The sequence below is a fragment of the Pedobacter sp. Leaf176 genome (assembly GCF_001424305.1).
Lineage (GTDB): Bacteria > Bacteroidota > Bacteroidia > Sphingobacteriales > Sphingobacteriaceae > Pedobacter.
The window spans coordinates 1-57,671 of the sequence record NZ_LMPD01000004.1; the positions used below are offsets into that span (position 1 = coordinate 1).

General features: G+C 37.9%; 51 protein-coding genes (1 of these 51 running past the window's edge). 32 read left to right on the forward strand and 19 right to left on the reverse strand.

From position 1 onward, the window contains the following. Nucleotides 1-415: 415 nt before the first annotated feature. From ASF92_RS12490 to ASF92_RS12520, 6 genes are all read left to right on the forward strand, one after another. On the forward strand, nt 416-1,555 hold the full coding sequence (locus ASF92_RS12490) for a TlpA disulfide reductase family protein (protein ID WP_056093313.1): 1,140 nt from the start codon (nt 416-418) through the stop codon (nt 1,553-1,555). Between the two features lie 255 nt (nt 1,556-1,810). After that, nucleotides 1,811-2,269, forward strand: a complete 459-nt coding sequence (locus ASF92_RS12495; RefSeq protein ID WP_231729806.1) for a Fur family transcriptional regulator — start codon at nt 1,811-1,813, stop codon at nt 2,267-2,269. Between the two features lie 482 nt (nt 2,270-2,751). Then, nucleotides 2,752-3,303 (forward strand): cupin domain-containing protein, encoded by a 552-nt coding sequence (locus ASF92_RS12505; protein WP_056093323.1) that lies wholly within the window; start codon nt 2,752-2,754, stop codon nt 3,301-3,303. 67 nt (nt 3,304-3,370) lie between these two features. After that, nucleotides 3,371-4,600, forward strand: coding sequence for a serine hydrolase (locus ASF92_RS12510; protein ID WP_056093326.1), 1,230 nt, complete (start codon nt 3,371-3,373; stop codon nt 4,598-4,600). 179 nt (nt 4,601-4,779) lie between these two features. Beyond that, a complete protein-coding gene (locus tag ASF92_RS12515; protein WP_056093330.1) occupies nt 4,780-5,085 on the forward strand; it encodes a YbaB/EbfC family nucleoid-associated protein in 306 nt (101 codons plus the stop codon). A 146-nt stretch (nt 5,086-5,231) separates the two neighbouring features. Further along, nucleotides 5,232-5,909, forward strand: coding sequence for a metal-dependent hydrolase (locus ASF92_RS12520; RefSeq protein WP_056093331.1), 678 nt, complete (start codon nt 5,232-5,234; stop codon nt 5,907-5,909). Between the two features lie 131 nt (nt 5,910-6,040). Here the strand turns inward: ASF92_RS12520 and ASF92_RS12525 are convergent, their stop codons facing one another. From ASF92_RS12525 to polA, 3 genes are all read right to left on the reverse strand, one after another. Then, nucleotides 6,041-6,376: a hypothetical protein gene (locus tag ASF92_RS12525; RefSeq protein ID WP_056093333.1), complete on the reverse strand. Its 336-nt coding sequence runs from the start codon at nt 6,374-6,376 to the stop codon at nt 6,041-6,043. Nucleotides 6,377-6,470: 94 nt separating this feature from the next. Beyond that, a complete protein-coding gene (locus tag ASF92_RS12530) occupies nt 6,471-7,328 on the reverse strand; it encodes an energy transducer TonB (protein ID WP_056093337.1) in 858 nt (285 codons plus the stop codon). 2 nt (nt 7,329-7,330) lie between these two features. Then, entirely contained in the window at nt 7,331-10,141 is a 2,811-nt protein-coding gene (gene polA / locus ASF92_RS12535; RefSeq protein WP_056093341.1) for a DNA polymerase I, read from the reverse strand. 151 nt (nt 10,142-10,292) lie between these two features. Here polA and ASF92_RS12540 point away from each other — a divergent pair, with 151 nt between their 5' ends. Beyond that, nucleotides 10,293-10,973 (forward strand): hypothetical protein, encoded by a 681-nt coding sequence (locus tag ASF92_RS12540; RefSeq protein ID WP_056093345.1) that lies wholly within the window; start codon nt 10,293-10,295, stop codon nt 10,971-10,973. A gap of 49 nt (nt 10,974-11,022) precedes the next feature. Here the strand turns inward: ASF92_RS12540 and ASF92_RS12545 are convergent, their stop codons facing one another. From ASF92_RS12545 to trmB, 4 genes are all read right to left on the reverse strand, one after another. Next, the gene (locus ASF92_RS12545) at nt 11,023-11,565 is read right to left on the reverse strand and encodes a GNAT family N-acetyltransferase (RefSeq protein WP_056093348.1); all 543 of its coding nucleotides are present in this window, start codon (nt 11,563-11,565) and stop codon (nt 11,023-11,025) included. A gap of 28 nt (nt 11,566-11,593) precedes the next feature. Further along, entirely contained in the window at nt 11,594-11,941 is a 348-nt protein-coding gene (locus ASF92_RS12550) for a carboxymuconolactone decarboxylase family protein (RefSeq protein WP_056093350.1), read from the reverse strand. Nucleotides 11,942-12,005: 64 nt separating this feature from the next. Further along, a complete protein-coding gene (locus ASF92_RS12555; RefSeq protein ID WP_056093353.1) occupies nt 12,006-12,335 on the reverse strand; it encodes an MGMT family protein in 330 nt (109 codons plus the stop codon). Then, nucleotides 12,335-12,985, reverse strand: a complete 651-nt coding sequence (gene trmB / locus ASF92_RS12560) for a tRNA (guanosine(46)-N7)-methyltransferase TrmB (RefSeq protein ID WP_056093355.1) — start codon at nt 12,983-12,985, stop codon at nt 12,335-12,337. Before trmB ends, ASF92_RS12555 begins: the two co-directional genes overlap by 1 nt. A 115-nt stretch (nt 12,986-13,100) precedes the next feature. On the opposite strand from trmB, the gene ASF92_RS12565 reads away from it, so the two are divergent. Beyond that, nucleotides 13,101-14,027 carry a GDP-L-fucose synthase gene (locus ASF92_RS12565; protein ID WP_056094439.1) on the forward strand — a complete coding sequence of 309 codons (927 nt, stop codon included), beginning with the start codon at nt 13,101-13,103 and terminating at the stop codon, nt 14,025-14,027. Between the two features lie 30 nt (nt 14,028-14,057). On the opposite strand, the gene ASF92_RS12570 is transcribed toward ASF92_RS12565, so the two are convergent. The 4 genes from ASF92_RS12570 to ASF92_RS12585 form a co-directional block, all read right to left on the reverse strand. Next, the gene (locus ASF92_RS12570; RefSeq protein WP_056093358.1) at nt 14,058-14,840 is read right to left on the reverse strand and encodes a GLPGLI family protein; all 783 of its coding nucleotides are present in this window, start codon (nt 14,838-14,840) and stop codon (nt 14,058-14,060) included. 5 nt (nt 14,841-14,845) lie between these two features. Then, on the reverse strand, nt 14,846-17,635 hold the full coding sequence (locus tag ASF92_RS12575) for an outer membrane beta-barrel family protein (RefSeq protein WP_056093361.1): 2,790 nt from the start codon (nt 17,633-17,635) through the stop codon (nt 14,846-14,848). A 357-nt stretch (nt 17,636-17,992) separates the two neighbouring features. Further along, the gene (locus ASF92_RS12580; protein WP_056093365.1) at nt 17,993-19,534 is read right to left on the reverse strand and encodes an aldehyde dehydrogenase family protein; all 1,542 of its coding nucleotides are present in this window, start codon (nt 19,532-19,534) and stop codon (nt 17,993-17,995) included. A 42-nt stretch (nt 19,535-19,576) separates the two neighbouring features. Beyond that, nucleotides 19,577-20,035: a nuclear transport factor 2 family protein gene (locus tag ASF92_RS12585; RefSeq protein ID WP_056093369.1), complete on the reverse strand. Its 459-nt coding sequence runs from the start codon at nt 20,033-20,035 to the stop codon at nt 19,577-19,579. 248 nt (nt 20,036-20,283) lie between these two features. Between ASF92_RS12585 and ASF92_RS12590 the strand changes: the two genes are divergently transcribed. The 11 genes from ASF92_RS12590 to ASF92_RS12640 all read left to right on the forward strand — a co-directional run bounded on the left by ASF92_RS12590 (nt 20,284) and on the right by ASF92_RS12640 (nt 28,690). Then, nucleotides 20,284-21,687 carry a tetratricopeptide repeat protein gene (locus ASF92_RS12590; RefSeq protein ID WP_056093372.1) on the forward strand — a complete coding sequence of 468 codons (1,404 nt, stop codon included), beginning with the start codon at nt 20,284-20,286 and terminating at the stop codon, nt 21,685-21,687. A 61-nt stretch (nt 21,688-21,748) separates the two neighbouring features. After that, on the forward strand, nt 21,749-22,516 hold the full coding sequence (locus ASF92_RS12595; RefSeq protein WP_056093374.1) for a phosphosulfolactate synthase: 768 nt from the start codon (nt 21,749-21,751) through the stop codon (nt 22,514-22,516). A 79-nt stretch (nt 22,517-22,595) separates the two neighbouring features. Next, nucleotides 22,596-23,345 carry a shikimate dehydrogenase gene (locus ASF92_RS12600; RefSeq protein ID WP_056093377.1) on the forward strand — a complete coding sequence of 250 codons (750 nt, stop codon included), beginning with the start codon at nt 22,596-22,598 and terminating at the stop codon, nt 23,343-23,345. Nucleotides 23,346-23,372: 27 nt separating this feature from the next. After that, nucleotides 23,373-23,975, forward strand: a complete 603-nt coding sequence (locus tag ASF92_RS12605; RefSeq protein WP_231729807.1) for a gliding motility lipoprotein GldD — start codon at nt 23,373-23,375, stop codon at nt 23,973-23,975. 18 nt (nt 23,976-23,993) lie between these two features. Beyond that, nucleotides 23,994-24,632: an MBL fold metallo-hydrolase gene (locus ASF92_RS12610; RefSeq protein ID WP_056093383.1), complete on the forward strand. Its 639-nt coding sequence runs from the start codon at nt 23,994-23,996 to the stop codon at nt 24,630-24,632. 76 nt (nt 24,633-24,708) lie between these two features. Continuing rightward, nucleotides 24,709-25,935 carry an ABC transporter permease gene (locus ASF92_RS12615; protein WP_056093386.1) on the forward strand — a complete coding sequence of 409 codons (1,227 nt, stop codon included), beginning with the start codon at nt 24,709-24,711 and terminating at the stop codon, nt 25,933-25,935. Nucleotides 25,936-25,937: 2 nt separating this feature from the next. Further along, nucleotides 25,938-26,318 (forward strand): hypothetical protein, encoded by a 381-nt coding sequence (locus ASF92_RS12620; RefSeq protein ID WP_056093389.1) that lies wholly within the window; start codon nt 25,938-25,940, stop codon nt 26,316-26,318. A 317-nt stretch (nt 26,319-26,635) separates the two neighbouring features. Further along, entirely contained in the window at nt 26,636-26,971 is a 336-nt protein-coding gene (locus tag ASF92_RS12625; RefSeq protein ID WP_056094442.1) for a tRNA-binding protein, read from the forward strand. 13 nt (nt 26,972-26,984) lie between these two features. After that, nucleotides 26,985-27,452 carry a nucleoside deaminase gene (locus tag ASF92_RS12630; RefSeq protein ID WP_056093392.1) on the forward strand — a complete coding sequence of 156 codons (468 nt, stop codon included), beginning with the start codon at nt 26,985-26,987 and terminating at the stop codon, nt 27,450-27,452. A gap of 109 nt (nt 27,453-27,561) precedes the next feature. Continuing rightward, nucleotides 27,562-28,170 (forward strand): superoxide dismutase, encoded by a 609-nt coding sequence (locus ASF92_RS12635; protein WP_056093395.1) that lies wholly within the window; start codon nt 27,562-27,564, stop codon nt 28,168-28,170. 88 nt (nt 28,171-28,258) lie between these two features. Then, the gene (locus tag ASF92_RS12640) at nt 28,259-28,690 is read left to right on the forward strand and encodes a hypothetical protein (RefSeq protein WP_056093398.1); all 432 of its coding nucleotides are present in this window, start codon (nt 28,259-28,261) and stop codon (nt 28,688-28,690) included. A gap of 21 nt (nt 28,691-28,711) precedes the next feature. Here ASF92_RS12640 and ASF92_RS12645 read toward each other — a convergent pair whose 3' ends face one another. From ASF92_RS12645 to ASF92_RS12655, 3 genes are all read right to left on the reverse strand, one after another. Then, the gene (locus ASF92_RS12645) at nt 28,712-29,644 is read right to left on the reverse strand and encodes a hydrogen peroxide-inducible genes activator (RefSeq protein ID WP_056093400.1); all 933 of its coding nucleotides are present in this window, start codon (nt 29,642-29,644) and stop codon (nt 28,712-28,714) included. 233 nt (nt 29,645-29,877) lie between these two features. Beyond that, on the reverse strand, nt 29,878-30,657 hold the full coding sequence (locus tag ASF92_RS12650; RefSeq protein WP_056093403.1) for a rhamnogalacturonan acetylesterase: 780 nt from the start codon (nt 30,655-30,657) through the stop codon (nt 29,878-29,880). Nucleotides 30,658-30,659: 2 nt separating this feature from the next. Continuing rightward, nucleotides 30,660-32,300 carry a glycoside hydrolase 43 family protein gene (locus tag ASF92_RS12655; RefSeq protein WP_056093407.1) on the reverse strand — a complete coding sequence of 547 codons (1,641 nt, stop codon included), beginning with the start codon at nt 32,298-32,300 and terminating at the stop codon, nt 30,660-30,662. A 236-nt stretch (nt 32,301-32,536) separates the two neighbouring features. On the opposite strand from ASF92_RS12655, the gene ASF92_RS12660 reads away from it, so the two are divergent. The 11 genes from ASF92_RS12660 to ASF92_RS12710 all read left to right on the forward strand — a co-directional run bounded on the left by ASF92_RS12660 (nt 32,537) and on the right by ASF92_RS12710 (nt 48,010). Further along, nucleotides 32,537-33,493 carry a pectinesterase family protein gene (locus tag ASF92_RS12660; protein WP_056093410.1) on the forward strand — a complete coding sequence of 319 codons (957 nt, stop codon included), beginning with the start codon at nt 32,537-32,539 and terminating at the stop codon, nt 33,491-33,493. Between the two features lie 157 nt (nt 33,494-33,650). Beyond that, on the forward strand, nt 33,651-35,321 hold the full coding sequence (locus ASF92_RS12665) for a glycoside hydrolase family 28 protein (RefSeq protein WP_082489555.1): 1,671 nt from the start codon (nt 33,651-33,653) through the stop codon (nt 35,319-35,321). A 1-nt stretch (nt 35,322) separates the two neighbouring features. Beyond that, entirely contained in the window at nt 35,323-37,257 is a 1,935-nt protein-coding gene (locus tag ASF92_RS12670; RefSeq protein WP_056093412.1) for a glycoside hydrolase family 88 protein, read from the forward strand. A 1-nt stretch (nt 37,258) separates the two neighbouring features. Beyond that, nucleotides 37,259-38,275, forward strand: coding sequence for a pectate lyase (pelA, locus tag ASF92_RS12675; RefSeq protein ID WP_056093415.1), 1,017 nt, complete (start codon nt 37,259-37,261; stop codon nt 38,273-38,275). Between the two features lie 34 nt (nt 38,276-38,309). Next, nucleotides 38,310-39,821, forward strand: coding sequence for a tagaturonate reductase (locus tag ASF92_RS12680; RefSeq protein ID WP_056093418.1), 1,512 nt, complete (start codon nt 38,310-38,312; stop codon nt 39,819-39,821). 2 nt (nt 39,822-39,823) lie between these two features. Continuing rightward, nucleotides 39,824-41,470: a UxaA family hydrolase gene (locus ASF92_RS12685; RefSeq protein ID WP_056093420.1), complete on the forward strand. Its 1,647-nt coding sequence runs from the start codon at nt 39,824-39,826 to the stop codon at nt 41,468-41,470. Nucleotides 41,471-41,607: 137 nt separating this feature from the next. Beyond that, complete coding sequence (gene uxaC / locus ASF92_RS12690; protein ID WP_056093422.1) at nt 41,608-43,008, forward strand: glucuronate isomerase; 1,401 nt, start codon at nt 41,608-41,610, stop codon at nt 43,006-43,008. Nucleotides 43,009-43,120: 112 nt separating this feature from the next. Next, nucleotides 43,121-44,170, forward strand: a complete 1,050-nt coding sequence (locus ASF92_RS12695) for a sugar kinase (protein WP_056093426.1) — start codon at nt 43,121-43,123, stop codon at nt 44,168-44,170. Further along, on the forward strand, nt 44,167-44,829 hold the full coding sequence (locus ASF92_RS12700; protein ID WP_197413293.1) for a bifunctional 4-hydroxy-2-oxoglutarate aldolase/2-dehydro-3-deoxy-phosphogluconate aldolase: 663 nt from the start codon (nt 44,167-44,169) through the stop codon (nt 44,827-44,829). Before ASF92_RS12695 ends, ASF92_RS12700 begins: the two co-directional genes overlap by 4 nt. Before the next feature lie 20 nt (nt 44,830-44,849). Beyond that, nucleotides 44,850-46,289, forward strand: coding sequence for an MFS transporter (locus ASF92_RS12705; RefSeq protein WP_056093430.1), 1,440 nt, complete (start codon nt 44,850-44,852; stop codon nt 46,287-46,289). Between the two features lie 95 nt (nt 46,290-46,384). Further along, complete coding sequence (locus tag ASF92_RS12710) at nt 46,385-48,010, forward strand: NADP-dependent glyceraldehyde-3-phosphate dehydrogenase (protein ID WP_056093433.1); 1,626 nt, start codon at nt 46,385-46,387, stop codon at nt 48,008-48,010. 109 nt (nt 48,011-48,119) lie between these two features. On the opposite strand, the gene ASF92_RS12715 is transcribed toward ASF92_RS12710, so the two are convergent. From ASF92_RS12715 to ASF92_RS12730, 4 genes are all read right to left on the reverse strand, one after another. Next, complete coding sequence (locus ASF92_RS12715) at nt 48,120-48,860, reverse strand: rhamnogalacturonan acetylesterase (protein ID WP_056093437.1); 741 nt, start codon at nt 48,858-48,860, stop codon at nt 48,120-48,122. Nucleotide 48,861: 1 nt separating this feature from the next. After that, nucleotides 48,862-49,893, reverse strand: coding sequence for a pectinesterase family protein (locus ASF92_RS12720; RefSeq protein ID WP_056093441.1), 1,032 nt, complete (start codon nt 49,891-49,893; stop codon nt 48,862-48,864). 99 nt (nt 49,894-49,992) lie between these two features. Then, entirely contained in the window at nt 49,993-51,783 is a 1,791-nt protein-coding gene (locus ASF92_RS12725) for a RagB/SusD family nutrient uptake outer membrane protein (protein WP_056093445.1), read from the reverse strand. Between the two features lie 18 nt (nt 51,784-51,801). Then, the gene (locus ASF92_RS12730) at nt 51,802-55,008 is read right to left on the reverse strand and encodes a TonB-dependent receptor (RefSeq protein ID WP_056093448.1); all 3,207 of its coding nucleotides are present in this window, start codon (nt 55,006-55,008) and stop codon (nt 51,802-51,804) included. Between the two features lie 250 nt (nt 55,009-55,258). Here ASF92_RS12730 and ASF92_RS12735 point away from each other — a divergent pair, with 250 nt between their 5' ends. Both ASF92_RS12735 and ASF92_RS12740 read left to right on the forward strand, forming a co-directional pair. Then, a complete protein-coding gene (locus tag ASF92_RS12735) occupies nt 55,259-56,293 on the forward strand; it encodes a LacI family DNA-binding transcriptional regulator (RefSeq protein ID WP_056094456.1) in 1,035 nt (344 codons plus the stop codon). A gap of 64 nt (nt 56,294-56,357) precedes the next feature. Next, on the forward strand, nt 56,358-57,542 hold the full coding sequence (locus tag ASF92_RS12740) for a class I SAM-dependent rRNA methyltransferase (RefSeq protein ID WP_056093451.1): 1,185 nt from the start codon (nt 56,358-56,360) through the stop codon (nt 57,540-57,542). Nucleotides 57,543-57,619: 77 nt separating this feature from the next. On the opposite strand, the gene ASF92_RS12745 is transcribed toward ASF92_RS12740, so the two are convergent. Continuing rightward, nucleotides 57,620-57,671, reverse strand: the 3' end of a protein-coding gene (locus tag ASF92_RS12745; RefSeq protein WP_056093455.1) for a DUF6814 family protein. 185 nt of this gene lie beyond the right edge of the window; only the last 52 of its 237 coding nucleotides appear in the window; its start codon lies beyond the right edge, outside the window; it ends in the stop codon at nt 57,620-57,622.

Below are 57,671 nucleotides of genomic sequence, written 5' to 3' on the forward strand. Positions count from 1 at the left end.
GGTTATGGTGTTCAGAAATATCTTTTATATTTTAAGTTTTTGTTGTTGTTTTGTAATTAAGACGCAGCTGTCCCTAAAACGTTGCACACAAAAACCCCGTATTATACCAGCAAACATAACCGATAGACCAACGCCAGTAATTCCTAGACGAAAGTTGTATTAATTTACCGAGTAATCTGAATTAAAGGCTCCTTACCATCGGAATCTTAAGCTAATATTAATCAACCTCGAATTTGGATAGCTGCCAATAAATTTTCTATCGGAGCTACAGTTTACTGGAATAGCATTTAACACTTATGCATAGCTGCCACTGTTTATGAACCCATTACTAAAAAAAGAGTTAACGAAACCTTGCTGTATATGTTAATATAAGTTAAACTTTTAAACATCAACGGCTTATTGTTAAATTAGAGGAATGAAAACTACGTTCAAAAAACCTCTATTGGCCTTTTCTGTACTGATTTTAGTAATCGTGGAACAAACAGAAGCACAGATGTTACTAAAGTCTTCGGATAAAATCACTGCCTCAAAAAATCTGAGCTATACAGATATTGTTGAAACGAAATTTTCATTCCAAGATCAATTCAACGGCGACACAATCAAATCCATGTTATCGCCTTCAGTAGCAAAAACGCATCAAACAGGCAAATACATTTTGGAAGGAAAGCGTGTTAAATATGCTTTCGATGGTACTAAACTCGTAACATTGCATTACGGGGACAGCACTTACACCGTTCAAAAGGAGCCCGTCTCCGGACAGGATACCAGAACCCTGCTTTATTGGTCTGATAAGATGAGCAAACTAAATGATGTAAAAAACAAAGCCATCTCTATTTCAGATACCATGATAAATGGATACGCCTTTACCAATATTAAAGTAACTGAAAAGGATAAAATTGATAATGAGCAGCACCAGTACATCATATATAAGTTTATACTTAATAAAAAAACGCTGCTACCCATCAAGATTATCAGTATGTTCAAAGGCAAGGCGGATGATGGTAGTGATTTCGGATTAGTTGAAATCCATAATTACAGTAATTACAAAATCAACCAGGTAATTTTTCCGGATTTAAGTTCCGCCACAATCCCGAACTATTTCAGATTACCAAAGAAAAGAGAACCAGTTAAATTTCTCGAAAATGGATCACTTGCACCGCCGCTAAACGCAGTTGATTTGAAAGGACTGAAACTTAACAATGAAACATATAAAGGAAAGGTCGTTCTTATGAACTTTAGCTTAATTGGTTGTCCGCACTGTGTAGGTGCAGCACAGATGTTAAACCGGTTACACAAAAAATTTCTGGACAGCAATTTTATAATTTTGAATATTTACCCCATTGATACCAGCGAAATTATTGCACGTTTTGACCATAAGGAAAATGTTTTGTCATCGAGTTTTACTTCCGATAGATCTGTGCAAAAATCTTATCCTTTTGATGGCTATCCATCTTTTTACCTGGTAGATAGCCATGGAAAAATTGTACAATCATACAATGGATATTACAAGGAGCTTGAGGCCCAACTGGAAAAAAAGATAGCAGCTTCACTTTGATTATTATACTAAAATCTTAGCTGGGCTTTCATTGAATAGCCAGATGGGTTTAGGTTATAGGCCGAAAAAATATCTATGTCCTAAACATAAACTAGGTAAGACACCCAGCACGTCAATATTATACCAATGACGACGCATTTGAAATGCAAGTTACAAGACGGCAATTTTAGAATGTTTAGCTTGGCTATCATAACTGGAAACAATAGTGAGAATTTTGTGCCGCCTGTTATAATTAAAAATGCAAACTGATCATTAATGATTAAATTTGCTGTAATGGAAAAGCAAGAAGATAAACTGGCTGAATTACTGGTACAGAACGGTCTTAAACGAACGCTTCCCCGGCTGAAGGTTCTGGACATACTCAGCAAAAGGGATTCGGCAACTTCGCAACCCTTTCTGGAAAAGGTAATGGGAAGCGATGCGGACCGGGTTACGCTTTACAGAATATTGCAAACTTTTGAAGAGAAAGGCATTATCCATAAGGTTCTTGACGGTCAGGGAACAGCAAATTATGCATTGTGTACCACAGGCTGCTCCCAGCACGAGCACCACGATGAGCACCTTCATTTTAACTGTCGTAATTGCCAGCGGGTGTATTGTCTGGATGCGGTCCGAATTCCCCGCATCAAAACCCCGCCAGGGTTTTCCGTTGAGAATATAAGCCTGACAGCCGTCGGACTTTGCTCCTATTGTTCTGATAACAAAAGTGAATAAAGAAAATTTTCCTTTATCTGTTAATATGTTTAAACTAGTTATAGGTACCAAATGCTCTTCAAGACGATTCTAATACGTCGTTAGCTTATTATTCCTATCTATTTGCAAATGAGCTTGCTTATCTATTGCCTTGCCTGATGGATATCAAGAATTTTGTCCATTCTTCTATATTTTGCCCATAATTATTGAAAAAAACTTTTGGACGAACCATTTTAAATGTATCTTTGTTGCAATTGGAAATCAGAAAAGCTAAATATAAAAACTTGTTATTCGCCCGAATTTGGGCTTTTATGCTATTGTTTTTGTTTTTAAGCGCCTTAATCATTGAAAGCATTCATTGTCATGAAAAGGATATTCATTTAGAATCCGGGAATGAGCTGGCTAAGCAATCAGATATATAAGCGGAATAATAATTTCCAAACAATCAAAAACTAAATCTAAACCGTTTCTTTAATACTTTGTTAAATAACAAACACCTAATCATGGATAAAGATAAATTAATTCAGGAAGCTTATTTAGTTTCTCATAAAATTGAAGAAAATGGTAATTTTCCTAATAACCCGGTTTACCCTTTGATGATTTATAAAGGCGCATTTTTAATACATCCAGACGACAAGATTGATGTGATTCAAACTGTTTTTGCACAAAACGGTTACTCAAACGCGTGGGTGGATGGAATTTTTGACTACCACCATTACCATAGCAATACGCATGAGGTTATGGGCGTGTATTGCGGCAATGCTGATGTGCAGTTTGGCGGCGAACATGGTGTTTGCATAGAATTGGATAAAGGTGATGTGGTGGTAATTCCAGCTGGGGTTGCGCATAAAAGACTAAGAGCCAGCGAAGATTTTACGGTTCTTGGGGCTTATCCAAAAGGTTCGGATTATAATATAAAATATGGCAAGGCCGAAGAACGCCCTGGTGCCGATGAGGATATCGCAAAAGTTGAGCGGCCAGACAATGATCCCGTTTATGGGAATAGTGGCCATTTATTTGAATGTTGGTACAATCAGCAATGTAAAAATGTGTAAAACTCTTTGCGGTTTACGGCTCAAAATTCTTTAATTTTCGGGTTTTAAATTTAGTCTGCCTGAATAAATGAATTTTAAATATATAGTCTCTGCATTTGCCATATCTTTAACCCTGTTAACCGCTTGTAACAGTAAAAAATCAGAAGAAAAGAAAGCTGCTGATGCTAAAATAAGAACAAAGGAAGATGATAAAGCTGATAGCCTTCTTTTAGTTTATAATCCTGCCAAAGGCGATAAGTGGATTGCAGATTTCGTCGACAACCTACATAAAAAGTACGGTTTTAATGGGAATATGCTTGTGGCTAAGGATGGTAAAATTTTATATGAAAAAGCCATTGGCTGGGCCGATTATCTTCATCGCGATAGCTTGAAAATAGATTCTGAATTTGAGCTGGCATCCATCACGAAAACTTTTACCGGAACGGCAATTATGCAATTGGTAGAAGCTAAAAAACTTTCTTTAAACGATAACGTCAAAAAATTCTTTCCTAATTTTCCTTATGAAGGCATTACCGTGAAGCTATTACTTACTCATCGCAGCGGAATGATGAATTATGTTTATTTTATTGACGATATCTGGCGGAAGGAAAGGCGTAACATGAAAAAAGGTGTTACCAATCAGCAGGTAATGAACATCATTGCCGAGCGCAAACCAAATCCTTATGTAAAACCTGATAATCGTTTTCATTATAATAATTCGAACTTCATGGTTTTGGGTGCGATTATCGAAAAGGTAACCGGTCAGCGCTATTCTCAATACATGATGGAGCATATTTTCAAACCCGCGGGTATGAAACATACCCACGTTTACAGCACAACTGAATATGAAAAAGTTCCTGTTGATGTAGTTGGGCATGATCGCAGCTGGCGATACTCTGTGGTACGAAATTTTTTAGATGGTCCGGTTGGAGATAAAGGAATTTATAGTACCGTTCACGATCTTGTTCTATATGATAAATATTTAAAGAGCAACAGGTTTATCAATAAACAAAGCACCGATTCATCATATGTTGGTAGAAACAAACCAGTTAACGGTCATTTCAATTATGGCTACGGCTGGAGGATGTTCGATGGTGAGAAAATGGATAAAGTTGTTTACCATACGGGTTGGTGGCACGGTTTCCGCCACATCTATGTTCGCGATTTAGATAAAAACATTGTCGTAATTTTCTTAGGGAATTTAACTAACGGGAGCTTAATGCACCTGGATGATTTATACAAACATTTAAACATGCCGATAATAAGAAAAGGTGCTTACCACGGAAACGGTAGCTTACCCGGTAGTGATGAAGATTAAAATTGATACAGCTGTATCAAAAGTAAAATCTAGCTTTAAGGTTATCATCTGTATTTCGTTTCCGATCACTCAGCCTGCTTTTTTATAAATAGCCTTTTCCTTGCATTTGATTTACATAAAAACATTAATTGGAAAAACAATTTAGCTTAATTTCGTTTTTATTATAAAAACAACAAATTATGTTCGATAAATTATTCGCGGCACAACAAAAAGCCGAAGAGATTAAGAAACGTTTAGATACCATTTCAGTATTCGGTGAAGTTGAAAATGGCGCAATTAAAATTACCGCAACCGCAAACAAAGCAATTACCGGCGTTTCGATTGATGAAGAATTTTTAAAGAATGCGGATAAGGAAGAATTGGAAGAGCTGTTATTAACCGCAATAAACAAGGCGCTTTCAAATGCAGAAGAAGTAAGCTCTACAGAAATGCAGGCTTCAGCTAAAGATATGCTTGGTGGCTTAGGTGGCATGTTTGGACAATAAGCCGAAAGTTCGAAGACTATGGCTGAAAACGGAGATGCTACTATACAATAATATTGTTGGATTGCTTTATTGTTTCGCCTAATTGCAGATCACCCTTACTCATATTGCGTAAATCCTGATTCTCAAATCTTTTTGATATTAAAATTATGAATTTAACTTATTACGGTCAATCATGCTTTTTGATAGAAGCTGATGGCAAGAAATTTCTTTTCGACCCTTTTATAAAACACAACTCTTTAGCTAAACATATTGACACTTCAAAGATTGAAGCTGATTATATTTTGGTTAGCCATGGACATAGTGACCACGTTGCCGATTTGGTTGAATTAGCCAAGCAAACTAATGCTCAGGTTTTTGCAATGGTTGAGGTTGCTAAATGGATTAAAGAACAAGGTGTAGAAAATGGAATCGACATTAACTTTGGCACCCAGCAATTGCCTTTTGGCAAACTTCGCACGGTGTGGGCTGTTCACAGCAGCTCAAATCCGGACGGCAGCTATGGAGGAAATCCGGCTGGATTTGTTTTAAACTTAATGGGTAAACAGATTTATTTTGCAGGTGATACGGCCCTAACGCAGGAAATGAAGTTATTAGCTGAATTACATAATTTGGATTATGCAATTTTACCAATTGGCGGACACTATACTATGGACGTTGATGACGCAGTTATTGCAGCTAAATACATTGATTGTGATCAGATTATTGGCGTACACTATAATACTTTCCCGGCTATTAGTATTGATACAGAAGATGCGGTAGCAAAGTTTAAACGTGAAAACAAAACCTTACTATTACCTCAGGTAGGAGAAACAATAGAGTTATAAATTAATGATAAGCTACAGATTTACAGATTTTTTTTAATTAATCAGTAAATTTGCGGCTCTTTTATAATCCCAATAAGAATAAAAAAGGGTTCCGATTTTCATCTGGAACCCTTTTCAATTATAAACTAGACCTAATTCTTTTTAGCGGCAGCTTTATTTGCTTTGTAACGCATATCTGCAGTTCCATCTTTTTTGGTAGGACCAACAACCTTAGTTACTGTTTTTGTTTTATTTTCTTTAAAACGCATGTCAGGCGTTCCGTCAGCCTTTAATTTCGATGCTGTGGTAGTTGTTTTAGTTTCTACTTTTTTAGTCTCTTGCTTAACACCTGCTTTTGCCGGAGTAGTGGCCGTTTTTACTTCTTTTTTAACAACTTTTTTAGTCGGGGCAGTAGTTGCTGGTGTTTGAGCAAATGCTGTAGTTAAACCAAATACGGCAATTGCGATTAAACTCAATAATTTTTTCATGTCTCTAATTTTTGTTTTACTCGTTTATGTTGATATAAAATTGATTAATCGGAATGAAGATTTAATGAAGATAAGAAAAATTAGAACCGCGGTATCAATTGAGTGAAAAGTTTATATTCAAGGTTTGTTTCATATCAACAGGTTTTCCATCTTCAGTTGCGGGAATCCATTTTGGAGAACTCATTACAACTCTTTTGGCTTCAGCAGTGAGGCTATCGCCGGGTGATGAAATAACTTTAAAATCCTTTGGACTCCCTTCTTTATCAATCGTTAAAAGAAAATAAACTTTTCCCGTCAACCTTGCATTGAGCGCCTCTGCCGGATATCTTATATTTCTTGCAAGGTACTGGTAAAATATTTTCATTCCGCCAGGAAACTGAGGAGGGATCAGATTCAATAATTTAATATTGCTTTTATCGGGAGTTGACAGCACCCCGTCTTTAAAAACCTTAATAGAGATTAGCTGTCCTTCCTCACCATATAATTTCCAATCGCCGGTCATTCTTCCATCCGCATAATTTCCCTGTTCCATTATTTTTCCATTGGGATAGTATGAGGTAAAGGGTCCGCTAAGTCTATTTCCGCTGTATGTTTCAGATTCCATTAATTGTCCTTCAGGGTAATTCCTTAACCACGAACCGGTTTTATTCCCATTCATATAAGATCCTGAAAGACTAATCTTTCCTCCTTGATATTCGAGGTAAGGTCCGTTTAATATGCTTAATTTGGAATCAGCAAAGTTTTCTTTTTTAAGTAAATTTAGATGCTTATCAGAAGTTACCCTTATCCAGCCAAGGCTATCAGTTTTATATATTTTGTAAACATTTACAGCTTTTTCCAGCTTCTTTACTTCTTTCCCGCCAATGTTGGTGTAACTATACAAAGTATCGCTTTGTTGAGCAAAAGCTGAAAGCGCAATAAAGCTGAAGATAAAAAACGATGTTATTTTCATAATTAATGTGCAGCTAACCAGTTTTCGCCCTCTCCGATTTCCACAACAATAGGCACGGTCAATTTAATTGCATTTGCCATTTTATCCAGAATGAGGGCTTTCATTAGTTCTTTTTCTGTTTTCAGCACATCGAAAACCAACTCGTCATGTACCTGCATGGTCATGGTAGACTGCAAATTCTGCGCTTTCATTTCTTTATGGATGTTAATCATCGCAATCTTAATCATATCTGCTGCCGAGCCTTGTATTGGCGCATTGATGGCATTTCGTTCAGCAAAGCCACGAACAGTTTGGTTAGCAGAATTAATATCCCTTAAATAGCGCCTTCTGCCCATAATCGTTTCTACGAAACCGTTTTCCCTGGCGAAATTCATGGTATCGCTCATATAGCGTTTAATGCCTGGGTATTGGGCAAAATATTGTTCGATTATTTCAGCAGCTTCTTTGCGGGGGATGCCGAGGTTCTGAGATAATCCAAAAGCCGATTGGCCGTAAATAATTCCAAAATTAACCGCTTTGGCATTTCTACGCTGTGTACCATCAACTTCTTCGATGCCAATTCCATAAACTTTTGCGGCTGTTGCCGTATGGATATCGATACCTTTACTAAACGCCTCCAGCATGTTTTCCTCTTTGCTTATTTCGGCAATGATTCTAAGTTCTATTTGCGAATAATCGGCCGAAAGCAGGATGTGATTTTCATCTCTGGGGATAAATGCCTTTCTTACTTCTCGTCCCCGTTCTGTTCGTATGGGAATATTCTGTAGGTTAGGGTTGTTGGAGCTTAATCTTCCGGTTGCAGCCACAGCCTGGTTATATGAAGTATGTACACGACCTGTTTTTGGATTCACCATTAATGGCAACGCATCAACATAAGTAGATTTGAGTTTCTGTAGCTGGCGGAAATCCAAAATATCCTGAACGATATCGCTTTTACTTGCGAGCGCTGTTAATACGTCTTCGCCGGTTTGATATTGGCCGGTTTTAGTTTTCTTGGCTTTTGGATCTAACTGGAGTTTATCAAACAATACTTCGCCTAATTGCTTAGGAGAAGCTAAATTGAATTTGATGCCGGCTTTATCATATACATTTTGCTCAAATTTGATAATGTCTGTTTCCAACTCCTTCGAATAAGCTTGTAACGTATCTATATCAATCCGAACACCTTCTTTTTCAATATCGGCTAATACATAAACCAGGGGGTTTTCAATTTCCTCAGCTAACTTGGCTGCATTTAATTCCTTCAGCTTTGGTTCAAAAACGTGTGCAAGTTGTAAGGTGATGTCTGCATCTTCGGCAGCATAATCCACCACATCAATTACCGGAACATCACGCATGGTGCCCTGATTTTTACCTTTCGGGCCTATTAATTTTGTAATCGAAATTGGAGAATAACCCAGGTAATTTTCCGAAAGCACATCCATTCCGTGGCGGGTATCCGGGTCAATAAGGTAATGCGCCAGCATGGTGTCGAAAATTTTTCCTTTTACCTGCAGTCCATACCATTTGAAAACTAAAATATCATATTTGGTGTTTTGTCCGATTTTTTCAATCGCTTCATTTTCAAGTACCACTCTGAATTCATCGATAACAGTTTGAGCTTCCTCACGATTCGCCGAAACCGGAATGTAATAGCCTTCGCTAGGTTTTATCGAGAACGATAAACCGACCAATTCGGCCATGTTTGCATCGGTGCCTGTTGTTTCTGTATCGAAAGATATTCTTTCTTGCCTAAGTAACAATTTTATAAGTTCTGCACGTTGTTCGGCAGTTTCCACCAATTGATAGTTGTGTTCGGTATTTTCTATTGTCTTTGCGGGAAGTTTTTCGGCGGGCTCTTCTTCCAGCGTATTTGTATACTGGATGGTTTCACCCGGATGATTTCCAAATAAGTCGGTTTGGGTGCCTTCCTGGAATTTAGCTGTTGTAACAGAAAATTCATCTCCAAACACGCGGCGACCTAACGTTCTGAATTCCAATTCAGTAAATAATGGTTCCAATAAATCTTTACTGGGATCACATAGTTCCAGACTTGCTTCATCCAATTCAACAGGAACATCTAAAAGTATTGTAGCTAGTTTTTTTGATATTAAACCCTGTTCGGCAAAGTTTTCTACGTTTTCGCGTTGTTTGCCTTTAAGCTCATGCGAATGGGCGATAATATTCTCTACTGAGCCATATTGCTTAATTAAAAGCTTGGCCGTTTTCTCGCCAATTCCCGGAATGCCTGGGATGTTATCTACAGCATCACCCCACAAACCTAAAATATCAATAACCTGAAGCACATTTTCAATTTCCCATTTAGCCAAAACTTCTTTCACACCTAAAATTTCCATGTCATTACCCATACGTGCGGGCTTGTAAATGAAAATATTTTCCGACACTAGTTGTGCAAAATCCTTATCGGGTGTCATGCAATAAACCTGGTAACCTTTTAGTTCGGCTTTTTTTGCAAGCGTACCAATGATATCATCAGCTTCGTAGCCGTCGGAAGTTATAACAGGAATATTAAAGCCTGTAATTAGTTTTATAACGTAAGGCATAGCGGCAGCCAGGTCTTCGGGCATGGCCTGGCGATGTGCTTTGTAAGCCTCGAAAGAGGTGTGGCGTTCTGTTGGTGCCTCGGTATCAAAAACCACGGCAATATGTGTAGGTTTTTCTTTCTTCAAAACATCAAGTAACGTATTCGTAAAGCCCATCACAGCCGATGTGTTGATGCCTGTCGAGGTAAAACGAGGGTTTTTGCTAAGTGCAAAATGCGCCCTGTACATCAGCGCCATTCCATCTAAAAGAAAGAGTTTTTTATTATTCATGTGATTACGCAGCTTTAATGACAACCGATAAAATAGATTTATCAGTTTAATATAATCAAAGTTAATAATCTGATGAAACTAAAACGTATGAAATTTAGGAATGATGTGTCAAAAGCGTTAAAATTGCGTTATCCTAAATATTGCCTTAATTATGAGAATTTTCTTTTTTCTGGCCACCATTATTTTATCCGGTTTTCAAACTGTTTGTGCACAGGATTTTATCATCAAAAATAACGATGATGTAATTCGTGGGACAATTAAGGGTACAGATTACTTTTCCGTTTTTATTAGCGCTAATGATGAGGCTGATGTAATTTTGCCTGCAAAGGATGTTAAAAATTTCTTTTGGAATGGAAATAGTTATTTGAGCAAAGGTTTTGCTACAGGTAAAAATCTCGAATATCGTTTTGTTAAAGTTATTGAAATCGGTAAAGTAAATCTCTATTCTTTTGGAGGAGAAAAATTGATGCCTGTTCAAAAGCAAAAGAAAGTGCGTTTTAGTCCATCCATTGGAATTGGAACCGGTACCGGCGGTTACGGTGGCATGGGTTTGGGAGGTGGTGTAAGCATAGGCGGCGGCCGCAGTTTGCCCGATCGCCCAGCTGGTGCACCGGTTGTACGCTACTTTATTGAAAAACCTGGCGCTGGCCCATTGCAGGAAATACCAATTAAAGCGATAACTGACGATTCCAGGAAAGCAGAGGTTAAAACAATTCTGCTTCAGAAACTGGGAGATGAACCAAGTTTAAAAGTAATGGTCGAAGCGAGTACAGCGCTTAATGCGAAAGAGGTGACCGACTTGGTGCGGACTTACAACGAGGCGAAAAAATAGAACAGGATTTCCAGTATCCAGGGATAAGCAAGATAGTGTTTCCACTAAACTATTTCAACAGGGCGTAAATTGATATGTCAATAAATTTACTATTTTTAATTTCGCATTTCATCATCGTCCCTTCATAATTAAATCCTGTCTTGAGTAAGACCTTCGAACTATTTGTATTTTCTGATTCTACAAATGCCTCAATTCGATTTACCTTTAAAGAATTAAAAGCATAGTTCGAAACGAGTTTTATGGCCTCTGAAACTATTCCTTTTCCCCAAAATTCCGGCAAAAGCCAAAAGCCTATTTCGACTTTTAAATGCTGTCTGCTAAAATTATTAAATCCTATTGCACCATAAAAAGTATTATCCTTGGCAGAATGTATAGCCCACCAGATCCCTTCACCTTGTTCTTGTAAATTGGCAAACCAGCATAATTGCGCTTTGGCTGATTCTAAACTATCGTAACTGATGCCATAATACCTTATTACATCTGCATTTGAAAGCCCCTCGTATATATTCTGTAAGTCATCTACCTGGAATGCCCTCAGGCATAGCTTGTTGCTTTTTAATGTTACATCACTGATTCTGGCATAGCTTTGCATTCCCCAAATATAAACATTTGGATGCCCATTAGTCAGTTGTATTCAACTCATCCCAATATTCTACAGCTCTTCGGTAATGCGGGATTACAATACTGCCACCAACTAAATTTGCAATCATAAATATTTCGTTCATTTCATCTGAATTCACACCTGCGTCATAGCATTTGCCCAAATGATACTTAATACAATCGTCGCAGCGCAAAACCATGGAAGCAACAAGACCGAGCATTTCTTTTGTTTTAACATTCAATGCGCCGTCCGCATAAGATGTTGTATCCAGTGCAAAAAAGCGCTTGATATTCGTGTTGGCGCTTTCCAGTATTCTATCGTTCATCCTCTCGCGATAGCCGTTAAATTCTTCTACTAATTTGCCCATGTTAATTGATTATTAAATGATTGATGTTTTTTTTGCTACAGGTTCGGCAATGAATCCTGAAATCTCATAAATCAAGGTCCATTGGATTCCAGAACACTTTTTTAAAATTCACAACTTTATTATTTTTAACCTCTACACCTTCTGCAGCCAAAAGTTCTTCCATAAGTTCCGGAGAACTAAAATGAAATTTACCTGTCAATAGGCCGCTGCTATTTACAACCCGGTGTGCGGGTACTTTTGGATGCGCTGTGCCAGCATAGCTCATCGCATGACCAACCATTCTGGATGATTTTGCAGCACCTAAACTTTTCGCAATCGCCCCGTAAGATGTGACTCTTCCTTGTGGAACCAATCGGGCAATTTCATAAACCTGTTCGTAAAAGTTAGTGTCCATTATTCAAATGAGAACTGAATGTAATTGATGTTCTTATCGTGCAGCAAATACTTTTTTTCATAATAAGTTTTTATCGATAAAACCTCATCATCAAATTCTGATGTATACAAATGTTCCGTATTTTTATGAACCTTGAGCCCAAGTTCCTCAGCTTTTTCACAAGTGTAAACATAAAGCTGGTCGTTATCGGTTTTAAGATTTACCCTTCCCCCCGGTTTCAAAATATGTTTGTATTTATTTAAGAAGGCCGGGAATGTTAAACGCTTCTTTTCTCTGCTGATTTGAGGTTGAGGATCAGGAAATGTTATCCAGATTTCATCGATTTCGCTTTCATTAAAATAGTCGAGTAGATTTTCGATCTGGATCCTTAAAAAGGCAACATTATTTATACCGTCCTCTATTGCGGTTTTTGCACCGCGCCAAATGCGATTGCCTTTATAGTCGATACCTATAAAATTTTTATCCGGGAACAAACACGCTAAATTTACCGAATATTCGCCTTTTCCGCAGGCAAGTTCCAAAACAACCGGATTGTTGTTATTAAAATGAGCAGCCGCCCATTTTCCCTTTAACGGTGTTCCTTCCTCTAATTGATATACGTTTGCGAAAGTTTCTATCTCTGCAAAACGTCTAAGTTTATCTTTACCCAAATTTTTTTTACTGCAAAAATAAGATTTAAAATTATTTACGAGATTATTTTTCTTTCCGAATGGCGGTAATAAACGTAATTCATTGTATTTTTGATAAATTTTAACTTTGTTACCTGTGGAAAAAAATGCTAAAATATATGTTGCGGGTCATCGCGGTATGGTTGGTTCTGCTATTTACCGTAAACTGCAAAAAGAAGGCTATACCAATCTGCTCACAAAAACATCATCAGAGCTTGATTTACGCAATCAGCAAGCTGTAACTGATTTGTTCGCTGTAGAAAAGCCTGATTATGTGTTTCTTGCAGCAGCAAAAGTGGGTGGTATCGTTGCGAATAATACGTATAGGGCGGATTTTTTATACGAAAATCTGGCCATACAGAATAATGTAATACACAATGCTTATTTAACTGGGGTAAAGAAATTGATGTTTTTGGGCTCCAGTTGTATTTATCCAAAATTAGCAGCACAACCGCTGAAAGAAGATTATTTACTAACTGGAAAATTAGAAGAAACCAATGAACCTTATGCTATAGCAAAAATTGCAGGCATAAAAATGTGCGACGCTTACCGCGACCAGTATGGGTGCAATTTCATTTCTGTAATGCCTACCAATTTATATGGCTATAACGATAATTACCATCCGCAAAATTCACACGTACTTCCAGCGTTAATCCGTAAAGTGCACGAAGCAAAAGTCAAAGGCGAGAAACAAGTTGTTGTTTGGGGTTCTGGCTCACCAATGCGGGAATTTTTATTTGCAGATGATTTAGCTGATGCTTGTTATTTTTTAATGGAAAATTACAACGAACCAAACCTGATTAATATTGGTGTTGGACATGATTTAACCATAAAGGACCTTGCTTTAATGATTAAAGAGGTTTTGAATTACGACGGTGAACTTATTTTTGATGCAAGTAAGCCTGATGGCACACCCCGTAAATTAATGGATGTAACTAAACTTCACAATTTGGGCTGGAAGCATAAGGTTGAATTGCCTGAAGGGATCGCCTTGGCTTACGAGGACTTTATGAGCCGTTATTAATTGTTTAAAGGAGGGCCGAGCCCTCCTAAGCTATAACATAAATGCTTTCAAATAAGGCTGTGCATATTCCCCTTCATCTTTAAACACAGCTATTAAGATTTTTTTTAGCCCTGCATTATCTATAGGTTTACCTTTAGCAGGCGGTAACAATTCTTTTTCGGGAACGGTTACTTCAGTTATTTTAGTGGCGAACCAGGTAATGTTATCATGCGGTAAAGCCAGTCCTAATATCATTCCGGGTAAACCGGTAAAAGACTCCGGTCCTCCAGAAACGGCAATCTGGTTACAATAATAAGCAACCACATAAACTGAATCCATTATAATAGCGTTTGCTCTCCTGCATTCGTATCCTGCAATATCACGGGTTTCATCTGTAATTTTCCAGTTAATTTTGCGAACGCTGTCCTTTACCAGGTAAGTTGCTTCGTATACACTTTTCTGTATAGTGCTTGTTTCTGTTTTAAAATCAGTAGCAATTATGTTTTTCAAATCAGCTATCGGATTGTTATAAAGCCAGTTATTGGTAGTAGGTGTAGATTCGTCTTCGAACTTGTAAACCGCTTTATCGGCGTTAAATCTCAATGTGCTTTTTGCTGCTTTAAACTGGGGATTGTTCTTTTTGTAATTATCGAAAGCTTGTTGCATATAACTTTCATTATTCTTATTTATTTTTTTCTTTATCAGTGCATACATGTTCGATCTTTTTTCGAATTCTATTATGCCATTTTTAATAAAGTGTACATTCTGCGCAAAGCAATTATTTGTTAATAAAATAATTGTGCAAGTAATCATATATTTTAATATCGTTTTCATTGTGATTATTTTTGAGTTTTAGTACCACCGCCCATTTTAGTAAAATCCCAGCTCACTGAAGCCATAAAATATCTTCTGATTGTTGTATAACTTGTTTGTGTGATGTTACCGTTAAAAGCAGAACGGCTGAATCCCTGATTTTGATTTAGAAGATCATTGCCTTTAATGGAAGCCCTTAAATTCTGTGCTTTGAAAAACTTTTTACTAAAAGTTACATTCAATATAAATTGCGAAAAAGATTCATTAAAGGCCTGTGTTTTTCCTCTATATGTATATTCTCCGTCCGAATTGATTTCAAATTTACCCGGTAATTGTACCGACCCGGAAAAGTAACCAGAGGCACCCCATCCATTGCTGTTGAAAGCTTGCTGTACAGAGGCTTCGGTTGTTGTGTAATCAGGACCGAAATAGGCATAAAAATTATATTTTCCCTCTTTATATCTGTTTATATTTATTTGAGGAGAATAACTCATATTTTTGGTTTCATTCAAAACGTTATTTATATAATTATATGAATTGCTTCCATTCATGTTGAAGCCCAACCCCATGGTAATGCCTAAAATTTTTCTGTCAATACTCGAATAAAGACTAAAGTTAGTCGGTACTTTATCATTAATATTTACGGCCTGATAAGTACTTTTACCTGCAGCATCTGTAAAAACATTACTTACGATTGGATTATTGGTAAAGCTGTAATAACCGCTGATGTAAAAGGATTGACTTGTTAACACCTTGTATGTATTGTAACGTGCGCTTATGGAACTTCTAAACGAGGGCTTTAATTCAGGATTACCAAGGGTGATGTTTAGCGGATCGGTATTTATCCTAATGGGCTGAATTTGGTCTAAAGACGGCTGGTTGGTGTTTCCGTTATAATTTAGCCTGAAAGATTTTTGTTGGGAAAAATTGTATTGGTACATGGCCTGTGGCATGTAGTTTACAAAATTTCGATTATAGGTTTTATTGTTATATAAATCTTCTTGTTTAAAGTTAACGCCACTGAATTTAGAACCGGCGTTAATTACCGTTTTACCTTTTTTATAATTGAAAATAGCGCCGCCCTGATTTATAGTTTGGTCCAATTGGTAATCATTGCTAAACTGGTTATCTAAAATGTCATATCTTCCCGGAATTGATTCGTTAAATGATTTCCGATCAGATCTGCCGTTTATCAGACTTAAGCCGTAATTTAAAACGACTGTCAAAGAAGTGGAAAGGGGCTCCGTATAGGCCAGGTTTGATTTAAAAGCGTTATTAGTTATATCGTTAACTTTGTATTGATTGATGTTAGCAATGCTGTCTAATGCGCCTGAAACATTGTAAAAGCGATTAGAAGAGTTTAAATATCCATCCGTTTGACTACTTGTCGTAGACTGACTTAAATTCAGGGATAAGGTGCGCCCCTTTTTCTTTAATTTTTTCGTTAAAAATGCATTAAAATTAAAGATTTTATCATCAGCATCATTGGTTAACCTTCTTGTACTCGTATTTAAAAGGCTGTTATCTCCGCGGGTACTGAGCGTTCCATAATCCTGAAACGTTTTGCTTTCTTTCAAGGTGCCATCTACATTTATTTTTAAAGTTAATGTGGTATCCAGCTTAATCTCATACATTGCATCCATCTTTTGCCTGAAGATATCATTATCGAAAGTTTGGTTAGAAGTATTGTTTATGATGCCGGAAGCTAAATTATTCTGGCTGATTGTATTTCTATCTCCGGTAACCCTTAATGAACCTATCTTATAATTGGTATTAAGGGTTTCTTTGTCGTTATTCCATTTACTATCGAAATGTAAACCACCAGTTCTTGCAATAGGAATACCCTGATTATTGTATTGTCCGCCCCATCCCTCAAACTCGTCGCCACCACCTGAAAAATAAATGCCACCATCGTCGCTAACGTTTGCACCTCCGGATGCACCAAGCTTTTGGCTATCCTCCCAGTTTAAACCAACCTGGCCATTATTGCCAAATAAACCATAAGCAGAGAATTTCTTTTTACCAGTAAATTTATTGAATAACAACTGTCCCTGATAAAAGCCGTCTGTGCCAAGCCCGGCAATAGCTTTTCCAAAGTAGCCATTCTTTGCATTTTCTTTTAATTTGATGTTTAAGGTTTTAGTTTTCTCTCCATCATCAATTCCCGTAAAAGTTGCCTGATCGCTTTTTTTGTCATATAGCTGAACTTTATCCACCATATCCGCCCGTATATTTTTAGTTACAAGGGTGGGGTCGTCGCCAAAAAATTCTTCTCCATCTACTAAAACCTTAACATTTTTTTGCCCTTGTGCCGTAATTTTTCCGTCTCTATCTATCTGTATTCCAGGAAATTGTTTAATCAGGTCTTCTACTTTGGAGTTTGGTTCTATATTATAGGCTAGGGGATCAAACTCAGTTGTGTCGCCTTTAATTTTTATTGCCGATCGATTGCCTTTTATGATGACATCAGCTAGAAGCTGAGCCTTGCCCGTCAGATTTATTTTACCATAATCAATGTCTTTTTTTGTTGAATCCAAGATAAAATGATCGACAAAATCGGCATATTTTGGATAAGATACCAGTAAGATATACTTACCATTTCTTATATTGTTCAGTTCGAATGAGCCATTATCCAATGCCCTGGTGAATTTTACCAGTGTTGAATCTTTAGCGTTCAATACAGAAATAGAAGTGTTTCCTAATATTGTCGTCGATGCCGTGTCGATAACACGGCCTTTAATAGTGTGCATATTTTGTGCTTTTGATGCTACAAAACAGAAAAGAAGCATGCACAAAGAGCGTAACATTTTTTTCATAGATGAGGTTGGTTTATTTACCGAAGATAAAACTAATATGTTAGTTTTAATGTGTGTTAACTTTTTTTAACAATAATGTTATGCAGTTAGCCTCTTATATGTTTAATAATGCCAATGAAACTTAACTACAATTCATCCGGATTGCGGTTAAATAGTGCATGCAAGTATTTTGTGTTACTTTTCAAGGATGTTTTGTTTGCTTCCTGACAAAACAATAATTGTTTTTTATACGGCAAGCGGACAAGTGAGCATATCACAAAGGAGTTAGCAGGTAACTTAAATCATCGCTTTGAATAAATATTCACAGATATTAGAGTTACTAACTCTTTAAAAGTCAGTAACCCACTTATAAAATAACTACAGGTCGAATTTAATACCTTGTGCAAGAGGAAGCGTGTGCGAATAATTTATGGTATTTGTTTGTCGGCGCATATACACTCTCCAAGCGTCGGAGCCACTTTCTCTCCCACCACCGGTTTCCTTTTCACCGCCGAAGGCACCACCAATTTCTGCCCCTGATGTGCCAATATTTACATTAGCTATGCCGCAGTCAGAGCCCTGGTTTGAAAGGAACTGCTCTGCTTCTCTTAAATTTAGGGTCATTATCGCAGAAGACAATCCTTGTGGTACACCATTTTGTAAAGCAATTGCTTCATCCAACGTTTTATATTTTATTAAATATAAAATGGGTGCAAACGTTTCGTGCTGAACAATTTTGAAGTCATTTTTAACTTCAGCAATACAAGGCTTTACATAACATCCACTGGTATAGGCGTCGCCCTGCAAAATGCCACCTTCAACAAGAAATTTTCCCCCTTCGTTTTTACATTTCTCAATAGAATCGAGGTAGGCTTCTACGGCATCAGTATCAATCAACGGACCAACATGGTTATTTTGATCCAGGGGGTCGCCAATTCTGAGTTGCGCGTAAGCTTTAATCAGCTTTGCGGTAAATAAATCGTAAATATTTTCATGGATAATAAGTCTTCTGGTGGACGTGCAACGCTGTCCGGCCGTACCAACAGCGCCAAAAACAGCACCAATTAAGCTCATATCAAGATCCGCATGTTCAGATATAATGATGGCGTTGTTCCCGCCTAGTTCCAATAAGCTTTTCCCTAAACGAGCGCCTACAGCAGCACCCACAGCTTTACCCATTTTTGTAGAGCCAGTGGCCGAAATTAAGGGTACCCGTCCATCATTAGTCATCAATTCACCTATTGACCTGTCGCCAATAATCAAATTGGAAACGCCTTCAGGAATATCGTTTGCCAGCAATACCCCGGCGATGATTTTCTGGCATGCAATTGCTGTTAAGGGGGTTTTTTCGGATGGTTTCCAGACACAAACATTTCCACAAATCAGCGCTAAAGCCGCGTTCCAACTCCAAACCGCTACAGGAAAATTAAATGCAGAAATTATTCCTACAATTCCCAGTGGATGCCACTGCTCATACATGCGGTGGCTGGGACGTTCGCTGTGCATGGTTAAACCATAAAGCTGACGGGAAAGACCGACTGCAAAATCACAGATATCTATCATTTCCTGAACTTCGCCAAAACCTTCCTGCAAACTTTTTCCCATTTCGTATGAGACAAGTGTACCAAGGGCTTCTTTATTTTGCCGTAAAGCATCGCCAAACTGGCGAACAATTTCACCTCTTTTTGGTGATGGAACCGTTTTCCAGAAAATAAAAGCTTCCTGAGCCTTCTCAATAACTGAATTGTAGTCCGACTGGTTAGCAACTTTCACCATGGCTATTTTTCTGCCGTCTACAGGTGAAAAACCATCAATTGTTTCTGAATTCGAATTACCTCCCCAATCACTTCCTGTACTGAAAGCAGCATTGCTTGGCTCAATTCCTAATTTATTTAATATCGATTGAATATCTGTTTTCATAATATATGATTCGTAAAATTCCTTTTGGCTCAATTTTCAAAGCTAAGATTTACATTGATCTTTTCTTCTGGTATCAATAATATATATAATTTGCCAGCCCTTTTCACCTTTAACCAATTGAAAAGAATTTACTCCGCAGTGGCTAAACTGCTCATCTACATAAAACTTATAATCTGTCCAGACACTAGCCAGAGGCCCATCGATTAGTATCTTTGTAAATACGATTCGCTCATCATGCTTTTGTTTATGTGGTGTGCCTATAAATTTAATGAAATCAGGAACGGACTCGGTTCGAACGGTGTTCTTGCCTTCTTTACTTACAATCGTTTGCAAAATGCTGTTAGGTGCAAACGCAGATGCCGCTAAAGTGCTGTCGCTGGTTTTCATTCCAAGGAAAAGATTGCCTACAGTTTTCTTTACGGCATCCTCATCTACGCTTTGCGCTAAAATTTTTTTACTGAAAAATACACACATAAGTGCTAAAAAGACTATTTTTTTCATGACTTGCTAATTACTGTAACTGATATAAATTTATGTTATTTTTGTAGGAGAAGGGAAAAGAAACTGCGCTAAAGAAAAATATTCTTGATTATTCACACATCCAAAAACAATTGATGTGGTTTATTCTCAGTGAATTATGTTGAGGATAACATCCAATGTTAATAATTATTTTTTAACCACATTGGTAAATATTGTAAAATTATATAGTGTTTTTTGGCTAATGGCACGGTTCTTTAACAGTTAAAAATATGGAAGAAGAATTCTTTTTTGAATCCAATGAAGATGCTCAACGTTCAGTAGAACGTTACGAGGAAATGATCCGGAATAAAGATCAGTATTTTTTCGATGCGGGTGCTTTTGAATATATTGTAGATTTTTACATTGAAAAAAACGATCCCGTAAAAGCATTACAGGTTGTCGATTATGCGATAAGCCAACACCCCTATGCCACTGTTTTTTTAATTAAGCAGGCGCACCTGTTTATTTTAACAAACAATAACGAACAGGCTTTCCTTTCCTTACAAAAAGCAGAGCTGCTGGAGTCATCAGAACCTGACATTTATTTACTTCGCGGTAATATTTATCAAAATACGGAACGTTACAGTGAGGCACTGGAAAACTATGAGCAGGCGCTCCTGTTGGCTGAAAGCACAGACGAAATTCTGTTGCAAATCGCTTATGTTTACCAGAACATGTCTGATTATGAAAGTGCCATTACTTATATAAAAATGAGTCTGGAACAAAACATGGAGAACCAGGATGGTTTATATGAACTCGCTTTTTGCTATGACGTTCTGGACAAGCAGGAAGAAAGCATCAAATTTTATCAGCAATATATCGATACCGATCCTTATTCTTACGCGGCATGGTATAATCTTGGTAATAGCTTTCATAAACTTAATCTTTTCGAAAAAGCAATTGACGCATACGATTATGCCATTTTAATTAAAGAAGATTTCAGTTCTGCTTATTTTAATAAAGGCAATGCCCTTGTTCAGTTAGATAAATATGATGAAGCAATAGAGGTTTACAAACAAACCTTCGAATATGAGCAACCAAATGCCGATACCTATTGTGCCATTGGGGAGTGTTATGAAAAGCTGGAAAAAATGGACGAGGCCCGCTCTTATTATAAGAAATCGGTGAAGATGGATCCAAAAATGGCAGATGCCTGGTTTGGAATCGGTGTTACGTTAAACCATGAAGAGCGCTATTTTGAATCTTTACATTTTTATAAAAAGGCCATCGATTTAGAGTCAGAGAATTCTGATTTCTGGTTTGCAATGGCGGATGCTTATTACAAACTGAACCAGATAGAAGAATCGATAACGGCTTATGAAAAAGTTTTAGAATATAACCCCCTGGATATCGAGGCCTGGCTGGATTTTAGTACCGTTCTCTATGAGCAGGGAAAACTTCTTGAAGCCTCAGAAACCATGGCTGAAGCAATTAAAAATAACCCTGAAGCGGCTGAACTCTACTACAGGATGGTTGCCTATCTGTTTGCATTGGGGAACTATGCCGATGCATTAGGGTATTTAGAAACTGCTTTAACAATTGATCCGGATAAGCACTACATTTTATTTGAATATTTACCGCAGTTACAGGATAACAGCGCCATTATCAATGTAATAAATAGATTTATCAGGTAGACATTCATGTGAAAAAAATTTAACAAATAAATCTGAAAATTTTTTTCACTTTTGTAAGCATATGAATTACCCATTATTAAACGTTCCCGAACGTCCGTCTAAACCACGCCAAAAAGGCTTAACAATGGTTATGGATAAGGGATTAAGTCTTCGTCAGGTTGAAGATTTTATTGAAGTTGCCGGTGTACATACAGATATTGTAAAATTAGGATGGGCCACCTCACATGTTACACCAAACCTTAAAGAAAAATTAGCCTTATACAAAAGTGCGGGTATTCCCACTTATTTTGGTGGAACGTTGTTTGAAGCATTTATCATCCGTAATCAATTTGAAGATTACCAGCGTGTTTTGGATCAATACGGAATGGAGTACGCAGAAGTATCCGACGGATCGATAGAAATTGAACATGATATAAAATGTGATTACATCAACAAGCTTGCAAAACAGGTTACTGTAATTTCAGAGGTCGGGAGTAAAGATGCAGCCAAAATATTTGCGCCATATAAATGGATCAAATTAATGAAAGCAGAAATGGAAGCCGGTTCCTGGAAAGTAATTGCCGAGGCGCGCGAGGGTGGAAATGTTGGCATTTATCGCGGCAGTGGCGAAGTTAGAGAAGGCCTGGTCGATGAAATATTAACACAGATTCCTGAGGAAACGATTATTTGGGAAGCACCACAAAAAGAACAACAGGTTTGGTTTATCAAATTAATTGGTTCAAATGTAAACCTTGGGAACATTGCGCCCGCAGAAGTTATTCCATTAGAAACGATTCGCTTAGGTTTGAGAGGAGATACATTCGATCATTTCCTTAATTTAGGTAAGTAATCAAAAACCCGTGATTGCGGGGCACGAGGAAATCTTTAAAAAGACTTCTTTGTGCCTTAACATAACGTAAAATATTAAAATGAAAACTTACGGTTTAATCGGTTATCCCCTCAGTCATTCCTTCTCAAAAAAATATTTTACAGAAAAATTTCTTCGTGAAGGAAATGCTGATCATGAATACGAACTTTTTCCTATAGAAAATATACAGTCGCTCCCAGGGTTAATTGACAAAAATCGATCGCTCTGTGGCTTGAATGTAACTATACCACATAAAATAAATGTGATCAGCTACCTTAACGAAGTTGAAGAAGCAGCCGAAAAAATTGGAGCCGTTAATTGTATTTCAATAAAATGGGATGAGCAGAATGTTTATATGAAAGGATATAACACAGATGCTTACGGGTTTGAATCATCATTAAGGCCCCTGTTAAAACCGCAACATACAAAAGCTTTGGTTTTTGGAGACGGTGGCGCTGCAAAAGCAGTAAAGTATGTTTTAAAAAAGCTGAACATCAGCTTCCAGGTTGTCGTGAGAAAAGAAACTAAAAAAGCTATTTTGTATAGCGATATCACACCTGAAATTTTAACATCTCACAAATTACTTATCAACACGACCCCATTGGGTATGTCTCCAAACACAACGACTTATCCAGATATAGATTATGCGCTTCTTAACTCAGACTATTTAGCTTACGATTTAGTTTATAATCCTCTAGAAACGGCTTTTTTGAATAAGGCATCAGCAAACGGTGCTGATGTTAAGAATGGTTTGGAAATGCTTCACAAACAAGCTGAAAAGGCATGGGAAATATGGAACAATATTCCTTAATTAACGTTATTAGTTTTTTGCAAAGAAATGATGAGGCGATTTGTAAAGTTAAAATGCTTGTTTTTTACGCCCGTTTTGCTTCTGTTATTTATAACTGCATGTCAGAATAATGAATACAGTCCAAAGCCTAAAGGCTATTTCCGGATCATATATCCGGAAAAAAAGTACCGTGAATTTAAATCTTCAGCCCCCTTTACCTTTGACTATCCGGTATACGCAAAAATGGAAGGTGAAAATGGAAAAAGTGCGGAAAGGAATTGGTACAATATGCATTTCATTCAGTTTAACGGTTTTTTACATTTGACCTATTATGATGTAGCGAACAAAGCCGAATATGATGAAATGGTTGAAGATGCCAGAAAACTGGCTTTTAAACATACAATTAAAGCGACTGCCATCGATCAGAAATTAATTAGTTATCCTGACAGAAAAGTATATGGTATTTATTATGCAATCGAAGGCAATACCGCTTCATCAGTTCAGTTTTTTTTAACAGATAGTACAAAGCATTATTTTAGAGCGGCTTTGTATTTTAACGAGCGACCGCAATATGACTCTATCGAGCCGGTCTTGAAATTCATTAAGAGCGATATCAATAAAATGATAGCAACCTTTAATTGGAAGAATTAATCTCTTGATTTTAAATAAATGATTAGTATAAAAATATTCACGTTTAACGCATACAGCGAAAACACTTACGTTTTATTTGACGAAACCAGGGAATGTGTTATTATCGACCCTGGCATGTACGATGGAACAGAACAGAACGAAATTGTGGCTTATATAAAAGAAAAAAACCTTAACCCAGTTCTGCTTCTGAATACGCATTGTCATCTAGACCATATTTTCGGAAACAAATTTGTTTTTGATACCTATGGTTTAAAACCGCAATTTCATAAAGGCGAATTATCGGTTTTGCAGGCCGTTCCGGCTTATGCGCCTCAAATGGGTTTTTCAAGATATGAGCTTTCTCCTGAGCCGGAAAACTTTTTGGAAGAAACAGGAACCGTTAACTTCGGTAACAGTTCTTTAGAGCTAATTTTTGCACCAGGTCACTCACCCGCTCACCTGTGTTTTTACAATGAGGCTGATGGCTTTTTAATAGGAGGAGATGTTCTTTTTTATGGTAGTATTGGCCGTACAGATCTACCCGGAGGAAACCATCAACAACTAATTGAGAACATTAAAACGCAACTTTTCCCTTTACCAGATGCGGTAAAAGTTTATCCCGGCCACGGGCCCGCTACCACAATCGGATTTGAAAAAGAACATAATCCATTCTTTTAATGTTAGATGTAAAGACAGGTTATACATTCCAGAAGGCATTAAGTTTTCCCTGTTACATTTTCCTTATATTTAAACTGTGAATACACCCCTATATATTGCAAAAAGGTATTTATTTGCTAAGAAATCAACCAATGCAATTAACCTGATCTCCGGAATTTCTATGGTTGGTGTTATGGTAGGTAGTGCGGCTTTAATTATCATTCTATCCGTGTTTAATGGTTTGGAAGTTACCATTCTCAATATGTTTAACACGATGACGCCGGAGCTAGCCATTGTTCCGACAAGGGGGAAAACTTTCGATCCGAATACCAAATACTTCAGTCAGCTCAAAAACAATGAGCAAATATATTCTTACACGGAGGTTCTACAGGAAAATGCTCTGCTTAAATATAATAATAAGCAGGCAGTTGGTATGGTTAAAGGTGTAAGTTACGATTACCTGAAGAATCCAAAATTAGATAGTACCATTCGTGAAGGCAGGTTTGTACTCCGTAATAGAAGTGGCTACAGTTCTGTGATCGGATCAGCTCTGCAAGCTTACCTGGCCGTGAATACCGTTGATCCATTTACTGAACTGGAAATCTTCTCACCAAAGAAAAACATCGCTGTAAATAACCTTAACCCCGCTGATGATTTTGTAAATAAAAGCATTCGCGTTAGCGGGGTATTTGAAGTTCAGCAGGAATTTGATAACGGAATAGTAGTGCCATTGGATTTTGCCAGGGAACTTTTAGGAGAAGAAAAAAATGTGTCATCGATAGAGATTAACTTCAAGCCAGGTGTTAATGTGGATAATTTCCAGAAAGAGATATCAGCAAAAGCTGGCAGTACATTTGAAGTACTTAACAGGGCTCAGCAAAATCGTTCGTTGTATCATATTTTAAATACAGAAAAATGGGCGGTGTACATTATTCTCACTTTTATTTTAATCATCGCTATATTTAATATTATTGGCTCACTTACGATGCTGGTGATAGATAAGGTAAAAGATATCGCCATTCTGAGCAGTTTGGGCGCAAGTAAAAAGCTAATAAAGCGGATATTTCTACTTGAGGGTATGATGATTACCATGTCGGGCTGTGTGCTCGGCTTATTAATCGGGCTTATATTTTATTTTCTGCAACATAAATACGGCCTAATCAAGATGGGTGAAGATACGCTTGTAAGTTCTTATCCGATAGGACTTAAATGGAAAGATTTTATTTTAGTTTTTCTAACAGTGGGCTTTTTCTCATTTTTGGCATCTGCTTTGTCATCAAATTTGAGCGTAAAGAAGATAGATCAGCTAAATCAAACATTATAAACATGAAGTTATTTAAACAAGCAACTGTATTTGCTATACTATCTGGTATGGCCTTTGCCGCTTGTAACAGACAAGAAAAGCCGGAAGAGAATAGTAACCTCAAAATTATTAAAGGTTTATATAGCTTTGGCCCCGAAATGAAATCTTTTACCCTTTGCGAAGATGGAAGGGAATATTGGGTTGCAGACAGCGTTAAAAATCTGGAACTTTCCTACAGTAATTTAAATTTTGAGAAACCTTATGAGCCTGTTTATGTAGAGTTACAAGGTTATTTTACAAAGTCTGATACGGCAACAGTTGCTGCGGATTTTGACTCTACCCTGGTGGTTACCAAGGTCATCAAAATCAGTAAGGAGATACCTGATGGCCCTTGTGCGCAGTAACCTGCTCAGCTTTCGGGTTAAGAGATTAAATAAACAGTAAATAATATTTGGGCGTTTTAACACGCTTTCCGCTGTATCTTTTTGGCTGCCTTTCAAAACACCCGATGCTCAGCCAAAAAGGATGCCGCTTCAATCGTTAACGCTGAACCTTAATGCATTAGTGTTTAGTATCAGTCATACAAAACGCAAACAATCAAGCCCCGTATTTGCTTATATGTGTTATATAAATATCCTGCATTCAAGAATAAAAATTATCTCAGGATCACAATATTGTGAGGATTCACTGTCGATATTTTATTTTAGCGGAAATTATAATGATGGAAGAAATAACGTGGAATGATTTTGTGAAGGTAGAATTACGCGCAGGGACAATAATAGAAGTTTTTGATTTCCCGGAAGCCAGAAAACCTGCATATAAACTAAGGGTCGATTTTGGTGAATTCGGTATTAAAACCAGCAGTGCGCAAATCACTAAACTATACACTAAAGAAGAATTACCAGGTAAACAGATTATTGGCGTGGTTAACTTCCCCAAAAAGCAAATCGGCAAATTCATGTCCGAATTTTTAGTTACAGGTTTCGCGGATGAGAATGGTGACATTGTATTAACGACCTTGAGTGGAAAAGTTCCTAATGGGAGTAAAATGATATAAGTTATCTTTGGGAATGAGTTTTTACAATTTTGAAACCAGCGATCCGGAAGCAGAAGATATACATTATATGAAACTGGCTTTAGCAGAAGCGCAAAAAGCACTGGCTGAAGATGAGATACCGATTGGTGCAATTATCGTTTCAAAAAACAGAGTTATCGGCCGCGGGTACAACCTAACTGAGCGCTTAAATGATGTAACGGCACATGCAGAAATGCAGGCTTTTACATCAGCAAGCCAAACCATAGGTGGGAAATACCTTACAGACTGTACCCTTTACGTAACCATCGAACCTTGTGTAATGTGTGCAGGGGCAAGTTACTGGACACAAATAAGCAGAATTGTTTATGGTGCCCGAGAGGAAAAACGAGGCTTTTTATCTAAAGGTGTTAATTTACTTCATCCAAAAACAGAATTGATAGGTGGCGTGATGGCCGAACAATGCGCTTCTATGATGAGAAATTTTTTTGCAAAAAAAAGATAGTTTAATGGTTACAAAACCAATTGATGATAATAACATGAACAAAACTTAACCTTTGAATGTTATATTTGTTTCAGAAAACAATTTTTTAAACTTAAACATATACATTATTATGGCTTTTGAATTACCTGCGTTACATTACGCAACCGATGCATTAGAACCGCATATTGATAAAACAACCATGGAAATCCACCATGACAAACATCACCAGGCTTATGTTACTAACCTGAATAAAGCGTTAGAAGGTAAACCTGAAGCAAATTCAAAGATCGAGGATATTGTTAAAAATATTTCAAAATATCCTGCTGCAGTTAGAAATAACGGTGGCGGACACTATAACCACTCATTATTCTGGAACATTTTAGGTCCTAATAAAGGTGGCGAACCAACTGGCGACCTAGCGAAGGCAATTTCAGATACTTTTGGTTCTTTTGCTGATTTAAAAACCAAAATGCAAGAAGCTGGTGCAACCCGTTTTGGCTCTGGCTGGGCTTGGTTATCAGTTGGTGCCGATAAAAAACTTCAGGTTTCTTCAACCCCAAATCAAGATAATCCTTTAATGGACGTGGCGGAAGTAAAAGGAACGCCAATTTTGGGTATTGATGTTTGGGAGCACGCTTATTATTTAAAATACCAGAACAAACGCCCTGATTACTTAGCTGCAATCTGGAATGTGGTTAATTGGGACGCTGTTGCAGAGCTTTACAAAAAAGCATTGTAATAATCTCTAAATAAGATTACTGAAGCCTGCAAACACAATTTGCAGGCTTTCTTATTAATTAATACCTTCGCATATAATATTTATCAACATGAAGAAGTTTATAATTTTATTTTTAATGGCAATTGGATTTGGTTCTTTAGCTATTGCTCAACAAAAGGCACCAACACCAAGTGAGATTGCAAAGAAAAATGTGGAAGATTTAGATAAGAAGCTGAAACTTAATGATACTCAAAAAAGCATAATTTATAGCTTGACCTTTAATCAGGCCAAAGAACAATCTGATTTAGTAAAACGACAGCAAGCGGGTAATACTAAAGAAGATGATATTGATAAGTATTACAAAATGCAAAACGAAACTTCAAAAAGCATTCGTAATGTTTTAAAGGGTGAACAGCAGGCTAAGTATGATAGAATCATTGAAGACCGTTTAAGCGGAAAGGCCAATAAGAAAAAGAAAAAAGAAGAAGAAGTTGAAGGTGACATCAGCGGACTTCTAATAAAAACGGAAAAAGTAAATTAAAACCGGCATTTTAAACGCCGATTAAATACCTACCACATCTTTTTTCTTTTTTTGCTTCATCGTCTTAGGAATAATTTCTGAAATTTCATCTTTTAATGCGTTTAACATGCGTTTTTTAACGAAATTTTTATGAGTCACTAAGCTAATCTCCCTTACCGGTTCGGGCGATTTAAAATGCCTGATTCTGTTGGTTTGTTTCGAGTTTAATTCCGCTATTGCTAATTCTGGTAAAAGTGTTGCGCCACCATTTAAGTCGACCATTCTGATAAGCGTTTCCACGCTGCCTGTATTATATTCAAGACCTTGTAAACGATTGTTTTTTGTTGAGCGGCATATGTTCAAAACCTGGTTTCGCATGCAATGACCTTCATTTAGAAGCCAGATATTTTCTTCGTTTAGATCTTCAGCGTCTACTGATTTTTTCTTGTACAGCTTACTGTTTTTACTAATGTAGCTTACAAAGTTTTCATAATAAACAGGTATTTCAATAATGTTTGCATCCGTTAATGGAGTTGCCAGAATCCCACAATCTAAAACTCCTGTTTTTAAATGATTAATTATATCTTCTGTTGTATACTCCCAAATCATCAATTTCAACTCCGGATACTTTTCCAGCATGGCAGAAATTACTTCCGGCAACAGATATGGCGCAACAGTAGGTATCACTCCAATGCGTAGTTCACCGGAAACATTTTGCTGCTGACTGGTAATTAGTTCCTTAATTTTGCTGCTTTCCTGAAGAATAATTCTCGCCTGAGCAACGATTTGAGTGCCGATTTCAGTTGGACTAACTGGTTGCTTGCTTCTGTCGAATATTTTTACGCTTAAAAGTTCTTCAAGTTTTTGTACCTGCATACTTAAAGTTGGCTGGGTGACAAAACATTTATCTGCTGCGGTTACGAAACTTCTGTAAGTATCAACAGCAACGATGTATTCAAGCTGAACTAAGGTCATATAGCTAAAATTGATTTATATTTTCAAATATATAAATTATATCTATTGTTATATCCCATGGCAAAAATATTTTCTGAATAAGGTGCGTATTTCCGAGTATACAAACTTTATGATGTAATAAAAAAACCAATGAAATGTACTATACGCCTCGTTAGTGATTAAAAATCAGTCAATTCAAGAACTGTGGTCCAATAAAGAAAAATGCATTTTGACTTAACTTCCGCCAGATGAGTTTATTTTTTAAGCTCATTAAATACTAATCTAGCTAGTTCGGCCGCACCCGCAGGTTGAAAGTGCGTATTATCCTTTTGGCCATTTGGGTAAGCTTCATATTTGCCAGAATCAAGATTCATAAAATATTTTTCTGTTACAAAATCCTTCCCTTTTAAGGTGAAAAATTCTGCTGAAAGTTTCGTTAAGTCAATCAATGGTACATTCAATTCAGAGGCTACATCTCTAACCGCTTGTGGATAGTTGCCATGAGCATTGCCTAACTTACCGTCTTTCCAGGGATAATTTCTTGCTACTGGAGTAATCAAAATCGGAATAGCCTTCTTTTGTCTGGTTTGGTTCACATACATCCTCAAAAAATCTTTGTACGCTGCAATTGGCGTATATCTTTCTGGTTTATCTGTCGCAGCATCGTTATGCCCGAATTGAATCATAACCAAATCTTTTTTTGTTAAAGACTGAAAAACTTCTTTCCACCTACCTTCCTCAAAAAAACTCCTTGTGCTTCTTCCGCCCATTGCCTTATCAACAACTATTGCGCTGTCGCTTTTAATTAAATGGTTAACCTTTTTTAAGCTATCTTTAGTTAAGAATTTTTGGAAAACCTGTCCCCAGCCTGTAATGGGGTATTTTTTACGCTTATAATCGTTTTCAAGGCTGTAATCTGCGACAGTAGAATCACCGATTAAAAAAACCTTTACCGGCCTTGATTTTATGTTAAATGACAAACATATAGCGAGGGCACATACGGTTATAATATATAAGTATAAGCGTTTCTTCATATTTATTTGAGCTTGTCAATACGAAACCAGTCATATTCGGCAAAACCTGAATCATTTGTCTGCGAATCTCTTGATGCGAACAAGCCAACCTTCGCTCCAATCCATTTTCCTGCCACTGCCTGAAATTCATCAGGAACACTTATAAATTTTGTACCATCTTCACTATAGCTAAACTGGCATTTCGCGCCATGCGATACGCTGACTCTTAAATGAAGCGTTGCAGATTTAAGCTTAAGAATCTCCTTTTCATGCGCTTCTTTTCCATTGTCGGCAAAATTGCAAATGCTATAAACCAAGTAAGTGCCGTCTCTTCTACTCCTGATGTCGATGGCAGCATAACTTCTGCCCATAACGACCAGACCGGTACGCTCGTTCTCAAGTTTAGGATTTGGTTTAAAATTTACTTTCGTTGTTACGGTAAATTCCTCAGCCGGAAATTTTTGCAACAATAAGTTAGGGACATCCCAAAGATTTTTAGCGCCGTCGGGTATTTTAGCAGTATATAATTTTAGTACACCTTTGTTTGCATCATTAAAAGACCAGGTAGCTTGTGGATTTGCCTGCCACTGCCATTGCAAACCCGATCTCATAGCATTAAATTCATCACTTTCTACTGGTGTTTCTATCGAATACACCTTTCCAACATTTGGTTTCCTGAAAATGGAAACCGGCTCGCCTTTTCCATCGGCATTTTTATCTATACCGATAACAGGCCAGTTATCGACCCATTTCATCGGCTGAAGGTGAACCACCCGCCCATAGGCATCCTTATCCTGGAAATGGAGAAACCAATCTTCACCGCTCTTTGTATTTATCCAGGCACCCTGGTGAGGACCATTAATTCCGGATTCGCCTTCATCCATAACTATTCTGCGCTCGTATGGCCCGTAGATGTTCCGGCTTCTCAAAACCAATTGCCACCCAGTAGATACGCCGCCTGCCGGCGCAAACAGGTAATAAAAACCATTTCTTTTATAAAACTTGGGGCCTTCTATGGTTGGGTCGAGCTCGTGCCCATCGTAAACTATTGTTCCGGCTGCTGTGGCTTTAGTTCCTTCAGGATTTAATGGCATAATTGCTAAAACACTTTTTATTCCCGCGCGACTGCCGGCATAGGCATAGGCCAGATACGTTTTACCATTTTCATCCCAAAAGGGACAAGGATCTATTAGACCTTTGCCCGCAACCACTAATTGCGGTGCTGACCAGGGCCCTTTTATACTTTTGGTTTTTGTAAAATAAATCCCAAAGTCAGGATCAGGGTAATAAATATAAAATTCGCCATTACGATGGCGGATTGATGGTGCCCAAACACCATTTCCATGTTGGGTTTTCTCGAAATGCTCGAACGGGGGCTGACGAAGCAAAGCGTGACCAATTATTTTCCAGTTTACCAAATCTCTAGAATGTAAAATGGGCAGTCCAGGGACCGCATCAAAGCTTGATGCAATCATATAAAAATCATCGCCAACGCGAATGGCGTCAGGATCTGAATAATCAGCATTTATTACCGGGTTTTTATACGTTCCGTTCCCTAAGTCGGGCACCCAGACTTTTGAAATATAGGTTGCGTTGTCTGATTTTTGGGCAAAAGTTAATAAAGAAAATAAGCAGCAGAGCATTACGTTTATCAGAATTTTCATGGAATAGGTTTTGAAAAACAACTTTATATTTTTTGTTAAACAAGATTAGGCGATTTTTAATTTTATTCCAATCTTTATTGTGCAATCGTTCCCGTTATCGTTTGCGATGTTTATTTTTAACAAACGTTCTTCCTCAATAACTTTAATGATTAAAATTGTTCATCATATATTAATTAATAACGGCTGCGTTTAGGTTTACCAACAACGTGGCCGATTTTTATTTTATCTAACCAAATATGAGAAACTACCTTTTCTTCATTCTGCTATCGTTTTGCTTTGTTGCAAATGCCAGTGATGTTAAACCGGATTTTATTGTAGCAACGGACGGTACCGGGAACTTCAAAACCGTTCAGGAAGCAATAAATGCCGTTCCCGATTTCAGAAATAAGATAACCATAATATTTATCAAGAAAGGCATTTATAAAGAAAAACTGGTTTTAGCTGGATCAAAGAAAAATGTAAAATTTATTGGTGAAAGTTTGAAGGAAACCATTTTAACCTATGATGACTATAATCAAAAGAAAAATATTTTTGGTGAAGAAAAAGGAACGTCAGGTTCATCGAGTTTTTATATTTATGGTGAAGGGTTTTCAGCTGAAAACCTCACTTTCGAGAATTCTTCCGGGCCGGTAGGGCAAGCTGTGGCCGTTTGGGCCGGAGGCGATAAATTGATTTTTAATAACTGTCGATTTTTAGGATTTCAAGATACACTTTACACTTATGGCGCCAATAATCGGCAATATTATTACAACTGCTACATAGAAGGTACTGTCGACTTCATTTTTGGTGCTTCAACAGCTTGGTTTCAAAATTGCACAATTTTTTGCAAGAAATCAGGCTATATCACTGCTGCGTCAACCGCAGATACAACAAAATTTGGATATGTTTTTAATAATTGCAAGATACTTGGCAGTGCACCTGCAAACAGTTTTTATTTAGGCAGGCCGTGGCGTCCATTTGCTAAAGTTGCTTATTTAAACTGCGAATTGCCCGAGTTAATTAATCCTCTCGGCTGGAATAATTGGGGCAAGGAATCGAATGAACAAACCGCTTATTATGCTGAATACAAAAGTACCGGTAAAGGCGCAAATGCTAGCAAAAGAGTTGTTTGGTCGCACCAACTAACGGAAAATGAGTATAAAGCCTATACTTTGGAAAACGTTTTCCAAGGCTGGGTTCCTGTCGCTAAATAAAGCTATAAAATATTGATCTTAAATGAATTGAATGACTTATTCTTTAAAAATCTGCCATTTTCTCTGGCAACGATTGCATAGATTTCTCTTCTGTTTTTACATTAAAGACCGTACACTTGTTTTAATAATAACCAGGTATAATTTAACGGAGCAAAGCATGAATCTTTTTAAGGGTAAAATCTATTCTATATTTTCGGTATCTGTTGGTTTGTGTTTAATGACTGCAACCGCTGTTTTTGCTCAGAGACAAGTACTGCCTGTTATACAACAAGTAAAATTTAAAAAAGATACAACTAGTATAATTGTCTATGGTGCAAAGGGTGACGGTTTGACTCTGAATACCTCAAATATTAATAAAGCAATTGCAAGTGTTAGTGAGAAAGGTGGCGGCGTTGTTTTAATTCCTTCAGGTTTATGGTTAACCGGCCCTATTGAGTTAAAAAGCAATGTTAACCTGCATTTAAAACGCGATGCCATTTTGCAGTTCACGGATGATTTCAACCAATATAAATTAGTTGAGGGCAATTGGGAAGGACAACCCGCTTGGCGTAATCAGAGTCCCATTTCAGGAACAAAGCTTGAAAACATTGCTATTACCGGTTCTGGAATAATTGATGGTAACGGTGGTGCATGGCGGATGGTCAAAAAGGACAAATTAACCGAAACCCAATGGCAGAAATTAGTCGCTTCTGGAGGCTCAGTTAGTGAAGATGGAAAACTATGGTATCCATCACAAAAAGCAGTTAAAGGTTCTAAAACAAAAAATGCAGGCGTAATGGTTCCGGGAAAAACAGCTGCAGATTACGAGGATATAAAAGATTTTCTTCGACCTAACCTGGTTGTACTAACCAGCTGCAAAAAAATCCTGTTGGAGGGTGTTACTTTCCAGAATTCGCCAGCATGGAACCTACACCCTTTAATGTGTGAAGATTTAACACTAAGAAATCTGCAGGTTAAAAACCCGTGGTTTGCTCAAAATGGTGATGGCGTTGATGTGGAATCATGCAAAAATGTATTAATTGAAGGCAGCACATTTGATGTTGGCGATGATGGCATTTGCATTAAATCCGGCAGGGATGAATCAGGAAGGAAACGTGGTATGCCAACGGAAAATGTTATCATCAGAAATAACATCGTTTACCATGCACACGGAGGTTTTGTAATTGGAAGCGAAATGAGTGGCGGAGCCAAAAACATCTGGGTTTATGACTGCTCTTTTATCGGAACTGATATTGGTTTACGCTTTAAAACTACCCGTGGTCGAGGGGGTGTTGTAGAAAATATATACGTGAATAATATTAATATGATTGATATTCCCGGCGAAGCAATTCTGTTTGATATGTATTATGCGGCACAAGACCCGGTCCCTTTAGCAGGAGAAAAACGCGAAGCAATCAAAACAGTAACTGTTCCGGTTACGGAAGCAACACCGCAATTTAAAAGCTTTTATATAAAGGATGTTGTTGCAAATGGTGCGGAAAAGGCAATCTTTATCAGAGGACTTCCGGAGATGAATATCAAAGATGTCCATTTGGAGAACGTAACCATTCAGGCTAAAAAAGGAATTGAAATTATCGAAGCTTCGGGTATTTCCCTCAAAAATGTAAATGTAATTACCGACAATACCAATCCTATCGTACATGTACAAAACGGAAAGGACATTCAAATCAATGGACTGCGGTATAAAAATGGTAGTGAGCTATTGTTCAACATTACCGGAGAAAAAACAAAAGGTGTAAAAGTTAGTGGAACTGATGTCTCGAAAGCGATTAAAACGTCAGTTTTTGGTGAAGAAGCAAACAAAACCGCATTAGAAATCTCTAAATAATATGAAAGAATTTAGTGTACAAAAATTATTGACTGTTGTGATTCTAACGCTGTTATCAAACAGTGTTTTTGCGCAGAAAAAGTTATCAGAACAACTTACTCTAACGGCAATGGAAACATTGTTTCAGGACACCACGGTTTTAAAAGATGCAAAGGGACCAAAATGGAGCTATGATATGGGTGTGGTATTAGAAGGTGCGGCGCAAGTATGGCGGAATACCGGGAACGGCGACTATTTTAAATACATCCAGAGTTCAATGGATGCATACGTTGACAAAACAGGGACCATCAGAACTTACAAAACTGAAGATTTTAATATCGACAATGTCAAAAATGGCAGGTCGCTTTTATTACTTTATAAAGTTACCGGACAGACTAAATATTTAACCGCAGCTACACAATTGTACGTGCAACTTCAAGATCAACCGCGCACAAAAGAAGGCGGTTTTTGGCATAAGAAAATTTATCCAAATCAAATGTGGTTAGATGGCTTGTACATGGCCGAACCGTTTTATGCAGAATACGCTGTGCTAATGAAAAAAGACGCGGCTTTTGATGACATAGCCAATCAGTTTATATTGATGGAAAAGAATTCCAGAGATGCAAAAACGGGTTTACTTTATCATGGATATGATGAAAGCAGATTAGAAAAGTGGGCGGATAAAACAACAGGAAAATCCCCGAATTTTTGGGGAAGGGCAATGGGTTGGTACGTTATGGCTTTAGTAGATGTTCTTGATAATTTTCCAAAAACACATTCAAAATATAAGGAGCTTATTGCGATTTTAAATCGCACTGCAAACGCCGCGCTTAAATACCAGGATGCAAAATCCGGCGTATGGTACGACATTTTAAATATGCCAACGCGAAAAGGCAATTACCTTGAATCTTCTGCATCTAGTATGTTTGTTTATGGTTTTGCAAAAGGGGTTCGGAAAGGTTATTTACCGCAATCTTTTGCAGCCGCTGCCAATAAAGGTTACGCCGGCTTAAAGAAAGAATTTATAGAATCTGCTGGCAGTGAGCGGGTAAACTTAACTAAAACGGTTTCTGTTTCCGGCTTGGGTGGCAAACCGAAGTATCGTGATGGGAGTTTTGAGTACTACATCAGCGAAAAAGTGATAACTAACGACCCGAAAGGCGTTGGTGCATTCATTTGTGCAGCAAGCGAGATGGAAATTGCCGCACTTCCTAAACCGGGCAAGGGCTATACTGTAACGGTTGATAATTTTTTCAATAACGAATACATGACCGGACCAACAGGAGACAAAATTCCTTTCCATTATTTGTGGAATGAGGATGATAACAATGGTTTTTCATTATTAGGAAAAGTATTTAACGATGCCGGTGTTAAAACATCCACTCTTTCAACAGCTCCGACTACTGCAAACTTAAAGGGAACAAGCATTTACATCATTGTTGACCCCGATACAGAGAAAGAAACTGCCAAACCAAATTACATGGATGCTGCTCACGCAAAACAAATTAGCGAATGGGTAAAAGCCGGTGGCGTTTTAGTGCTTCTACTGAATGATGTTGGCAATTGTGAAATCACAAAATTTAATGTCTTACCCGAAACTTTTGGCATTCATTTTAATGAAGACAGCCGGAATAAAGTTCAGGGTTTGAATTTCGAGCAAGGCGCAATTACCATTCCTTCGGGCAATGGAATTTTTAAAATGGCCAAAAAAGTTTATATCAAGGAGATTTCTACAATTGTAGCTAAAGCGCCTGCAGTTTCTGCTTTGACGGATAAGGGTGATGTAATTATCGCGACAGCAAAATACGGCAAAGGAACTGTTTTCGCAGTTGGCGACCCATGGTTTTACAACGAATATATCGATGGTAGAAAATTACCTAAAGACCTCGAAAACTTCAAGGCGACCAATGATTTAGTAAACTGGTTGATTAAACAGGTGCCGGCAATAAAAAAATAAGATGAAAGACTTAAAGCTTTTTTTGAGTATTGCCTGCTGCAATTTGCTGATGTCTTGCCATGCGCAAATGCCGACTGATTCTATTGCAGATAAAATGTTGATTTACCAATTAAGCAACGGTGGCTGGCCTAAGCAGTTAGAAGACAAAAGTGTCGTAAACTATGATTTGGCTTTAACGCCTGAGCTTAAAGAAAAGATAAAAGCCACAACAGCTTTTCATGCCACTTTCGACAATAAAGCGACCAGTAGAGAAGTTATTTACCTGGTAAAAACATATAAGAAAACTCAAAATAAAAGGTACTTAAGAGCTGCAGAAAAAGGCCTGGATTATATTCTGGAAGCCCAGTATGCGAATGGTGGCTGGCCGCAATATTATCCTGATAAGGCGCTATATCGTTCAGAAATTACCTACAATGATGATGCAATGATTAACGTGTTAAACATTTTGCAGGACATCGCGACGCAAACCAACGATTTTGAAAATGTTAACGCTTCATATGTTGATAAGTCTAAAGCTGCTGTTAGCAAAGGGTTGTCTTGCATTTTAAAAACCCAGATAAAGCAAAACGAAAAATTAGCCATTTGGGCCGCGCAGTACGATAAAGACTCGATGTTGCCCGCAAAAGCAAGAGCTTTCGAACCGGCATCTTTAAGCACCAGCGAGTCAGCCAGTATTGTACGTTTCCTGATGCGGTTTAAGAACCCTTCTGCTGAAATCAGAAATTCAATTAATGGAGCTGTAAACTGGTTCACTGAATCTGAAATTAAGGGCTATCGTTTCGAAAGAGAGCGAACAGGTTCTGGTTTGATTCGCGATAACAGTGCCACGGTTTGGGCCCGCTTTTACGATTTGGAAAAAAACATTCCAATATTCGGCGACCGCGACAATACAGTGAAATTAAAGTTAGAGGATTTAAGTCCTGAGCGTAGAAATGGCTATGCATGGTATGGCAACTGGGGCCAAAAATTAATCGAAAAAGACTATCCGAAATGGTTAGCATCCAACGGAATAAAATAAGGTTAAACTCGTCGTTGACGAAAATCGTAAAAGCATGATTTTAAGTAAAGAAAATTTAAAAAACATTAGCGGGGCCAACGTGAGTATTCCTGCTGCAGAACTTTTGGAATTGCCAGAGAGAGTCATTCAATTTGGTACAGGTGTTTTACTTCGTGGTTTACCAGATTACTTTATTGATAAGGCCAACAGAAACGGCATTTTCAGCGGTCGCGTTTTGGTTGTAAAATCTACTTCAAAGGGCGGCGCCGACGCATTTTCTAAACAAGACAACCTTTACACACTTTGCGTAAAAGGCATAGAAGATGGTTTAAATGTAGAAGAAAACACTATCAATGCTTCGATAAGCCGTGTTTTATCCGCTTCTCAGGATTGGGCAGAAATTCTTAAAGCAGCGCATAATCCTGATATGCAGGTTGTAATTTCAAACACGACAGAAGTTGGAATAGTGCTTAGTGAAGATAAAATAACTGATAACCCGCCGCAATCTTATCCAGGCAAATTGCTTGCTTTTTTACACGAAAGATATAAGGCTTTTAATGGTTCAGAAGAAAGCGGAATGGTTATCGTACCGACCGAATTAATTAGCGATAATGCTGATAAGTTGAAAGATATTTTATTGAAGCTGTCAGTTCAGAACAAACTAAGCTGGGATTTTGAGCAATGGCTCAAAACTGCAAATCATTTCTGTAAAACTTTGGTTGATAGAATCGTACCCGGAAAACTTCCTGCCGATGAGCAGAAAGCTATCGAAAGTCAGCTGGGTTATACCGATGAACTGATGATTATGGCAGAGCCTTTCAGATTGTGGGCCATTGAATCTTCTAGTCCGAGGGTTAAAGAAATTTTATCTTTTGAGAAAGCCGATAAAGGAATTTTTATCGTTCCCTCTATAAATAAATTTAAAGAATTAAAGCTTCGTTTACTCAATGGAACACATACTCTAAGCTGTGGTTTAGCAATTTTATCAGGCTTTAATACTGTAAAAGAAGCAATGGCTGATGAGGTTTTCGCAAAGTATGTTTCTAACTTAATGCGACAGGAAATCGCACATTCTTTAGAGAATGACGACATCACTTATCAGGATGCTGTTGATTTCGCATCGAGCGTAACAGACCGTTTCAGTAATCCTTTTTTAGAGCACCAATGGCAGGCAATTACATTGAATTTTACATCGAAAATGCAAATGCGTAACATGCCTTTAATTAGAAAATATTACAGCCAGAAAAATGAAGTGCCGCCGCTAATCGCAGTAGGTTTGGCTGCTTACATTATTTTCATGAATACAACAAAAGATGAAGAGAATTATATAGCTATTGTAAACGGAAAAACGTATCCCATTCAGGATGAATTTGCTGGGATTTTATATGAATATTGGAAGAACCCTGAAACCGCAATCGATAATATTTTAGGCGATAGACGTTTATGGGATAAAAACCTCAACAATTACCCTGGCTTCAATGCAGCGATAAAAAATTACGTTGAGTTATTACAAAATACAGGTGCAAAAGAAACATTGAGTAACTTGCACACAGAAAGAGCAATTTAAACATGGTTACAAGAATTTTAAAAATACATCCTAACGATAACGTTCTGGTTGCCTTGCAGGATTTGGCAAAAGGCGAAACCATAATTCATGATGGGAATGAATATACTTTGCAAGATGATATTCATGCAAAGCATAAATTTTTTATGCAGGATATGAACCCTGGCGACCCAATTATGATGTATGGGGTTTTAGTAGGAAAAGCGCAACACTTTATCTTAAAAGGTGGATTAATGGATACTGAAAATACTAAACATGCTTCAGATCCTTTTGAGTTTCGCCCCTATCATTATGAATGGCATGCACCAGATGTTTCAAAATTCGAGGGTAGGACTTTTAATGGCTACCATCGTAGTGACGGCCGAGTTGGAACTGCAAATTATTGGTTATTTATTCCAACTGTTTTTTGCGAGAACCGCAATCTTGATGTTATTCGGGAGGCCTTACACAATGAATTGGGTTATGCTGTCACCGATAAATACAAATCGTATGCCCATCAATTAGTGGATGCATACAAAAATGGCGAAAGCCTGGAAGAAGCAGATCCAAGTTCAATTGGCCAGCCAACCCCTGCTGCAAACCGTATTTTCAAAAACGTTGATGGGATAAAATTTCTGAATCATCAGGGTGGTTGCGGTGGTACTCGCCAGGATGCGGCGGTTTTAAGTAAACTGTTGGCCGCTTATGCAGATCACCCGAATGTTGCCGGCGTTACGGTTTTAAGCTTAGGCTGCCAGAATTTACAGGTTCAGGATTTTATGAACGATTTAAAACAACGCAGTCCGAATTTTGATAAACCATTATTCATTTTTGAACAACAGCAATCGCAAAGTGAAGAGCAATTGGTTAAGGAAGCAATAAGAAAAACTTTTATAGGTTTAACTGAAATTAATAACATTGAGCGCCAGCCTGCACCACTCAATAAACTTGTTTTGGGTGTTAAATGTGGCGGAAGCGATGGATTTAGCGGTATAAGTGCAAATCCTGCAGTGGGCTATACCTCAGATTTATTAGTAGCCTTAGGCGGAACGGTTCTGCTTGCCGAATTCCCTGAACTTTGTGGTGCTGAACAACAGTTAATCGATAGAACAAAAGATGAAACAGCAGCTCGTAAATTTATTCAATTAATGACTGCTTATAACCAGTCGGCGGAAAATGTCGGTTCTGGTTTTTTCATGAATCCATCACCAGGAAATATTAAAGATGGTTTAATAACCGATGCAATTAAAAGTACCGGCGCAGCAAAAAAGGGTGGTACATCTCCGGTAGAGGATGTTTTAGATTATACTGAACCAGCAATCAAACCCGGTTTAAACTTGGTTTGTACACCTGGAAACGATGTCGAAGCCACAACAGGAAAAGCAGCATCAGGGGCGACTTTGATTCTATTTACAACTGGACTAGGTACGCCAACGGGTAATCCGGTTTGCCCTACCATAAAAGTATCAACAAACAATGCGCTTACCAAACGTATGGGCGACATTATCGATATCAACTGCGGACCGGTTATCGAAGGTTTAAAAACGATTGAACAAATGGGTGAAGACATTCTTGAATATTGCATTAAAGCGGCAAGCGGGGAGGTAATTCCGAAAGCAGTACTGCTAAACCAGGATGACTTTATTCCATGGAAACGTGGTGTAAGTTTATAATAATAAACTCGTTTTTCGATTTACGAAGCAATCGCAATTTTGCACATCGTTAGGTTGACGAATTCAAAAAAATATATTAATAGAGCGAAGACGATTAAGTGTAATACAAGTGATTGTCTTAAATAACATTCCTTTAAATGAAATCTTTTTTAGACGAAAATTTCCTTCTGGAAACTAAAACGGCGCAAAAACTTTATCATGATTTTGCAAAGTCGATGCCGATTATTGACTACCATAATCACTTGATTCCGGAGCAGATTGCAAACGATGTGCAATTCTCAAATATCAGTCAGGTTTGGCTGTATGGCGACCATTACAAATGGAGGGCAATGCGTGCCAATGGTGTCGATGAAAAGTTCATTACGGGGGCGGGCTCAGATTACGAAAAATTTGAAAAATGGGCCGAAACTGTTCCATATACGCTTCGTAATCCATTATACCACTGGACACATTTAGAGTTGCAAAGATATTTTGGAATTAACGATTTGCTTTCAGGTAAAACGGCTCAGAAAATTTATGATGAGTGTTCGTCAAAGTTGCAGACGCCAGAATATTCGGTTCGTGGATTGTTGGCGAAAATGAATGTTGAGGCGGTTTGTACAACTGATGACCCTTTGGATAGTTTGAATTTCCATCAACAGTTGTCAAGAGAAGGCGTAAACCTAAAAATGTTACCTGCGTTTCGCCCCGATAAAGCAATGAACAGTGACGATATCGACGGTTTAAATGAATATATTGATAAGCTGGAAACCGTTTCTGATAGAACAATAAGCAATTTTCAAGATTATTTGGATGCTTTAAAAAGCCGTCACGATTATTTTGCTGAAAACGGATGTTCGGTCTCGGATCATGGTTTGGAACAAATCTATGCTGAAGACTATACAGATGCTGAAATTGCTTCAATATTTGATAAAATCAGAAACAAAAAAAGCATTTCCTATCAGGAAAATCTTCAATTCAAATCGGCAATGTTAATTTATTTTGCTGAATGGGATCACGAAAAAGGTTGGGTACAACAATACCATTTAGGCGCATTGCGTAATAACAATGCCCGTATGCTAAGGCAATTAGGACCCGATACGGGCTGGGATTCTATCGGTGATTTTAGTCAGGCGAGAATGCTTTCTAAATTTTTAAACCGACTGGATAATCAGGATAAATTAGCAAAAACGATTATCTACAACTTAAATCCAGCGGATAACGAATTAATTGCAACCATGATTGGAAACTTCAATGATGGTTCGATCGCGGGTAAAGTTCAATTTGGTTCGGCCTGGTGGTTTTTAGATCAGAAAGATGGTATGATAAAACAATTAAATGCGTTATCAAATATGGGGCTTTTGAGTCGCCTGGTTGGTATGCTTACCGACTCGAGAAGTTTCCTTTCTTTTCCGCGACACGAGTATTTCAGACGAATAGTTTGTAACCTCTTTGGCGAAGATGTAGAAAAGGGCGAATTACCAAACGACTTAGAGTGGATTGGCAAAATAGTGCAGGATATTTCGTATTTTAACGCAAAAAATTACTTTAAATTTTAGACAAAATCAGTCTTCTAGAGCTAAAAAAGAGGATTCAATTCATTTCAATCGTTTTCCTGATTATTCAGGGAAAGCGTAAAAATTAATAAAAACCGGTCGGGTAAATACGTAAATGAGCAACCAAATATCATCTTCATTAAAAAAAGGAAAAAAAGTTTTAAGCTTTGGAGAAATTCTATTGCGCATTTGTCCGGATATGGATGGCCAATGGTTAAAAGAAAATAAGTTACCGTTTTATGTTGGTGGCGCCGAATTAAATGTAGCAACAGCTTTAGCCCTTTGGAATGTTCCTTCTACATATTTATCGGCTATGCCCCAAAATTCGGTTACCGAAGAAATTGCAGGTTATCTAAATAGCAAAAACGTAAATACCCAACCAATGGTTTATGGTGGCGAACGTTTGGGTTTATACTATTTACCGAAGGGAAAAGATTTAAAAAATGCAGGTGTAATTTACGATCGGGCAAATTCATCGTATGCAGATTTAAAAGTTGGCCAGATAAACTGGGATGAGGTATTTGAAGATGTGAGCTGGTTTCACTTTAGTGCAATCTGCCCTGCAATTAATCAATCAGTGGCAGATGTTTGTTTGGAAGCGCTAAAAGCTGCAAGCGAAAAAAACATTACAATTTCTTTAGACCTAAATTACAGGGCAAAACTCTGGAAATACGGAAAAGACCCGATTGAAATTTTACCTGAACTTGCAAAATATTGTACGCTGATTATGGGCAACGTTTGGGCTGCAAATAGAATGTTAGGAACTGTACTTCATGAGGATTTAAAAGCAACAGAAGGTTATGCAAAGGAAACGTTACTGCAACAGGCGGTAGATACATCGGAAGAAATATTAAGTTTGTTTAGCTCCTGCAAAGCTGTTGCAAATACATTCAGGTTCGACAATGGAAAAGGTATCAAATATTACACAGCGCTTTACACAAATAATGAATTAACTGTTTCGCCAGAATATGTATCTGATGAAATATTAGATAAAGTTGGAAGCGGCGATTGTTTTATGGCTGGCTTGATATACGGCTTCTATAACGGTTTAAACGAAGTGGAAACCTTAAGTTTTGCAACCGCAGCAGCCTACGATAAATTATACATTCCAAGTGATGCAACAACCAGTACAGTTGCCGATATAGAAAAAAGAATAATAAGATGATAAGCAATAAGCATAAAATTTTAGATGCAATTTTGGAGCAGGGCATGCTACCTCTTTTTTATCAGGATAGCGAAGAAGGTAGTATAGAAATTCTCCGTACGCTTTATAAAGCTGGTATACGTGTTTTTGAATATACCAATAGAGGTAAATCTGCCCTTCCAAATTTTAAGAAGTTAAAAGAAATCCGCGATGCGGAAATGCCCGATTTATATTTAGGCATCGGCACGATAAAAACGCCTGCTGACGCGAATGCATTTATCGAAGCTGGAACGGATTTTATCGTTGCACCAATTGTAAATCCTGCGGTAGCAGAAATTGCCAATAAGATTGGTATGCTTTGGATTCCGGGCTGTATGACACCGACAGAAATTAGTGTTGCGCAAGAACACAAAGCCATGCTAATTAAAATTTTTCCTGCGAATATTTTAGGTCCTGAATTTATTTCATCCATTAAGGATTTATTCGCCGGACAATTATTTATGCCAACAGGCGGCGTTGAAATTAACGCCGAAAATCTTAAAACATGGTTTAAAGCTGGCGTTTGTGCTGTTGGGATGGGCAGTAAATTAATCAGTAAAGATGTTATGAGTAAAGGTCTTTATGACGAACTGCACGAGAATACAAAATTAGCTCTTAACTTAATTCAGCAGACTAAATAAAAGAAAAACAACCTAACCAAATGAACCAACCAAAGATAGGCAAATACAGATGGACGATATGTTTACTCCTGTTTCTTGCCACTACAATTAATTATTTAGACAGGCAGGTTCTTTCCCTGACCTGGACAGATTTTATTAAACCGGAATTTCACTGGGATAATAACGACTACGGAAATATTACAGCCTTATTTTCTATTTTTTATGCCGTTTCAATGCTTTTTGCAGGGCGACTGGTAGATAGATTAGATACTAAAAAGGGATTTCTTTGGGCAATTGGGGTTTGGTCTGTTGGTGCTTGTTTACATGCATTTTGTGGCATTGCTACCTCTGGAGTAATTTCGGGCCACTGGCTTGTTAGTTTCGAAGGTGCCAAAGAAATAATTGCCGGCATAAATAATACCGGAATGGTTGTTTCGGTAAGTGTAACTTTATTCATTTTTGCACGGTTTGTTTTAGCCGTTGGCGAGGCAGGGAATTTTCCTGCTGCCATAAAGGCAACTGCAGAATATTTCCCTAAAAAAGATAGGGCATTTGCAACCAGTATTTTCAACGCCGGTGCAACGGTTGGTGCACTTGCGGCGCCAATTACAATTCCATTTATAGCAAAAGCTTACGGCTGGGAAATGTCTTTCATTATAATCGGTGCTTTAGGTTTTGTGTGGATGGGGCTTTGGGTTTTCGTATACAACAAGCCCGAGTTGCATAAAAGAGTTACTGCAGAAGAGCTGGCTTACATTCAACAGGATGTTATTAATGACAGAAAACTTGCTGATTACGTAGAGGAAACAAAAGAAAAAGTATCATTCATCGATTGCTTTAAATACAAACAAACCTGGGCTTTTGCTTTTGGTAAATTTATGACGGATGGTGTTTGGTGGTTTTTCTTATTCTGGACACCAGCTTACCTCAAATCAGTATATGGAATGGATTCTACCCAAAGTGCATTCCCCTTGTTTGTGCTTTATATGATTACTTTATTGTCGATTATTGGCGGCTGGCTTCCAACTTATTTTGTTGAAAAAAGAGGAATGAATCCATATGAGGGACGAATGCGGGCGATGTTAATTTTCGCTTTCTTTCCACTTCTGGCGCTGGCTGCACAGCCATTGGGTCACATTACTTATTGGATTCCTGTTATTATCATCGGCATCGCCGGCGCAGCACATCAGGCTTGGTCGGCAAATATATTCTCTACCGTTGGCGATATGTTTCCTAAAAAAGCAATTGCAACAATTACCGGAATAGGTGGAATGGCCGGCGGATTAGGCTCGTTCATCATAAATAAAGGTTCAGGATTGTTGTTCGATTATACGGGCAAAAACAAAATTATTTTCATGGGTTTTAAAGGCGAAGAAGCCGGATATTTCATCATATTTTCAATCTGCGCTGTTTGTTATCTAATCGGATGGACGGTTATGAAAACCCTTGTTCCCAAATACAAAGTTATCGAACTTAAATAATTAAAAGCGGAGCTAGAAGTTCCGTTTTAAGAAACACTTTAAATCTATACTTAAACCATAGATTAAATAATTATAAACCCTAAAAACAAACCAAATTGAGCACGACCTTAAACCTCGAAAGCATTTTCGTCGATGAAAGCCAGATTCCGGAGGAATTCAGGCTCGGGGAAGAAATTAATCAAAAAGAATTTCTTTCTAACGGCGAAATGAAAGCCTGGAGTGGCCCTTTCAACGAAGTATTTTCTCCTGTATGCGTTAAAACACCAGAAGGACTTAAGCGAAAACGCATTGGAAGTTTTCCGGTGTGCACTGAAAAAGAATCTACCGAGGCTTTGGATGCAGCCGTTGAGGCCTACGATAATGGCCGCGGGCAATGGCCAACCATGAGTGTAGCCGACCGCATTACCTGTGTAGAAAACTTTACGCATAAAATGATAGAGCAAAAAGATATTGTTGCAAAGTTAATTATGTGGGAAATTGGTAAATCTTATACCGATTCTATCAAAGAATTTGATCGCACCGTTGAGTATATTTATTCAACCATTGATGCTTTAAAAGACATCGACAGGCAATCGTCCCGCTTTGAAATTGAGCAGGGAATTGTGGCTCAGGTTCGCCGTTCTCCGCTTGGTGTAGTACTTTGCATGGGGCCGTTTAATTATCCTTTAAACGAAACTTTTACAACATTGATTCCTGCTTTGATTATGGGAAACACACTTTTATTTAAACCGCCTAAACATGGAACTTTATTGCATTATCCGTTATTGGAAGCTTTTCGTTCAAGCTTTCCTAAAGGTGTTGTAAATACGATTTATGGCCGCGGAAATACAATTGTTCCCGGTTTAATGAAGTCAGGAAAAATTAATGTGCTTACGTTAATTGGTTCGAGTAAAGTTGCAAACGAGCTTAAAAAACTGCATCCAAAGGTTAACCGTTTAAGAGCAATTTTAGGACTAGATGCAAAAAATGCAGCAATTATAACTAAAGATGCCGACTTAGACTTGGCGGTTTCTGAGACTGTTTTAGGGTCGCTATCTTTCAACGGGCAGCGTTGTACAGCGATAAAAATTGTTTACGTTCATCGGAGTCTGGCACAAGAATTTTTAAAGCGGTTATCTGCTGAAGTAGAAAAGCTCAAATTCGGTATGCCTTGGGAAAAAGGTGTTTCTTTAACGCCGCTTCCCGAATTAAATAAACCTGAATATTTAAAGGAATGTATTGATGATGCTGTCGCTCATGGCGCTAAAGTGGTAAATAGAAATGGAGGACAAACACTCGAAACTTTCGTTTACCCGGCTATTATGTACCCGGTAAATGCCAATATGAAATTGTATCGTGAAGAACAATTCGGCCCGGTTATTCCCGTTGTTCCTTTCGATGATTTGGAAGAGCCTATTGAATATTTAATCGGTTCGCCACACGGCCAGCAAGTAAGTATTTTCAGCAATAATGCCGCTGTAATTTCTTCACTGATCGACCCGCTTGTAAATCAGGTTAGTCGTGTAAACATTAATTGCCAATGCCAACGCGGACCGGATGTTTTCCCTTTCACAGGAAGAAAAGATAGTGCCGAGGGAACGCTTTCAGTTGTTGATGCTTTGCGCTCTTTCTCAATTCGCTCGCTTGTTGCCACGAAATTGACAGATAACAATAAAAAACTATTGAATGAGATTGTTAGCGATAATGATTCGAATTTTTTAAGTACGAAGTATATTTTTTAAAAAAATTGACCATCATTAGACTGAAGCACATCGAAATGGAGAAACCCTTGAAATTGGTAAACAAATTCAAAGGTTTCTCCACTACGGTCACAATAATGAAAAAACAAATCTACCTCAATTTCTTTGCCAAGCCAAGATTTCGTTCTTTAACTCCTTCCACAACGAGGCCTGCAATCTTTTTAGCGCCATATGGACTTAAATGTGTATCGTCTTTTTTCCCAATAGGGTAATTTACATGGCCAGAATCGACGTAGTTGAATAATTTTATTGAAGGCAAATCGCCAAGATTAGTTAGTAAATTCTCGGTTTTAATAAGCATATCAATCAAAGGAACATTTAACGAATCGGCTACTTTTCTGGTAACATCTGGATAATGACCATGAGTATCTACTAAAATACCGTTCTTAAAGCTTCGTCTTGAAATCGGCGTAAGCAATACAGGGATTGCCTTTTTACTGCGTGTTTCATTGACATAATTAACCAGGTTATTTTTAAACTCTGCAAGAGATGTACCTGTTCCCGGTTTATCGATTTTTTCATCGTTGTGTCCAAACTCAATAAATACATAATCTCCCGGAGCAAGTTTGTCCAAAATTGGTTGCCATTGATTTTCAGTTTTAAAAGATTTTGTACTTCGCGCGTTTAGTGCTCTGTTATCAACAACAACATCAGCTTTAAAAAAGGACTGTAATTCCATTCCCCAACCGGTTTCAGGGTATGCTTTTGGCAACTTATTTGCGGCTGTAGAATCACCGATAATATAAACAGTAGTTCTCTGCTGTATAAAACTGAACGCTGCTAAAAGCAAAAATAATGCTATAGACGAAATTCTAAATGCAATCTTTTTCATGTTATTTTAATGGATTCCAAGTATCGGCCCCTTTTAATATATTCTTAACGCTATATAGTTTAGCTTCTTTATCCGTTAGTTGCTTAGCCCAAACAACTCTGTTCTTAACCCCGGCATTTTGGCCGGTATTTTTGTATTCTGCATATAAAGCAGTTTTTTCTTTGTCTGGAAACATGGCATCACCTTTCCATGGGTTCCATCCTTCGGGAACAACATGATTACCTAAATCTGATTTGATAAAAACCGTTTTAGCAAATGGTCGCCAGGGTCTGCCAAGATATACTTTATTAACACCATCAGCAGCAATAAGCTTGCAGTTGATAAATACAAAACCAAAAGTCTGGTTAGCCGAAGTAGCCGCAGCCGTTATGTATGAATTCGTTAAACTTTTAATTGTACAATTTTCGAAAACCGCAGTGGCCTTACCAAAAATAAAATCGGTAGTACCTTCTATGAAACAGTTGAAATAGTACTGTCTTCTGTTTTCATCAGTTGCAAACAGCGTATCTTGATTGCCTAAGAAACGACAGTTTTTTGCGGCGAATCTATCACCTTCTACATGCAGCGCCACCGCCTGTCCAACCCGGCCAGCAGCATTTATAATCGTTAGGTTTTCTAAAGAGATATCATTGGCCTGAACTAAAAATGTGTAAGAGGTGAAAGTTGAAAATTTGTCTATACCAAAAGCATCCTTTCCGGAGGGATTCGGTTTACCTGCATAATCATCAAAAGTGATAATTGTATTTTCTTTGCTTTCGCCGATAATATGAATTTTAATTTTCCAGGAAGGGATGATTACTTTTTCCCGGTAGGTTCCATTTTTAACTAAAATCTTAACTTCTTTCTCGCCCAAGTCGCGAATTGAATTAATTGCTTCCTGTATCGTTTTATAATTTCCATTCATGCTTTTATCAACCGTAATTTCGGAGGGATAAACCTTATTCTGGGCATCTGCATTTATGCTTATCACAATTAGAAAAGCCATAAGAAAATTTACTTTCCGGAGAAGAATCGACTTTTTTTTAACTAACATAATTATCGTGTTTGTACGCAATTTATCATTTTTTCAACAAGCAAAAAGGGCGATAATTAACCGCCCTTTAATATTCAATAAACGTACCTTGTTATCTTACTAGTAACCGTACCATTGTCCTCCCAATTTAGGATTTGCGTCTATAACCGATTGAGGCAAAGGCAATAACTCGCTTTTATTTGGCGTAAACGCAATCGAATAATAAGCCAGTAATGTTGTATTAATCGTCGTAGCATTCCAGGCCACACTTGCCGAACCCGCTGGTGCAGCCGGCGATGGTGCATAAAACGAATTTAACCATACAACTGTAGGTTGGTTAGGCGTATAATACATGGTTGCAGGCAAATTGTTATATGGTGCCGCCTTAGCTACCATTAGTGTTAGATTTGCTTTGGTTTCTGCAATTTTAGATGATAGCAGATTCCATCTAATTAAATCGTACTTTCTAATTCCTTCGCCACCAAACTCAAACTGGCGTTCCTTAACGATTGCATTGAAGAAACCGACATAATCTGAAGGCGTAGTTCCGATTAATGCTGCATTACCGCCAAAACCGCGGGTTCTAACCTGTTCGAAAGCAGCTTTAGCTGCAGCAGTTGGCCCTGAATTTAATTCGTTATCAGCTTCTGCAAACATCAGCAAAACATCAGAAAAACGAATAACCGGCCAGTTAACACCAAAGTATTGTGAAGCACTGGTTGTAACCGATGGAACCTGCCAATCCCTTCTGAATTTGCCATCCAGCATGGTGACTAAGCTCCGTGGGCGTAAAGTCATATCGAGGTTGATATCGTACGGCGCGCAAGTAACATCACGTCTTCTATCATTAGCATCAAAAGCATAGAAATAAGTTGGCAAAATAGTTAAGGCACCATTACCGGCAGCGGTTGTACCAGGCGTTGCAACAGTGAATTGCCTCGGACCGTTATAATAACCTAATTTACTGTCGCCAACACCAGAGCTTCCGCCGGTCATACCAACTTCCCATAAAACCTCTCCATTAGCTTCGAATTTATGTGCGTTTATACCGTCTTTAAAAACGGATTGAAAACTTGGATTAAGTTTATGGTCGGCTCTTGCCATGATTATGGCGCATTCATCTTTAGCAATCTGATAAAATGTTTTGTAATCCGAATTACGTTTCATTGTTTTATCTTGTCTTAAAGAATATCCACCACGGAACAGGGCATATCTTGCTCTTAACGCTCTTATTGCACCTTGGCTCATTCTATCACTTGTAACAGAGGATTCTGTGCGCCAAGGAACAAGGGGTGCAGCAACAGCTAAATCTCTAATGATGCGATTGTAGATTGTATCTCTATCAGTTCTGGCATTATAAGGATCAGAAACATTGATGGACGAAGTGAATTGAGCCGGAACATCTCCCCAGTTTCTGATGACTTCGAAATAAAATTGGGCTCTTAAAGCCAGAGCTTCACCATATAATCTTTTTAACTCTTTTTGGTCAGATGCGCTTCCATTTGTATAAGCATCCATTTTCGGGATGTTATCAATGCAAATGTTTGCTCTTTCGATACCGACATACAATTGGTTAAATGGGCCCGCCAATTGTGTGTTTGCAGGCTGGACATTGTAGTGAGCAATATCTCTTCTTTCATTATCCGGATATGGTGTTCCACCCTGGCCCATCATTTCATCATTATCGTAAGGATAATACATGCTTAAACGAATGCCATAACCCTGGTCGCCACCAAGGGACGAATACACGCCCAAAAGTGCCTTTTGCGCATTGGTAACATTGCTAAAAACGTAGTCGTTGCCGAAAGATGAAATAGGTTCTACTTCCAAGAATTTCTTGCAGGAAGATATTGTGAAGATGGTGGCGGTAATTAAAAGGCCGCTTATAATAAGTTTTAAATTAGTTTTCATTGTTGCTCTAATTAGATGTTATAGCGTAAAATTTAGACCGAAAATAAATGCTCTGCTACGTGGATAAGCTGAATAATCTACTCCTGGCGTTGTACCTGTAGCACGTCGTGTATTCACTTCCGGATCGTATCCCGAATAATTTGTGATTACCGCCAGGTTATTTACCGTAGCGTATAAACGCATCCTGTTAATTTTAAATCTTTTCAATAAATCAGCAGGTAGAGTGTAACCTAAGGTAATGTTATTGATTCTCAGAAATGAGCCGTCTTCAACGGCATAAGAATTAACGAAGAAAGAACTATTACTTGTTAGCGGGCTCCATAAGGTTGCATTTGCATTTAGCGCCGCTAGTGCTCCCGGGTCTGTTACCACAAGGCCTTGGTCATTTACATTTCTCCATCTACCATTCATGGTTGCCAATAAATTTCCATTCGCAGTATAACCACTTGTAAACTCTAATTTATTTGCATTTAAAATGTCATTCCCAACCTGGAAATTTACAAATACATTTAAATCGAAGTTTTTGTAGGTAAATGATTGATTAAAACCGCCTGTAAATTTTGGATTTGCATCACCAATAATCGTTCTGTCGTTAGTAATGTCTACAATGCCGTCGCCGTTTAAATCTTTAAATTTAATTACGCCCGGTTTTGGTGTTAAAGAAGTAACGCTTGAGTTATTTGGAACACCCGGCTTTAAGGTATAAACGCCGTTGGCATAATTAAAATCTTCTATTTTATAAAATCCATCGGTAACTAAACCATACATTTTACCAACCGCCTGGCCAACTGCGACCTGGTAATCTGCGGGTACATTTGTACCTGCCCAGCCCGAGTTAATCAGGAAAGATTTTTGATAATCCCCTAAGCTTTCAACCCTATTTTTATTAAATGATATGTTAAAGTTTGTAGACCAGGAGAAATTTTTGGTTTGTACCGGTGTACCATTAATTTGAAGTTCTATACCTTTATTGCTCGTTGAACCAATATTTTGCAGTTGAAAGGCGTAACCACTGGTTGAAGGGAAGGGGTTATTAACCAGTAAACCATTCGTTTTATTGCTATATAAATCAAATGAGAATTGTAATCTGTTATTTAAGAAACCTGCGTCCAAACCGATATTTCTAGATACTGTAGTTTCCCATTTCAAATTAGGATTTGCAAGTTCTGTAGCAACCAGGGCAGTTATTAAAGTATTGTTTATATCGTAAAAAGCATTTGGTTTGAACTGGGTGGTGTATAGGAAATCAGAAATACGGTTGTTTCCTGCTTCGCCATAACTTACCCTCAATTTCAAATCATTTAAGCTGATGGAATTTTTAAATTTCTCCATGAATTTTTCATCAGAAATTCTCCATGCAACTGAACCTGATGGGAAGTATCCCCATTTGTTCCCTTCGGCAAACTTTGATGAACCATCAGCCCTCATGGTTAAGGTTAGCAAGTATTTTTTATCGAATGAATAATTGAACCTGCTGAAAACTGAAAATAATCTGGCGGTTAAATCACTCGATGTTGCAGCTCCTGCCGGCGTTGTACCCAAGGCCATGTTTGACAAGGCACGTTCGGCAGTTATCCCGATAGGAAATAATCTGTTCTCGGTATAATAAGCCTGAATTTTATCCTGATAAAGCTCCTGGCCAATTAATGCATCAATACTGTGGTGTTTGCTAAACTCCGTTTTTGAGCCGGAGTTTGTATAAGAAAGTACGTTAGAATTGTTTATAGTTTGACGGTTTGCTGTTGCGATTGACGCAATTGGCTGGGAAGAACCAACTAATCTCGATTCATTTGTGATGATGTCGTTAAAAACATTTGTCCTGTTGTTATTAAGATCAACACCTAAAGTACTTTTAAATGAAATGCCTTTGTAAATGCTGTAATTAAAATAGCCGATGAAGTTGGTTACATTCGTGAATGCTTTTTTGTACTCAGCCTCATTTAGTAGTAGTGGGTTTACCAAAGATAAGCTGTTACCATTGGTTTCGCTTGCATAGTCCGGGTCGTAAGCATAAATATCCTGACCTTTTACTAATAAAGGGCGGTATTTAACCGCCTGGCGTAATCTGTTTAATGATGACGAGCCTTCGCTGCTGGTTCCTGCGCCGTTTACAACCGTATTATTGTAGCGGACGTTGAAACCAACTTTCAATTTATCGTTGAATTTATGGTCGAACTTAAAGTTGATTAGTTTTCTGTCGAAATCAGAAGCAAGCATTACACCGTCTTCCGTATTTGAAGTAACACTTAAGTTAAAAGTTGATTTTGCATCACCGCCGGTAACACTTACATTATGTGTTTGCATTAATGCGTTGCGACCGAACAGTTCTTCCTGCCAATCTACAAACGGCGTTGTTTTAAAGCTCTCTAAATCATTAAAAGTACCATAATAACCGGCATATAAGTTCTCGCTGGTTGCGTTACCGCGACTTGCTTCGTACTGATATTTGACGAAATCGTAAGGATTCATCACTTCCAGCTTGTTTGCTAACTGCCTAAAGCCAACTAAACCATTGTAATTGATCACTGTTCTCATCTCACGGCCACCTTTTGTTGTAATCAGCACCACACCGTTTGCACCGCGCGAACCATAAATTGCTGTCGCCGATGCGTCTTTCAAAACATCAATGCTTTCAATATCCTGAGGAGATAAAACTGATAATGCATTTTCTACCTGAACACCGTCAACAACATACAAAGGAGTATTATCTTGTGTGATAGAACCGCCACCACGCACTCTGATTTGTGCACTTGCATTTGGCGTTCCTTCCGAAACAGTGATTTGTACACCCGCAAGTCTTCCCGAAATGGCTTCAGCCAGAGAGTTATTCGGAATGTCTTTCAATTGTTTAGCGCCAACAGATGAAACAGAACCTGTTAAATCCCTTCGGTTTACGGTCGCGTAACCAATTGCAACAACTTCATCAAGGTCTTTAGCACTTGATTGAAGCGATACCTTCAAATTAGTTTGGTTTCCAACAGTTACTTCTTTGGATGCGTAGCCGATGTAATTAAAAACCAACACAGCTCCGGGAGCAACCGATATAGTAAATCTGCCATTATCGTCTGTTTGGGTGCCAGTTTTGGTTCCTTTAATGATAACACTTACACCTGGAATTGTTTCACCACCTTGCTCGGAAACCGTTCCGCTTACCTGCTTGGTTTGAGCGTTGGCTATCCCGAAATAAAAAGTGAAAATACTGAATAAGAGTAAAATTCTGCTCATAACATTTTGAATTTAGATTTTTGACCACACAACTGCTTGCATGTAGAATATAATTCTTAAGTAAAGAGAATATTCATAGTTAATATTTGGTTATATATGATAACAATTTTACAAACTAAAAACCGCTTGAGAATAGTTTTAACTAAAAATCTGTGCAATCGTTCCCAAAAACGTACTTTTGACGTTTATAAAAATAGCCTTTCCGCGGCTTATCGTGATATTTTTTGTAATTTGGATGCAAGTTCAAAAAATGAGATTCGAAACATCAACTATAAAAGATATTGCTAAAGCCCTCGGGCTTTCAACTTCTACAGTTTCCCGCGCTTTAAGAGATCGTTACGAAATTAGTGATGAAACCAAAAAGATTGTTTTGGCCTATGCCGAAAAAGTAAACTATCGTGCAAATCCAATTGCTCGGAGTTTGAAAGAGAGAAGAAGTTACTCCATTGGAATTATCGTTAGTGAAATTGCAAATAACTTTTTTTCTCAGGTTATAAATGGCATCGAATCTATTGCCTATGCAAAAGATTATCATGTAATAATATCTCAAAGCCATGAATCGTATAAACAGGAAAGGCTGAATGTTGAACACCTTGCTTCTCGTTCAATTGACGGCTTATTGATTGCGCTCTCGTCCGAAACTCAAGACATTGATTATTTAAGAGATTTTTACGCGAAAGGTTTGCCAATTGTTTTTTTTGACAGGGTTCCCGATAATTTCGAAACACATAAGGTAATCGCCAACAATTTCAAAGGCTCCTTTGATGCAACTGAGCACCTTATTTTGTCGGGAAAGAGAACCATTGCCCACTTAACAAATTCCGAAACCTTATCTAATACAAAAGAGCGGCTGGAAGGATATAAAGCGGCGCTGGCTAAATACCACATCCAATTTAAATCGGAATTGGTTAAATTTTGCCAACATGGAGGCATGCATAGCGCAGAATTAGAGCATGCTGTCAAAGCGCTTTTGCCTTTAAAGCCAGATGGAATTTTTATATCAAGTGATCGCCTTACAACCGGCTGTATAATGGCCTTGAAAAAAACCAATCCGGAGGTCGCCCATAAAATCGCTATCGCAGGTTTTACAAATTCCAATCTTGTTGAACTTTTTAGTCCATCGTTAACTTCAGTAAAACAACCCGCGTTTGAGATTGGACAAGTGGCTACCGAGTTGCTTATTTCTATGATTGAAGCAAAGCGACCAATTACCGAATTCGAAACCAAGATTTTAGATACTGAATTGGTTAGAATGCAGAAAAATCTGGGTAACCGCTTCCTTTAACTCCTGAACATCAGTTTGCATTTATCGTAATCCACATAAAAAAACTTATTATTACCTTTGCTCCATGGTAGATATCATTTTAAAAAAGGGTAAAGAAAAAGCAGCATTGCAGAGGCATCCATGGGTATTTTCCGGGGCTTTGGAAAAAGTTAAAGGGAAGCCTGAAGATGGCGATGTTGTGAAAGTATTTGCTTTTGATAATGAATTTCTGGCCTACGGATATTTTAATAGTAATTCTCGTGTGGCTGTTCGCCTTTTAGAATGGGATGAAACGCAGCTCATTGACATAAACTGGTATCAAAATCGGTTGAAACAGGCTATTGCTTCCCGCCAGTTTATTTTATCTGAAACAACAAACACTTGTCGCTTAGTTTTTTCCGAAGCTGATTTTTTACCCGGCTTAATAGTAGACAAATACGCTGATTTCTTGTCACTTCAGATACTGAGTTCAGGTATTGAAAAAGTAAAATCTGATATTGTTAATATTCTTCGCACTGAATTAAATCCGAAAGGAATTTTTGATAAAAGTGACGCGACAGCCCGGGGCCACGAGGGTTTGCCAATTGAAAACGGGTTGCTTTGGGGTGAAAATCCGCCTGAATTTTTGGAAGTGAAAGAAAACGGAGTAGCTTACAATATTAGTATAGCCGAAGGCCAGAAATCGGGTTTTTATTGCGATCAACGTGATAACCGAAAAATTTTGGCAAGCTACACCAAAGACAAAAAAGTTTTGGATTGTTTCAGTTATAGCGGAGGCTTCAGTTTAAACAGTTTAGTAAACAACGCTAAAAGCATTACAGCGGTGGATAGCTCTGCTTTAGCAATTGATACTTTGAAACAAAATGTTGCATTAAATAATTTTGATGCCACAAAAGTAACCGCAATACAATCTGATGTAAACAAACAATTGCGGGCTTTTAAAGAATCGGGAGAATTGTTTGATATTATTATTTTAGACCCGCCAAAATATGCGCCTTCCCGTTCGGCTTTAGACAGGGCAGCAAGGGCCTACAAAGATTTAAATAGGCTTGGTATGTTGCTTTTGGAAAAAGGCGGCTTGCTGGCGACTTTTTCCTGTTCTGGCGCAGTTGATATCGAAACCTTTAAACAGATTATCGCCTGGGCTGCACTTGATGCAGGAAAAGAAGTTCAGATCATTAAGCAATTTTGTCAACCTGAAGATCACCCGGTAAGAATTTCTTTTTCTGAAGGCGAATATTTAAAAGGGTTGTTATTACGGGTTTTATAAAAAATATTGATACGGATTACCCGGAATTTATTTCTGTGATCCATGTTTCTGTGGCAACCAAGGCCTTAAACTTACTGCTAACTTTCAAGTTTTTCATACTCGCCCTTTAAGGCGTAAAAGCCAAAAATC

Excerpts from the sequence above, each read along its gene's own strand:
- ASF92_RS12650 (WP_056093403.1), bottom strand. The coding sequence starts at position 30,657 with ATGAAGAAACGCTTATACTTATATATTATAACCGTATGTGCCCTCGCT.
- ASF92_RS12695 (WP_056093426.1), top strand. The coding sequence starts at position 43,121 with ATGAGCAACCAAATATCATCTTCATTAAAAAAAGGAAAAAAAGTTTTA.
- ASF92_RS12490 (WP_056093313.1), top strand. The coding sequence starts at position 416 with ATGAAAACTACGTTCAAAAAACCTCTATTGGCCTTTTCTGTACTGATT.
- ASF92_RS12510 (WP_056093326.1), top strand. The coding sequence starts at position 3,371 with ATGAATTTTAAATATATAGTCTCTGCATTTGCCATATCTTTAACCCTG.
- ASF92_RS12580 (WP_056093365.1), bottom strand. The coding sequence starts at position 19,534 with ATGAAAACAGATATTCAATCGATATTAAATAAATTAGGAATTGAGCCA.
- ASF92_RS12640 (WP_056093398.1), top strand. The coding sequence starts at position 28,259 with ATGAAGAAGTTTATAATTTTATTTTTAATGGCAATTGGATTTGGTTCT.
- uxaC (WP_056093422.1), top strand. The coding sequence starts at position 41,608 with ATGAAATCTTTTTTAGACGAAAATTTCCTTCTGGAAACTAAAACGGCG.
- ASF92_RS12715 (WP_056093437.1), bottom strand. The coding sequence starts at position 48,860 with ATGAAAAAGATTGCATTTAGAATTTCGTCTATAGCATTATTTTTGCTT.
- ASF92_RS12540 (WP_056093345.1), top strand. The coding sequence starts at position 10,293 with ATGAGAATTTTCTTTTTTCTGGCCACCATTATTTTATCCGGTTTTCAA.
- ASF92_RS12600 (WP_056093377.1), top strand. The coding sequence starts at position 22,596 with ATGAAAACTTACGGTTTAATCGGTTATCCCCTCAGTCATTCCTTCTCA.
- ASF92_RS12595 (WP_056093374.1), top strand. The coding sequence starts at position 21,749 with ATGAATTACCCATTATTAAACGTTCCCGAACGTCCGTCTAAACCACGC.
- ASF92_RS12620 (WP_056093389.1), top strand. The coding sequence starts at position 25,938 with ATGAAGTTATTTAAACAAGCAACTGTATTTGCTATACTATCTGGTATG.
- ASF92_RS12720 (WP_056093441.1), bottom strand. The coding sequence starts at position 49,893 with ATGTTAGTTAAAAAAAAGTCGATTCTTCTCCGGAAAGTAAATTTTCTT.
- ASF92_RS12680 (WP_056093418.1), top strand. The coding sequence starts at position 38,310 with ATGATTTTAAGTAAAGAAAATTTAAAAAACATTAGCGGGGCCAACGTG.
- ASF92_RS12545 (WP_056093348.1), bottom strand. The coding sequence starts at position 11,565 with ATGCAAAGCTATGCCAGAATCAGTGATGTAACATTAAAAAGCAACAAG.
- ASF92_RS12570 (WP_056093358.1), bottom strand. The coding sequence starts at position 14,840 with ATGAAAACGATATTAAAATATATGATTACTTGCACAATTATTTTATTA.
- ASF92_RS12505 (WP_056093323.1), top strand. The coding sequence starts at position 2,752 with ATGGATAAAGATAAATTAATTCAGGAAGCTTATTTAGTTTCTCATAAA.
- ASF92_RS12605 (WP_231729807.1), top strand. The coding sequence starts at position 23,373 with ATGATGAGGCGATTTGTAAAGTTAAAATGCTTGTTTTTTACGCCCGTT.
- polA (WP_056093341.1), bottom strand. The coding sequence starts at position 10,141 with ATGAATAATAAAAAACTCTTTCTTTTAGATGGAATGGCGCTGATGTAC.
- ASF92_RS12555 (WP_056093353.1), bottom strand. The coding sequence starts at position 12,335 with ATGGACACTAACTTTTACGAACAGGTTTATGAAATTGCCCGATTGGTT.
- ASF92_RS12735 (WP_056094456.1), top strand. The coding sequence starts at position 55,259 with ATGAGATTCGAAACATCAACTATAAAAGATATTGCTAAAGCCCTCGGG.
- ASF92_RS12520 (WP_056093331.1), top strand. The coding sequence starts at position 5,232 with ATGAATTTAACTTATTACGGTCAATCATGCTTTTTGATAGAAGCTGAT.
- ASF92_RS12630 (WP_056093392.1), top strand. The coding sequence starts at position 26,985 with ATGAGTTTTTACAATTTTGAAACCAGCGATCCGGAAGCAGAAGATATA.
- ASF92_RS12700 (WP_197413293.1), top strand. The coding sequence starts at position 44,167 with ATGATAAGCAATAAGCATAAAATTTTAGATGCAATTTTGGAGCAGGGC.
- ASF92_RS12515 (WP_056093330.1), top strand. The coding sequence starts at position 4,780 with ATGTTCGATAAATTATTCGCGGCACAACAAAAAGCCGAAGAGATTAAG.
- ASF92_RS12525 (WP_056093333.1), bottom strand. The coding sequence starts at position 6,376 with ATGAAAAAATTATTGAGTTTAATCGCAATTGCCGTATTTGGTTTAACT.
- ASF92_RS12635 (WP_056093395.1), top strand. The coding sequence starts at position 27,562 with ATGGCTTTTGAATTACCTGCGTTACATTACGCAACCGATGCATTAGAA.
- ASF92_RS12730 (WP_056093448.1), bottom strand. The coding sequence starts at position 55,008 with ATGAGCAGAATTTTACTCTTATTCAGTATTTTCACTTTTTATTTCGGG.
- ASF92_RS12740 (WP_056093451.1), top strand. The coding sequence starts at position 56,358 with ATGGTAGATATCATTTTAAAAAAGGGTAAAGAAAAAGCAGCATTGCAG.
- ASF92_RS12705 (WP_056093430.1), top strand. The coding sequence starts at position 44,850 with ATGAACCAACCAAAGATAGGCAAATACAGATGGACGATATGTTTACTC.
- ASF92_RS12725 (WP_056093445.1), bottom strand. The coding sequence starts at position 51,783 with ATGAAAACTAATTTAAAACTTATTATAAGCGGCCTTTTAATTACCGCC.
- ASF92_RS12495 (WP_231729806.1), top strand. The coding sequence starts at position 1,811 with ATGATTAAATTTGCTGTAATGGAAAAGCAAGAAGATAAACTGGCTGAA.
- ASF92_RS12645 (WP_056093400.1), bottom strand. The coding sequence starts at position 29,644 with ATGACCTTAGTTCAGCTTGAATACATCGTTGCTGTTGATACTTACAGA.
- ASF92_RS12685 (WP_056093420.1), top strand. The coding sequence starts at position 39,824 with ATGGTTACAAGAATTTTAAAAATACATCCTAACGATAACGTTCTGGTT.
- ASF92_RS12625 (WP_056094442.1), top strand. The coding sequence starts at position 26,636 with ATGGAAGAAATAACGTGGAATGATTTTGTGAAGGTAGAATTACGCGCA.
- ASF92_RS12550 (WP_056093350.1), bottom strand. The coding sequence starts at position 11,941 with ATGGGCAAATTAGTAGAAGAATTTAACGGCTATCGCGAGAGGATGAAC.
- ASF92_RS12575 (WP_056093361.1), bottom strand. The coding sequence starts at position 17,635 with ATGAAAAAAATGTTACGCTCTTTGTGCATGCTTCTTTTCTGTTTTGTA.
- ASF92_RS12665 (WP_082489555.1), top strand. The coding sequence starts at position 33,651 with ATGAATCTTTTTAAGGGTAAAATCTATTCTATATTTTCGGTATCTGTT.
- pelA (WP_056093415.1), top strand. The coding sequence starts at position 37,259 with ATGAAAGACTTAAAGCTTTTTTTGAGTATTGCCTGCTGCAATTTGCTG.
- ASF92_RS12610 (WP_056093383.1), top strand. The coding sequence starts at position 23,994 with ATGATTAGTATAAAAATATTCACGTTTAACGCATACAGCGAAAACACT.
- ASF92_RS12590 (WP_056093372.1), top strand. The coding sequence starts at position 20,284 with ATGGAAGAAGAATTCTTTTTTGAATCCAATGAAGATGCTCAACGTTCA.
- ASF92_RS12585 (WP_056093369.1), bottom strand. The coding sequence starts at position 20,035 with ATGAAAAAAATAGTCTTTTTAGCACTTATGTGTGTATTTTTCAGTAAA.
- ASF92_RS12655 (WP_056093407.1), bottom strand. The coding sequence starts at position 32,300 with ATGAAAATTCTGATAAACGTAATGCTCTGCTGCTTATTTTCTTTATTA.
- ASF92_RS12660 (WP_056093410.1), top strand. The coding sequence starts at position 32,537 with ATGAGAAACTACCTTTTCTTCATTCTGCTATCGTTTTGCTTTGTTGCA.
- ASF92_RS12530 (WP_056093337.1), bottom strand. The coding sequence starts at position 7,328 with ATGAAAATAACATCGTTTTTTATCTTCAGCTTTATTGCGCTTTCAGCT.
- ASF92_RS12670 (WP_056093412.1), top strand. The coding sequence starts at position 35,323 with ATGAAAGAATTTAGTGTACAAAAATTATTGACTGTTGTGATTCTAACG.